Genomic DNA, 57,671 nt, shown 5'->3' on the forward strand with positions numbered 1-57,671 from the left:
TTGAGCGCAGTATGTCGACACCCGCAACATTCAGGCCCATGGTCTTCGCGGCTTTTACGGCAGTTGCGCGCTCAGCAGGGGTTAGCTTGACCAAGCTGGCAGAACCGCCACGGTGCAAGTTGGAACGAAACTCGCCAGGCTTGGCTTGGCGTTTCATGGCGGCAATGACTTTGTCGCCAATAACAAAACAGCGAATATCGGCACCGCCGGCTTCTTTAATGTATTCCTGCACCATAATGTGCGACTCAAGACCCATAAATGCTTCAATAACGCTTTCAGCAGCTTGGCGGGTTTCAGCAAGCACCACACCAATACCTTGGGTACCTTCAAGCAGCTTAATCACCAACGGCGCGCCGCCAACCATGTCAATCAAGTCGGGAATATCTTGTGGCTGGCTCGCAAACCCAGTGGTTGGCAGGCCAATACCTTTGCGGCTGAGCAATTGCAGCGAACGCAATTTGTCGCGGCTACGAGAAATAGCCACAGACTCGTTCAACGGGTAAGTGCCAATCATTTCAAATTGACGCAAAACAGCCGTGCCGAAAAACGTGATCGACGCACCAATACGCGGAATAATTGCGTCGTATTGCGGCAAGTCTTTCCCTTTCATGTGAATGGATGACTCACGCGCGTTAATGTTCATATAACAACGCAATGGGTCCAGCACATCGACCGTGTGGCCGCGCGCTTCGCCGGCTTCAACTAAGCGGCGGGTGGAATAAAGACGCGGGTTACGCGATAAAATGGCTATTCTCATGCGGTGGCTCCAGGCTGACCGAGTAAATAAGACTTGTCAGGGTCAACTAAAAAACGGCCACGCATGGCCTGTCGACCCAATAACATTCGAAATTTCATGGTGTCGCGATTGGTTAGGGTAAGCTCAATCGGTTGATTAAACTGGCCTAACTGTAACGTCGAGCGAATCACATAGCGCAGTTCAGTATGACCGCCAGAGTCGGTCACCTCGCGCTGATCATGTATTTTCGACTCTATCATTAACTCACGCTCACTGTGTTGTTCTGGATGCAACCAAATACGCAACCAAGCTTCACCGTTCTTTTCAAACGGTTCTAATTTAAATGCGTGCAAACAAGAGGTACGCGCCCCCGTGTCAACTTTCATTTTTAAGGCGTCGATGCCTAGCTCAGGGAGTGAGCCCCATTCGCGCCAACCTAATGTCTGCATGAAAACCCCTTAAAATCCGTTATTCGTTAGTCGTTAGTCGTGAGTCGGTTCGCTCGTTGACTCTGTTTCTAATTTCCACATCGCTTGGTGCGGAGGCTCTAGCTATCCGCCAACGATGTTATACGAATAACGAATAACGAATAACGATCAACGATTATTTTCTAGCTGCTTGAGCCAGCGGAGGAAATCGTCGGGTGGACGATCTAACGCACTGACCGGAACAAACAGATCATAACCTAATAATTCACGAAAGTGTGTACATCGTGTTGCGAACATTGCCTGCACACCCTTATAAACCGTTCCAGAGGGCGCTGCAAAGCGGTCGGGCACCTCAAAATAGGGTGAATAGTCGCGTATGTCGGGGCGCTCGTGGCGCAAGGCGACGACCAACAAGTGACGTTGTTCGCTGAGCAAATACACGGCTAGACGTGGTGTAATATCGGCCAGTAGCGGTTCTATGTCGCGCAGGGCGAAGCCAATGTAGGGAACTTCGTCTAGTTCTAGGCCTCGGTGTACGCGCGGTACGTCATAGCGCACAATATTTTCCCAGGTTATCTGCCAGTAACCGCGGCGATGGCAATAACGAATTGCTTGCGGTGTGATTTCAAGACTAATGGGTGGTTCGAATATCTTGGCGCTGCCTAAAAATATCAGTACCGCGCTGGCAATATACAATAAACCGAAAGCGGCGCTGGGCAGGGGGGCGTTAATTAACCACAGAAACATAGTCACAGCAAAAACCACAAGCCCTAACGCGGTGAACCCAGCACCGTGGGCGCGAGCCACAGGTGTGACGGTGACGCGTCGTTGTTCTGGGGCTGGCTGGCTTGACGGCATATGTCTCCGGTGCGTTAGTTAAGGTTGAAGGTATCGCGAATAATTTGACCGGTAAACTGCGTTTTTAAATAAAAGCCTCGCGGCAAGGTTTGAATGGCTTCGCCGTTGGCGCCAATAGCATCGGTTAGTACACGGCTGTTGGCGGCCTTGGGACGCAGTTGCAGCACTTCGCCTTGATGGGCGGTAATGGATTCCACTTCGCCTAAGGCTATTTTGTCCATGTGTTCTTGCCAATCGGCTTTCAATTGAGCCTCTTGGGCGGCGCTTGGCTGCCACAAAAATGCAGTGCCAATGGTGCGTTCGGCCAACGGTACCTCACGGCGACCGTCGATGGGAATCCACAACACACATTGTAGTTTATTGCGCACGTTGCTGCTTTCCCATGTTAGCTCATGCACGTTTATAAGCGGCGTAGTGCACACAAAGGTGGTTTCTAGTGGCTTGCCGTTGGCATCTAACGGAATGGTTTTTAGCTCCACGCCAAGCTCAGGGAAGTCTTGTAATGCTTGTGAACCCGCGCTAGCGCCTAGCGCACTTTCGAGCAACTGCCCCACCCAACCTTTGTTACGGCGTAAATCTTTGGGCACCACCATGCCTTGTTCGGCAGCTAATTCGGCGAAGCTGTATCCAGCGAGCGCGCTGGCCTTATCAAAGAGCTGTTTAAGCTGCACATTTACCTCATCGAAACGGATTAATCCTTTCATTCATGACGCGATTATGGAAAAATCCAAAGCATATGTCGAATTTATGAGGGCGCTCGCGTGATAGACGCAGAAGGATTCCGCGCTAACGTAGGAATCATTATCTGTAACGAGCAGGGACAGGTATTTTGGGCGCGTCGATTCGGGCAACATAGTTGGCAGTTTCCGCAAGGCGGAATAGATGATGGCGAAACGCCAGAACAGGCTATGTATCGCGAGCTCTGGGAAGAGGTCGGATTAAAGCCCGAACAAGTTGAATTAGTTTATACCAGTCGGCAATGGCTCCGTTATCGGTTGCCAAAGCGCTTGGTACGACGCGAACAGCGGCCGACCTGTATTGGTCAAAAACAGAAATGGTTCTTACTGCGGTTAAAATGTAATGAACAGGATGTAAACGTCACTCAGTCGTCGCATCCTGAATTTGATGATTGGCGTTGGGTGAGTTTTTGGTACCCTGTGCGACAAGTTGTGTCGTTTAAGCGTGAGGTTTATCGCCGTGTACTGAAAGAGTTCAGCGCGGTGGTGTTAAACCTGCAGTCACATAAACGTCACCGTCCAGCCCGGCGCCGCCGTTCTTGAGTCGGTAGCTCTTAGGTTAAACAACGTATGCTTCGAGTACTGCAACGCATTGTGGAAGCGGTGAATCAGGCGCCAGATTTTGAGCTGGCGCTACAAACCATGGTGCGTCAAGTAAAAGAAGCCTTACATACCGACTCCTGTACCGTTTACTTAGCCGACCACGAGCAACATATGTTTGCCTTGGCGGCTACTGATGGCCTAGAAATTCGCTCGGATGAGCCCATTCATGTGCCGTTTGGCGAAGGTGTTATTAGCTTGGCCGCCTCGCGTGAAGAGCCACTGAATATTCCCAACGCTTCTGAACACCCAGCCTTTCTAAAGTTAGAGCACGTTATTGAAGACCGCTACAAAGCCATGCTAGCGGCGCCGGTTATTCATCGGCGTCGGGTGCTCGGTGTACTTGCCGTGCAGCAAGAGCATGCGCGCGCCTTTACCCGCGACGAGGAAGCCTTTGTGGTGACTTTAGCGGCGCAGTTAGCGGTGGTTATTGCGCATGCTGAAGCCAAAGGCCTGTTGCGCACCGCCAAGCAATCACCATGGTTGCAGACAATCAAGGGTTTACCGGCCGCACCTGGTGTGGCCATTGGCGAAGCTTTTGTGGTGAAGCCACCAGCCCGGCTAAGTGAAGTCACCCCCAAACGTAGTGACATGCACGAACACGAAATTCGTGCCTTTCGCGCTGCAGTCGCGCGTACGCGGCAAGAATTGCTCGACATTAGCGACAGCATGAAAGGCCATGTGGCCGAAGAAACCCTAGCAATTTTTGACGTTTACCACGCCATGATGGACTCGGCGAGTTTGGGCCAGCAAGTTGAACAAACCATTCAGGACGGCTGGCGCGCACAAACCGCCCTAAAAATGGTGGTCGAGCAGCTTGTCGATCAGTTTGAAAACCTCGACGACGAATACATACGCGAACGTGCCAGCGACGTGCGTGACTTGGGCAATCGTATTTTGGCCCATTTGCAAAATCGCGAGGCACGCAATTTAACGCCGCCGTCGCAATGCATCTTAGTGGCTGACGAAGTCACCGCCACTATGCTAGCGGAACTACCGCAAGCCGACATTATTGGTATGGTGTCATTGCGCGGCTCGGGTAACTCGCATGCGGCCATTATGGCGCGCAGCATGGGCATTCCGGCAGTGCTTGGCGTTGACAGCATTGCCCTAAACGACGTTAACGGCGAAACCCTCATTGTTGACGGTTACAATGGCGACGTGTTCGTAAATCCGCCGCTGCAGGTTGAAAACGAATACCGCCAATTGGCTGATGAAGAGCTGGCGCTGCGGCAAAAAGTGATGCAAGCGCGCAGCCTTCCGGCGGAAACCCTTGACGGGGTACGGGTGCAGCTACACTTAAACGTCGGCCTCAATACCGAGCGCGACTGGCTCAATGATCTCAATGTGCAGGGCGTTGGCCTGTATCGCACAGAAATTCCGTTTATGATGCGCGAGCGCTTGCCCACCGAAGACGAGCAAGAAGAGCTGTACGCGCAAGTGCTTGAACAATTTCGTGGCGCCCCAGTAGTCATGCGCACCCTAGATGTTGGCGGTGACAAGCCGCTGCCGTATTTGCCCATGAATGAAGAAAATCCGTTTTTGGGCTGGCGCGGTATTCGCTTAACGCTTGATCACCCCGAAATATTTCTGGTGCAAATTCGGGCACTGTTGCGCGCCTCGGTGGGGCGCAATAACTTACGTATTTTGCTGCCTATGATTACCAGCGCCGAAGAAGTTGACGAAGCAGTACGGATGATTCATCAGGCTTACCATGAAGTGGCCGAAGAACTCGCCTGCAGCGTTGATGAGCAACTGTATGAGCCACAAATTGGCGTCATGATTGAAGTGCCAGCTATGATTTATCAGCTGCACTGCGTGGCTGACAAAGTCGATTTTTTCTCGGTGGGCACCAATGATTTAACCCAATATATGCTTGCGGTCGATCGCAACAATTCACGAGTAGCTAGCTTGTATGATGCGTTTCACCCGGCGGTTCTGCATGCTTTGAAGCAAATTATTGATCGCTGCGACGAGCTCAATAAACCAGTGTCGGTGTGTGGTGAATTAGCTGGTGAGCCGGGCGGGGCCTTATTGTTGCTGGCGATGGGCTATCGCAACTTAAGTATGAACAGCTACAATATTGATCGTATTCGCTGGATTATTCGCCATATTCAAGCCGCCGACTTAAATGACGTGCTGCAGCAAGCGCTGGCGGCGCGCACCCCGCAAGAAGTGAAAAAACACGTGGTTATGGCGCTCGAAAATGCGGGGCTTGGTGGTTTTGTCAGGGCGGGAAGCTAAGGAGAACATGTGCTGTTAGCAGGCTGGTTATGGTGTCTTGCCGGGGGCGTAGTCGCGGGGCTACTTGCTGGCATGCTCGGTATCGGTGGCGGCCTAGTTATAGTTCCCTTGTTAATTTACCTACTGCCACTGCTTGGGGTAGCGCCCGATTTAGTCGTACAAATGGCGGTGGCTACCTCGCTCGCCACCATTGTTATGACCACCTTAAGCTCGGCGCGCTCTCATCTTAAACACGGCCAAGTCAGCTTCTTTTGGGTACGCCGCCTTATTCCAGGGCTTATGGTTGGGGCTGTGTGTGGCGCCTGGTTAGCTACTATGCTCGACCCAGACTGGCTGCAACGCATATTCGCGGTGGTGCTCATGGCGCTGTCCATTCGAATGCTCATACCACAGCGCAGTGGCGAACCGCTAACCGAAGTATCAAAACGCTTGATGGCGCTTATTAGTACTGGCATGGGAACACTGTCAGCGCTCGTCGGTATTGGCGGCGGCTCCTTAACAGTGCCGCTATTGCAGCGTTTAAGGGTTCCTATTCGTCAAGCAATTGCGGTATCCTCAGTGGGTAGTTTAAGCATTGGCTTAAGCGCGGTTATTGCTTTTGTGGTGTTAGGCCAACAGCTTGAAGGCGCTGATGGCTTATTTGGTTACGTGCATGTGCAAGCGTGGTTAGCCATTTCTATTGCCTCAATGCTCTGTGCACCCATTGGTGCCAGCTTAACCCAGCGCTTGCCGGTAAAACATTTGCAGCGCGGTTTCGCGGTATTTTTAGTCATTATTTCAATAAAACTCGTCATAGGATAATTCATGCAGTCAGACTATTTGGTGCACCCCAATATCGACCCTATTATTGTCAGTATTGGCCCGTTTGACTTGCGCTGGTACGGGTTAATGTACCTCGTTGGCTTTTTATTCGCGTGGTGGTGGGGCAATCGCCAATGCCGCATGCCGCACCATGCCGCCCAAGGCTGGACAGAAAAGCGCTTTAGCGACTTGCTGTTCTGGGCCTTTATGGGGGTTATTTTAGGCGGACGCGTAGGTTATGTACTGTTCTATCAATTCGAACGTTTTATAGATAACCCCTTGTATTTATTTGACATTACTAGCGGCGGCATGTCGTTCCACGGTGGCTTGCTAGGTGTGCTGACGGTACTTTGGATTTTCTCTGTGAAATCAAAGCAATCGTTTTTGGCCATTGGCGACTTTGTCGCGCCACTGGTGCCTGTGGGCTTGGGCGCTGGGCGTATTGGCAACTTCATTAATGGGGAACTGTGGGGCCGCGTTACCGACGTACCTTGGGCCATGATTTTCCCCGCCGCAGGGCCAGAGCCACGGCACCCGTCACAGTTGTATCAAGCCGGCCTTGAAGGCTTGGCATTGTTTATTATTTTGGCATTTTACAGCCGCAAGCCACGACCAACGGGCGCCATTGGTGGCTTATTCTTAATCGGTTATGGCCTGGCCCGCTTTGTAGTGGAGTACGCGCGCCAACCGGACCAGCATTTGGGCTTGTTGCTATTTGGCTGGTCAATGGGGCAATGGTTGTCTGCGCCGATGATTGTGGGCGGCGTATTGTTAATGGTATTTGCCTATAAACGTGGGAGCAAAGTGTGAAACAGTACTTAGACTTATGCCAACGCATTGTCGATGAAGGCGTGTGGGTAGCAAACGAACGCACTGGCAAACACTGCCTCACGGTCATTAACGCTGACTTAGAATATCGCGTTGATCGCAACGAATTCCCGCTCATTACCACCCGCAAAAGTTACTGGAAAGCGGCTATTGCCGAGCTGCTTGGGTACATTCGTGGCTACTCGAACGCCGCCGACTTTCGTGCGCTAGGCACCCCAACGTGGGACGCCAACGCCAACTTAAACGAAGCCTGGCTAGCTAACCCGCACCGCAAGGGCGAAGACGACATGGGCCGCGTATACGGCGTACAAGGCCGTGCCTGGGCGAAGCCCGATGGCGGTGTGGTTGATCAACTACGCAAGGTGGTGGATAACCTATCGCGTGGCTTGGATGACCGTGGCGAAATTATCAGCTTTTATAACCCCGGCGAGTTTCACATGGGCTGTTTGCGCCCGTGCATGCACACTCATAATTTCTCGCTGCTTGGCGACACCTTGTACTTAACCAGCTACCAACGCTCATGCGACGTACCGCTGGGTTTAAACTTCAACCAAGTACAAGTGTTCACGTTTTTGGCACTGATGGCGCAAATTACTGGCCGCAAAGCCGGCGTGGCCTACCACAAAATTGTGAACGCTCATATTTACGAAGACCAACTTGAATTAATGCGGGACGTGCAACTAAAGCGCGAGCCTTTTCCCGCACCGCAGCTGGAAATCAACCCCGATATTAAGTCACTCGAAGACTTAGAAACCTGGGTGACCATGGACGACTTCGCCGTTCACAACTACCAACATCACCCAGCCATTCAATACCCCTTTAGCGTGTAGCCCGGCGTTATACGCCGGGTGGCGCGTAGCGCCGTTAATGGTTAGTACCCAGCCATTACTCTGATTTTGTTAATGTTCCGTTTATGTAACATTATAATCTTTTTCTAGGTATAAAGTCCCTTTTGGGTAACATTGTGTATTTTCTTGCTATTTAATAATTTAAAGCTAAACTCCTATAAAGTGCAAAATTAGGAACTTTAATGGTTTTAATGTTCTTAAAGGTAAATATATAGAACTTTAATGGTGTTGAGTCTGCAGGTGCTGACTAATGTTCGAGAATAACAGCGCTACGCGCTACCCGGCGTAGAACGCCGGGCTACGAACCACGAACAGCGAAGCGGACGAGCAGCGCAGCGCACGAACCACGAACAGCGAAGCGGACGAATAATGCAACTAAGCGACTTATCACCAGCCGCGCTTGCCGAAGAACTCGGCCAACGTCTCAAGCAAGCTAGGCTGAATGCCAATATTACCCAAGCTGAGCTGGCCAAGCGCGCCGGCGTCAGCCGTAAAATTGTGCTTAGCGCTGAAAAAGGTCAAGTGCAGCTGGAAAACTTCGCTGCGCTATTGTTGGCGCTAGGGCTCGCCGAGCAGCTGAATAATTTCATTCCCAAACCACAAATTTCGCCAATTCAGCTGCAAAAGTTGCAAGGCAAAAAGCGCGAGCGGGCAAGCGGTAGTCGTGCCGGCAGCAATCAACCAAGCGATGCAATCGACGAAGGTGAGCCATCATGGTGATGGAAGTTGTCAGTGTTTGGTATCACGAGCACGAAGTTGGCGCATTAAGCTTTGACAGCGACCAAGGCTTTGGTGCTTTTGAGTACACGCCAGAGTTTATTCGCAGCGGCCTCGAATTAGCGCCATTAACCATGCCGCTGCCAGCTACTGGCACCAAGCAAATTTTTAGCTTTCCGCAGCTTAATAACGCCACTTTTCATGGGCTTCCTGGGCTAGTGGCTGACTCACTGCCGGATGATTTCGGCAATGCAGTGCTGAATGCCTGGGTGGCAAACCGCGGTCTGCAACCTAGCGATATTACCCCACTGCAACGCCTGCAATACACCGGCAAACGTGGCATGGGCGCCCTTGAATATCGGCCCGCCACCAAAGTGCGTGGCTTTGAAGCGCTACAGCAAGTAAACATTGCGCAACTGACTGAAATTGCCCAAGAGGTGCTTGATCACCGCGCGCAGTTTCAGCAAAACCTGCCAAGTAACGGCGATATCGACCGCGAAGCCATGCTGGCGTTGTTGTCGGTGGGAACCAGTGCCGGCGGTGCCCGGCCCAAAGCGGTGCTGGCTTTTAACCATGACTTTTCACAGGTGCGTTCAGGTCAAACCGACGCGCCTGAAGGCTTTACCCATTACTTGATGAAGTTTGACGGGGTAAAAGAAAGCGGCAGCGGCCATGAAACCTTCGGTGACCCCCAAGGCTATGGGGCCATGGAGTATGTGTACTATTTAATGGCAAGTGCCTGCGGCATTGACATGATGCCGTGCCATTTATTGCCAGAAGGCAACCGCCGGCATTTTCTTACGCAGCGCTTTGATCGCATTGGAAACACCAAAATACATACCCAAACGCTCAACGGCATTGCCCACGTAGACTACAAACAACCGGGTAGTTTCTCGTACAGCGAACTTTTCGCGGTGGCCCGCAAGCTGCGGTTAACCGCACCTGAAGCCGAACAACTGATGCGCCGCATGATCTTTAACTTAGTGGCGCGTAATCACGACGACCACGCCAAGAACTTTGCCTTTCAGTATCGCGATAGCCGCTGGCAGCTGGCTCCGGCTTATGATGTTGCCTATAGCTATAAACCCGACAGCAAATGGGTGAACCAGCATTGGATGCAACTAAACAGCAAACGTGAAAACTTCACCCGCGACGACATTTACAGTTTAGAAAAAGTCAGCCCACTGTTTAGTCGGCGCAAACTCGATGCCATGATCGATGAAACCATTGAAGCGGTCAGCCGCTGGCCGGTTCTTGCCAAAGAACACGATGTGCCCCAGGCACTTGCTAAGTTGATAGCGCGCCATCAGAGGCTCGACTTATAGAGCTCAGTGTGAGTATCTCGAAACAGTAGTTGGCGCCGGCTTTTTTCAGTCATCGGCATCAAAAATTCGTTGCGCAAACTCTGAATCACGACTACATTTGTGTATAAGTTTTGTGCGCATAGCTAATGCGCATAAAGGGCTGCTGGCAATCAATGTCATTGACTCAAAGTTCAAGCCGACCACCACACCTACTGTCATGAATTAGAGGGGCATAGCAATGAACTATCAAGCACCTAAAAAAGCGACCAACTTGAGTGTTAGCGAACCCTTGTTGCAAGAAGCTAAAGCGTTGAAGATTAATTTGTCGGCAACATTTGAGGCGGCGCTAGTCGAAGAAGTACGTAAGCAAAAACAGCAACGTTGGCAGCAGGAAAATAAGCAGGCTATTCAAGAAGCGAATAGCTATGTTACCGAACATGGTTTGTTTGCCGCTAAGCATCGGGTGTTCTAATGGCACAGTTTGATGTGTATGAGAATTTGGATGCCGATACTCGAGAAGCCTATCCATTCTTTATCGACTTGCAAAATGATCTATTGCACGACTTGAATACGCGCGTTGTAGCGCCTCTTGTTCTTAAGCAAAGTTTTAAGCGCGCGCCGATACAAGCATTGTGTCCTGTTGTGCGTGGGATAAGGGCGCATGACAGTAACGAAGAGTTCGTGGTGATGACGCATCAGCTTGCTAGTATTCCATTGCCGGCCAATCAAGTGCCAGTGGTTTCATTGAAAGACCAACGATATGTTCTGCTCAATGCGCTCGATTTTTTAATTACCGGCAGTTAGCTGATCACAAGCGGCAAAGAGCGTGGTAAAATTCGCCGCATGACGACAGAAAAAAATAATCAGCGCTTTTCGGGTGTCGAGCGGGTATATGGCCACGCCGCGGCAAACCAATTTTCCCAACATCATGTGGCCGTTATTGGCTTAGGTGGCGTTGGCTCGTGGGCGGTTGAAGCGCTCGCGCGTTCAGGCATTGGTGCGTTAACGCTAATTGACCTTGACGATGTATGCGTCACCAACATGAATCGCCAGCTACCGGCGTTGACGAGCACGGTCGGGCAGCTGAAAACCGAAGTGTTAGCAGCACGCGTGCGCGACATCAACCCGGACTGCCAAGTGCGGGTGATTGATGACTTTTTGTCGGCAGATAATCTTAATGAATATTTAGGATCGGGCGACAGCGGCACGCCAGTCACTGCCGTGTTAGACGCCATTGATAGTGTGAGCGTGAAAGCCGCACTAATTGCCTGGTGCAAACGGCGTAAGTTGCCGCTAGTTACCTGCGGTGGTGCCGGTGGGCAAATAGATCCAAGCCAAGTGGCATCAGCTGATTTAGCCAAAGCCACGCAAGACCCGTTGCTCGCCAAAGTGCGCTCTATGCTGCGCCGTGATTATAACTTTTCGAAAAACCCGAAGCGCTCGTTTGGCGTCACTGCGGTGTATTCAACCGAACAACTGCGCTACCCAACCGCTGACGGCGAATGGTCGCACGCCAAACCTGGCGCGGGCAGCATGCGCATGAATTGCGCCACCGGTTTCGGCGCCGCCATGCCGGTAACCACCACCTTCGCCATGCACGCCGTCGCCCTGCTATTGAAAAAGCTCGTCCCGGCGTGAAACGTTGAACATTGCCTTAGTGGTGGGTATAACCTCGCTGCGCTCGTCCCGGCGTAAAACGCCGGGCTACAGCTTCGCGATGACGTTGCGCAGGCCGTTGCGGCGTGAGCTGGTGACGAAGTCGGCAAGGCCAAGCGTTTCGAAATGTTGGTCGAGTGAGTAGGCGGCCACTTGCGCGCGTGAGGCGCCATGCAACGCCTGGCGAATAATCATTAGCAGCCCCAGCACCACTCGTGATTCGCTGTCGACAGTTAAGCTTAAGGCTTCGCCCGTAACCGCATCGCCAACCCAGTCAGCCTGCGCCCATACCCGCGCCTCGCAACCAAACACTTCGCGCTCAGGTGTCCGAAACTCGTGGTCTACCGCGGCCTGCTTGGCTAGCTGCACCAAATAACGCATGCGGTTTTCGCGCGAGCCCAGTTGGCTGCGCAGCGTTAACAGATCAGATTCAGCCAAAATGCCGTAACACGTATTGTCAGGTAATTGCGTGCTAGAGTTGCGCATGAAAATCCTTACTTAAACACAATAATTCGTCGGGTTTATCAATAAAAGCGGCCGTAAGAGTACCATTTTTGTACCGAAAAATGTTAATCTTGCTCGGTCTCTAATTCATTGGAACAGAACTTTAAACAACAGGAACGACAACATGAAAGTATTAGTGGCGGTCAAACGCGTCATTGATTACAACGTGAAAGTGCGCGTTAAAGCGGACAATTCAGACGTTGATCTGGCCAACGTGAAAATGGCCCTGAACCCGTTCTGTGAAATCGCCGTCGAGGAAGCAGTACGACTCAAAGAAAAAGGCATTGCTGAAGAAGTAGTGGTTGTGAGTATTGGCCCGAAAGCCGTACAAGAGCAGCTGCGCACCGCTTTAGCGTTAGGCGCCGATCGCGCCATTCAGGTAGAAACTGAAGACATGCCTGACTCGCTTGCGGTAGCAAAACTACTCAAGGGTGTGGTTGAGAAAGAACAGCCACAGTTGGTTATTCTGGGCAAGCAAGCCATTGACTCAGACAACAACCAAACTGGCCAAATGCTTGGCGCCTTAACCGGTATGCCACAAGGCACCTTCGCTTCTAAAGTTGACGTTGCTGAAGGCAGCGTGAGCGTGACCCGTGAAGTTGATGGCGGCCTACAAACCGTCAAGTTGCAGCTGCCAGCTATTGTGACTACCGACTTGCGCTTGAACGAACCGCGCTATGCGTCACTGCCAAACATTATGAAAGCGAAGAAAAAGCCGCTTGACGTAATGACCGCAGACGAGCTTGGCGTAAGCGTTAACCGCACCGTTAAAGTATTAAAGGTTGAGCCACCCGCAGAACGCAGTGCCGGCATTAAAGTTGCCGACGTGGCTGAATTGGTTGAAAAATTAAAGAATGAGGCAAAAGTGATATGAGTATTCTCGTTATTGCCGAACACGATAATGCCAGCTTAAACGCGGCAACATTGAAAACCTTAGCTGCAGCGAAGCAAATTGGCGGCGACATTCATGTTCTAGTTGCTGGCGAAGGTTGCCAAGCGGTTGCTGATGAAGCTGCAAAAGCAGAAGGCGTTAGCAAAGTATTGTTGGCAGACAACGCCGCCTACGGTCACTTTTTGGCAGAAAATCTCGGCCAATTGGTTGCTGACTTAGCCAAAGACTATGGCCACGTATTGGCCGCAGCAACGACTACCGGCAAAAACTTTATGCCGCGGGTAGCCGCGTTGTTAGACGTTGCGCAAATTTCAGACATTATTGCGGTAGAAAGCGCAGACACCTTCAAGCGTCCAATCTACGCCGGTAACGCTATTGCGACCGTGCAGTCAGAAGACGCCATCAAGGTGATCACTGTGCGTACCACAGCGTTTGACGCGGTCGCTGCCGAAGGTGGCAACGCTAGCGTTGACGCAGTAAGCAATGTTGTAAACAACGACAAAGCCGAATTTGTTGGTGAAGAACTTGCCGAGTCAGAGCGCCCAGAGTTAACCGCAGCTAGCGTAGTTATTTCAGGTGGTCGCGGTATGCAAAACGGCGAAAACTTCCATTTGCTTGAGAAAGTAGCCGACAAACTTGGCGCGGCTGTTGGTGCATCACGCGCCGCGGTTGACGCAGGCTTTGTACCAAACGACATGCAAGTTGGCCAAACCGGTAAAATTGTCGCCCCTGACCTTTACATTGCAGTAGGTATCAGCGGTGCTATTCAGCATTTGGCCGGTATGAAAGACTCAAAAGTTATTGTCGCGATTAACAAAGACGAAGAAGCACCAATTTTCCAAGTTGCAGACTATGGCTTGGTCGCTGATTTGTTCGACGTACTGCCCGAGCTAGAGCAAAAGCTGTAGCCCGGCGTTTTACGCCGGGACGTGCGTAGCACGGTTAATCTAAAAACGTTTATCGTTATTCGTTGATCGTTAATCGTTATTCGTTAATCGTCATTCGAAAAAGTGAAAACAAAAATCTCCGTGCGGTGGACCGTGCGGAGATTTTTTTATGCGCAGCGAATAACGATGCTGCGCATCACTCGGCGTAGAACGCCGAGCTACCCCTTCGAATAACGAATATCGCCTTAGCCTTTACACAGTTCTTACGAAGTAAAGTGCGTGGACAGTCTTTACACTCGTTGCTATAACATCCTCATACGTCAATCATCATAGTAAGCGGTTTATGTGAGGATGCCGAACATGAAAAAAACAATAACATTCGCGGTAGCATTAGCCTTATCTTCAGCAAGCTTAGCTGCACACGCAAACAAACTAGAATTGCGCGGTAGCATTAACTATGGCTACAGCCAGCAAGCCGATGAACGCATCGAATTCAGTCAAGCCACCTATTTAATTGAAGTAAGCCAGCAAGCCAATATGCCGCTGGTTTACGCAGCCAGCTCGTGGGGCCAATACAAAGACGCCATTGAGCAAGTTACGGTGTCAATAAAAGACGCAGCAGGCAACGACATCATTGTCAATCAACCAATTACTGTGGCAGCTGAGTTAACGCCTCTCGCCAATACTTTTTATTTTGACCAAGGCCGTTACACAGACTTTGTCAGTTGGACACTAAATGGTGTTACCGCAGCGGGCATGAACAGCCAAACCAAGCTCAACCTGCAAGGCCCACGAGAATCGTTTTTGGCATCAACGGCAGAGTTTCCACGCTTCATAAGTAACCCTAGGTACGTGAACGCAACGCTAACCTCAAGCGTGGAAACTGCCGCTGGTACCTCGCTCCTTTATTTGCAGGGGCCTGTAACTAGCATTCAAGAAGCAACCCTTGATAGTGACGGTGACGGTGTACTGGACGATCTCGACAGCTGCCCAGGCACTGACGCCAGAGCGACAGTTGTGGTCGGTAGCAACGACTCTGGAGTGACGAACAGTGTCGATGCTGCCGGCTGCTCAATTGCGGACCACGTGAAAGCTTGCTTTGCCGAAGCCAATAACCACGGCGATGCGGTTTCTTGCGTATCGCACCTTGCCAAAGAACTGCGCCAAGCGGGTACCATTAACGGTCGCGACCAAGGTCAACTACTGCGCTCACTCTGAGCGCAGCCCCCCACTAATATCTAATATCCAATATCTGATATCGCCGTTGCAATTTTTCCCAACGAATCACTTGCATATTTGTAACTCATCGGACATGATTGAACCTATAACATCCTAATCGGATTAGGTGGCTAACATGAAAAGAAGAACAACTATGCTAAAAAAATTACCTATCGCGTCAGCTATCGCGCTGGCATTAGCAGGAACAGCAAGCGTTCAAGCCGCGGAATTTGAAGTTGGTGATTTCCGTGTTAAATTCGACTCCATTATTTCCTATGGTGCCGCGTGGCGTATGGAAGAGCGCGACATGCGTCTCATCCACCCAGGCAATATGGAAGGTGGTTTAGGCCAGTCAGGCGTCGCCGACGACGGTAACCTAAACTACGACAAAGGCGACATGGTCTCGTCAGTACTTAAAGGTGTTCATGACTTGAGCATCGACGGTGGCGATTACGGCGCATTTGTTCGTTTCAAATATTGGTATGACGACGTTATCAAGAATAACGAAGTTGCACACGGTCACACGTCAACCAACTACTATCCAAATGTCACCCTAGACAACGACGGTTTAGACGACTGGTCTACCGGCTCAGGTATTAAATTACTCGATGCGTTTGTATACGGTTACTTTGACATCGGTGATATGCCAGCCAACCTGCGCGTGGGTCGCCAAGTATTAAGTTGGGGTGAAAGTACCTTCATCTTTAACGGTATCAACGCCATCAACCCAGTAGACGTGAACGCTGTTCGTCGTCCAGGTGTTGAAATTAAAGAAGCATTGTTACCCGTTGGTATGATCAACTTAAACGTTGGTTTAACCGACGAAACCAGTTTAGACATGTTCTATCAGTACGAGTGGGACGACTACAAACTTGATGGTTGTGGTACCTTCTTCTCTACGGTAGACATTTTAGGCGGCCCAGGTTGTAACAAAATTACCCTGAACCCGCAGTTAGTACCTGGCCTAGCTAGCTCAAACCTGAGCGACCTTGAGTCTATTCAATATGGTACTTACCTAGAGCGTCGCCCAGATATTGAGCCAGACGACGGCGGTCAATATGGTTTCGCGTTGCGTCATTATGCGACTGATATCGACACTGAATTTGGTGTTTATTTCATGAACATTCACACGCAGACGCCAATTATTTCTGCCTACAACTGGCAACAACAACCGTCTCCAGCATTGAGCCACCCAGATGGTATTCCAATTGCTGGTCCTGACTATGTGTTGCTGTTCCCTGAAGATCAAAAAATCTTTGGTTTGAGTGCTTCAACCTTAATCGGTGAATGGTCTGTTGGCGGTGAAGTAAGCCACCGCTTAGACATGCCAGTGCAAATTAACACCACTGAAATCCTAAGTGCAGGTTTACGTGCCGGCGTACCAAGCACCTTCTCTAACCGTATTCAACGTGACGGTACTGGCGCAATTACCAACCTCGGTGAATTGCAAGAAGGTTATGACGAGTACGACGTGTCGCAATGGCAGTTAACAGGTGTGCGCTTCTTTGACCGTGCATTAGGTTCTGACCGTATTACCTTCATTGGTGAAGTAGCGGTAAGTAAAGTACATGGCCTTGCTGACTTAGACGAGCAGCGCTATGGTCGTAACCCAGTATTCGGTAAGTGCTTAACCGTTGCTGACCAAAATGCCTTGGGTAACCCAACGGCAACCACGAATATTAACTGTGAAGGCTTTGTTACCGCTACATCGTGGGGCTACCGTGCTCGCGTAGTGGGTGAATACAACAACGTATTCTCAGGTTGGAACATGTTTCCAACTATTGCCTTTGGCCACGATGTGAAAGGTTATTCTGCGAACTCGAACTTTATCGAAGGTCGTAAAACCTTGGGCTTGAGCGTAGACTTCAGCTACTTAAGCGAGTACAAAATTGGCGTTGGTTATAACATCACCGATGGTGCTGATTTTGACCCAGCTGACGACCGTGACTTCGCATCAGTTAGCTTTAGCTACAGCTTCTAAGGCTTAGTTTCAGCCGACAGAGCAAAACGGAATACCGTTTTAAGAAAGCCCTCGTGGTTGTCAAAACAACTGCGGGGGTTTTTTAACGTTTAACGAATGGAAAAACCGTGACTACTACCAATTATTACTTTATTGCGTCCCCTCTACATCTTTTGTTTAGCGTTGTGAAAGCGCTAGAAAATAAGCAACAACGAAATATCGCCGTTATAGATTACTACCTAGAAAGCAACCGTAAGTTGTTTACTGACGTGCTACAACAAGGCGATATATTCGAAACTGTGATTAGCTTTGACGACTCACACATTAAAAGCAAAGTAACCAAACGCAAAGCGCGGCTGAAGACGTTATCTGAACTTGTCGGGCAAACTCCGCCGTCGCGTATTTATACGGGCTCAGATCGCAGCCTTGAATTTCAATACTGCATGCATTTGAGCAATCAAAAAGGCCGCACAGTGGAAGGCGAGTACCTTGACGAGGGCACGCAAACCTACCTCGGCCACCGTTATATGCATAAGTTTGTGCACCTGTACGTAGAACCGTTATTGAAGAAACTAGCCTATGGATGGTGGTGGAAGAGCCCAAAAATGATCGGTGCATCGGGTTGGATAAAAACCATTCATGCTACTTTTCCAGAGTTAGTGCACCCTGTGCTGCGCGACAATAAGGACAAAGAAATCAAGGCGATTTCTCATGATCAGTTCGCCACGCCAGAATTTGCGGCGTTTACCAATAAGCTTATGGAGCTTTCCGATATTGACCCCGTGCCATTGCAAAATGTCGACTACGTGATCTTGCTAACCGGTGATTCGTTTTACACCGACGTGCGCGCACATTTGAACAAACTGCTCGATGTTTTAACCAAGAAAACCAGTAAAAACCGTATTGCATTGAAGCCACACCCGCGCTCTGAGCACTTAGCAGAATTTCAACGTGAACACCCCGAGCTGGTGCACATTGATAACCGTGTTGGATTTGAGCTGTTGTTATCGCAATTCCATGAAAACTGTACTTTTATTGGTGATGTAAGTTCCACTTTGTTTACTATTCGTTGGTTAAACCAAAATCAGAAAGTATTAGCGGTGAAGCTACAGCAAAAAACGCCAGATCACTTTGTGCAGCCCCTCGCTAATTTATTAAGCTCGGTAAACGTACCGCAGTTAAGTTATGACGAGCTGGAGAACCTACTATGAAAAAACTCTTAACTTTAAGCTTGTTGCTATCGGCAACGAGTGTTTACGCAAATGCCAGTGACAACACGCTAAAGCTTGAAGACGTTTTTCAGCTTGAATACGCAAGCCAACCGGCGGTGCACCCAGACGGTGGCTACACGGTGTTTGTGCGTAATTATATGGACATTATGTCCGACCGTCGCTTAGGCAACTTATGGCGCGTAGACAACAAAGGCGAACTCCGCCCGTTAACTGGCGGCGAAGCCAATGACCATTCACCAACTTGGTCGCCAGACGGCAAAACCTTAGCCTTTGTGTCGAACCGCTCAGGCAGCAACCAAATTCACCTGTATTGGGCCGACAGCCGCGACGACGCGCCGGTCACTCGGCTAACTGGTAGCCCCAGCAATTTAACCTGGTCGCCGGACGGCAAATGGTTGGCTTTTACCATGTTTACCCCAGGCAGCAAACCAGTCCCTGTTAGTTTACCGGGCAAGCCGCAAGGCGCCGAATGGGCTCAGCCTGCGCGCTACATTGACAAAGACAACTACCGCTTCGACGGCGCCGGCTATGCACCGGAAGGCTACACGCAAATTTATGTGGTGCCAGCAAGCGGCGGCACGCCGCGCCAGTTAACCCACGACGAGTTTAATCACGGCGGCCAATTATCTTGGACTGGCGACAGTAAGCACATTATTTTTTCCGCCAACCGTCGTGACAACGCGTTCGAGCAGCCCAATAACTCTGAGTTGTATCAGTTAGCTGTGGCCGACGGTGCTATTAAACAGTTAACCGACCGCAATGGTCCAGACCGTTCACCGCAGGTAAGCCCAGACGGCAAAAAAATAGCTTGGTTAGGTTATGACGACGAACGCATGAGCTACCAGTTAACCCAGTTGTACGTGATGGACGTTGACGGTGGCTCACCGAAGCTAATGACCAGCGAACTGGATTACTCCGTGGATAGCGTGAAATGGTCAGCCGACAGCCGTGGCGTTTACTTTAGCTATGACCGTGAAGGCAAAGGCCACATTGCCTATCAAAACCTTAGCGGCAAGCGCCGCGTGCTGACCGACAGCATGGGTGGCTTGACCTATACACGCCCCTACAGCGGCGGTAGTTTTGATGTCAGCAAAGACGGCGACTTGGTGTTTACCATGGCCAGCCCATATCGCCCAGCCGATTTAATGCTGCAAACCAGCAAACTGAAGCGTAAGCTAACCGCCTTAAATGAAGACGCCCTGGCGCACAAAGAGCTGGGGCGTATTGAAGAAATTTGGTACGAGTCAAGCCACGACGACTATAAAATTCAAGGCTGGATTGCATACCCACCGAACTTTGACCCGACCAGAAAATATCCGTTAATTTTGGAAATTCACGGTGGCCCGCACACGGCATACGCCGGTTCGTTTGCTGCTGAAATTCAGTTGATGGCCGCGCAAGGCTATGTGGTGCTGTACACCAACCCGCGCGGTAGCACCAGTTATGGCGAAAAATTTGCCCAAGAAATTCACCATAATTACCCAAGCAATGACTACACCGACCTCATGGACGGTGTGGACGCGGTAATCGAGAAAGGCTTTATTGACGAAAACCGTTTGTACGTTACCGGTGGTAGCGGTGGTGGTGTGCTAACCGCATGGATTGTCGGCCACACCGATCGTTTCGCCGCCGCGGTGGTCGCCAAGCCGGTTATCAATTGGTACAGCTTTGTGCTTACTGCAGACGCATACAACTACTTCACCAAATACTGGTTCCCGGGCGTGCCGTGGGAGCATCAAGAGCATTACATGAAGTATTCACCAATTAGCTACGTGGGCAACGTGAAAACACCAACCATGTTGTTAACCGGTGAAGCTGACTACCGTACGCCAATTTCTGAAACCGAGCAGTACTACCAAGCGCTGAAACTAGCCGGCGTGGAAACCGCCATGGTGCGTATTCCTGACGCGCCGCACGGCATTGCTGGTCGACCGTCAAACTTGATGAGCAAAGTGGCGTATATTCTGCACTGGTTTGATAATCATAAATCGAACGAGTAACGCACACCGTGTCTGATACTACTTGGCGAGACGTATTAGCCGAAGAAAAGCAAGCAGCTTACTTTGTTGAGCTGCTTGCTCGCGTGCAAGCCGAACGTGACGCCGGGAAGGCCATTTACCCACCCGCTGCCGAGGTGTTTGCCGCACTGAAGTTAACGCCACTGTCTAATGTACGTGTGGTTATTTTGGGGCAAGACCCATATCACGGCCCTGGCCAAGCCCATGGTTTATGCTTTTCGGTACCGCAAGGCGTGAAACACCCGCCATCGCTACGTAATATTTTTAAAGCCATACAGCATGACTACCCAGATTTTGCCGTGCCCGAATCTGGCGACTTAACCCATTGGGCCGAGCAGGGCGTGTTGTTGTTAAATACGGTGCTGACGGTAGAGCAGGGCAAAGCGCACTCGCATGCCAAGTGGGGCTGGGAAACTTTTACTGATCGGGTGATTGAAGCGGTGAATAAACACCGCGAAGGCGTGGTGTTTTTGTTATGGGGCGCCCATGCACAAAAGAAGGGCGCGCTGATTGACCGCACGCGGCATTACGTGTTGGAAACCGTGCATCCATCGCCGTTATCGGCTCACCGCGGCTTTCTCACCGCTGGCCATTTCCGCCGCACCAACGAACTTTTGGCGAAGCCAATTCTGTGGTAGCCCGGCGTTCTACGCCGGGCAGTGCGCAGCACTGTTATTGCTTGTTATCAGGCGATCTAGTATCACCGCCTCCGGCGTCCCGGCGTGCAACGCCGGGCTACAGATCAAATTCGTCGAGGTCGGCGTCGAAGTCGAAATCCATATCGCGCAGCTCATCGCGCAAACGATACTTTTCTTTCAACATTTCAATTTCACGCCATTTACGTGGGGCATTTTTCTTAGACTTAGATTCAACTTGCTTTAGCTCTTCTGAATGATCCATAGGACCCTCCGGCTTTTTTGTTATGTTGTTCTAATTGTGTGTAGCGCAACAGGGTTATAACATAAGCGATTAAAAATTGGAACATAAATGGGTAAATGATAACCAGTGTGGTCGGCCAAGGGCGAACTTGCATCACTGTGGCAAACTGCGTATAATCCGCGGCCACAAAATTGTTCTTTCACAGCACAGGTAATTGGTATGCATCCGATGTTAAACATAGCGGTGCGCGCAGCGCGTGCGGCCGGCAAAATTTTAGTCAAAAACTTTGGCGTAGAAGTTGACCTTAACGTTCAAACAAAAAGCCAAAACGATTTCGTCACCGAACTCGACAAAGCGGCTGAAAGTGCCATCATTCGTACCATTCAAAAAGCTTACCCAGACCACTCGTTCCTTGCGGAAGAAAGCGGCGAACAGGTAGGCAAAGAAGCCGATCACAAGTGGATTATTGACCCACTCGACGGCACCACCAATTACTTGCGCGGTGTTCCTCACTTCGCCATCTCAATTGCTTATTTATACAAAGACGTCGTGCAAGCGGCCGTCGTGTATGATCCTTTGCGTGAAGAATTATTTACCGCATCAAAAGGCCAAGGCGCCCAGCTTAACGGCAAGCGTATTCGTGCCACCAAACAGCGCGACCTGAACGGCGCCCTGCTAGCAACCGGCTTCCCATTCAAGCGCAAAGACATGACCAAAGATTACTTAGCGGTATTCTCGGCATTGTTTGAGCACACCGCCGACATGCGTCGCAACGGCTCAGCAGCTCTTGATTTGGTGTACGTTGCCAACGGCCGTATTGACGGCTTCTGGGAATTCAGCTTAAAGCCGTGGGACATTGCGGCTGGCCAATTAATCGTGCGTGAAGCTGGCGGTATTGTGACCGACTTCGCTGGCGGGCATGGCTTTATGCGTAGCGGCAATGTGGTTGCAGGCAATCCGAAAGTGGTGCAGCACCTGCTTACCAAAGCCCGCCCGCACTTACCTGAAAGCTTGAAGTAGCCCGGCGTTGTACGCCGGGAGGTGCGTAGCACCGTAAATGTTGAATTGAAAGCCTATCGCCAGAAAGTTAAGTATAACCGTGGCGAAGCCACGTCCCGGCGTACAACGCCGGGCTACGGCAAAATAGTTAAGGTTTTGATCATGCTTGAAAGAATTCGGATTGTACTCGTCAACACCAGCCACACCGGCAACATCGGTTCCGTCGCCCGCGCCATGAAAACCATGGGGCTGAACGAACTGTACTTGGTCGACCCAGTGCAAGAGCCGGACAGCCACGCCTCAGCATTGGCGGCCGGCGCCACCGATGTCTTGCACAAAGCAAAAATAGTACCAACCTTAAGCGAAGCGATCGCTGATTGTGGCTTAGTGGTTGGCACCAGCGCCCGCAATCGTACCCTCGATTGGCCATTACTTGGGCCGCGCGAAACCGCCGCCAAAGTGCTAGCCGAAGCACCTAATTACCCAGTCGCCATGGTGTTCGGGCGTGAAAGCAGCGGTTTAACCAACGACGAGCTGCAACAATGCACCCATCACGTGCATATTCCGTCAAACCCCGATTACAGCTCGTTAAATTTGGCCATGGCCGTGCAAACCTTAGTCTACGAAGTACGCATGCAGTTCTTAGAAGCGGATAAGCACCCGCATCGCGAGCAAAGTGAGTACCCACTTGCTGAAGATTTAGAACGCTTCTACGCGCACTTGGAAAACACGCTAACCGACACTGGGTTTATCATTAAAAACCACCCAGGGCAGGTGATGGCGAAGCTACGTCGACTGTTCAGTCGCGCACGCCCGGAGTCGGCAGAACTCAATATCCTGCGCGGCATCCTGACGTCAATAGATAAGAAGTAGCCCGGCGTTCCACGCCGGGAGGTGCGCAGCACCGTTAATGCCGAATTGAACGTACATCGCCGAAAAGCAGGCAATAACAGCGCTTCGCGCTACCCGGCGAACATCGCCGAATAGCAGGCAATAACAGCGCTTCGCGCTACCCGGCGAACATCGCCGAATAGCAGGCAATAACAGCGCTTCGCGCTACCCGGCGAACATCGCCGAATAGCAGGCAATAACAGCGCTTCGCGCTACCCGGCGAACATCGCCGAATAGCAGGCAATAACAGCGCTTCGCGCTACCCGGCGTGGAACGCCGGGCTACGGTATTCGCGACTTGTCGCGAATACTTGACTAAAATAGTCGGGAATGGCAGAATTACGGCATACATTCAAGGAGGCAACACCGCTATGCGCTTAACCTCAAAAGGCCGTTACGCCGTTACCGCAATGCTCGACGTAGCGCTACATACAGAACAAGGGCCAGTGTCATTGGCTGATATTTCAGAACGCCAAGGCATTTCGTTAAGTTATCTTGAACAATTATTTGCGCGCTTACGTAAGCAAGGGCTAGTTAGCAGTGTGCGCGGCCCTGGCGGCGGATACCGTTTAGGTCTTGAAGCGAGCATGATCTCGATTAGCGCAGTTATTCAAGCGGTTGACGAAAGTATTGACGCCACCCGTTGCCAAGGTAAAGGCGGTTGCCAAGGTGGCGCCCGTTGTTTGACCCATTCGCTATGGACAGATTTAAGCGAACGAATTGAAGATTTTCTAACCAGCATCACACTGGCCGAGTTAGTCACTCAAGAAGACATCGCCAAAGTGGCACTGCGCCAAAATAACCTGGCAAACGACCAGAAACGACGCGAAAACCAAATTGCATTGAGCCAGTAAGCAGTCTGGCAAGAGGAGTAGCCTGATGAAATTACCGATTTACTTTGATTACGCAGCAACCACCCCGGTTGACCCGCGTGTTGCCGAAAAAATGATTCAGTTTTTGACCCCAGAAGGTCAATACGGCAACCCAGCGTCGCGTTCACACCGTTTTGGTTGGCAAGCTGAAGAGGCAGTTGATATTGCCCGTAATCAAGTGGCCGAATTAATTAACGCCGACCCGCGTGAAATTGTGTTCACCTCAGGTGCGACCGAGTCAGACAACTTGGCCATTAAAGGTGCGGCGGAATTTTACAGCAAAAAAGGCAAGCACATTATTACCGTGAAAACCGAGCACAAAGCAGTGCTTGATACCTGCCGTCAAATGGAGCGCGAAGGCTTCGAAGTGACCTACTTAGACGTGCAAGAAGACGGTTTAATTGACCTCGATGCATTCAAAGCAGCGCTGCGCGAAGACACCGTACTGGTTAGCGTGATGCACGTGAACAACGAAATTGGTGTCATTCAAGACATCGAAACCATCGGTAACTTGTGCCGCGCAAACAAAACTATTTTCCACGTGGATGGCGCGCAAAGCTGCGGTAAAATAGACGTTGATATGGAAAAGCTGCCGGTTGATTTGTTCAGCATTTCAGCCCACAAAATGTATGGCCCGAAAGGCATTGGCGCGTTGTACGTCCGTCGTAAGCCACGGGTACGCCTAAATGCCCAAATGCACGGCGGTGGTCATGAGCGCGGCATGCGTTCAGGTACCCTAGCAACGCACCAAATTGCCGGCTTCGGTGAAGCGGCACGCATTGCGAAAGAAGAAATGGCCGCAGAACGTGAGCGTTTCAAAATGCTACACGACCGCTTGTGGAACGGCGTAAAAGATATCGAAGAAGTGTATGTAAACGGCGACCAAGAGCATGCTGTGCCACACATCTTCAACATTAGCTTTAACTTTGTGGAAGGCGAAAGCCTGATTATGGCACTGAAAGACCTTGCGGTTTCTTCAGGTTCAGCCTGTACATCAGCTAGCCTTGAGCCATCGTACGTATTGCGCGCCCTAGGCCGCAATGACGAGTTGGCACATAGCTCAATTCGCTTCAGCTTCGGCCGTTTTACTACCGAAGAAGAAGTGGATTACGCCATTCAGCAAATCAACAGTTCAATTGGTCGCTTGCGCGACATGTCACCCCTTTGGGAAATGTACAAAGACGGCGTCGACTTAAGCACCGTCGAGTGGGCGGCACACTAAGAGAGGTATCACGGTATGGCATATAGTGAAAAAGTAATCGACCATTATGAGAACCCGCGCAACGTAGGCGCGTTCGACAAAAATGACCCGTCAATTGCAACCGGTATGGTCGGCGCACCAGCTTGTGGTGACGTGATGAAACTGCAATTGAAAATTAACGACGACGGCATTATTGAAGACGCCAAGTTCAAAACCTACGGGTGTGGTTCGGCTATCGCGTCTAGCTCGTTGGTGACTGAGTGGGTAAAAGGCAAGTCTATTGACGAAGCATCGCAGTTGAAAAACACGCAAATTGCAGAAGAGCTTGCACTGCCACCGGTTAAAATTCACTGCTCAATTTTGGCCGAAGACGCCATTAAAGCAGCGATTGCTGACTACAAAACGAAACACGCTAAATAATTAGGTTTCAGCATGGCAATTACGATTACCGAAGCCGCAGCGCAACGCGCGCGCGCGTTTTTGGAACAACGAGGCAAAGGCGTGGGTATACGTTTGGGGGTGAAAACCACCGGCTGCTCAGGCCTAGCCTATGTGATGGAATTTGTCGACGACGTTGAAGACACCGACACCATTATTGAAGACAAAGGCGTGAATATTGTCATTGATGGTAAAAGCTTGGTGTACCTAGACGGCACCGAAATCGATTTCGTCAAAGAAGGTTTGAACGAAGGCTTTGAGTTTCGCAATCCGAACGCCAAAGGCGAGTGTGGTTGTGGCGAAAGTTTCAACGTATAGCAGCCGATAATGAACCATTTCGAACTGTTTAATCTGCCCGCCGCATTCCAGTTGGATGCGGCGGAGCTACAACAGCGCTACCGCAAACTGCAACAAACCATGCATCCCGATCGGTTTGCCAACGGCAGTGAGCGCGACAAACTGCTCGCGGTACAACGCACCGCGCAACTTAACGATGCCTATCAAACCCTACGTTCGCCGTTGTCGCGAGCAGAGTACCTGCTTGAATTACGCGGCATTGACCTTGCGCACGAGCAAACCACGCTGCAAGATCCTGAGTTTCTCATGGCGCAAATGGAATGGCGCGAGCGCATTGAAGAAGTCGATGATTGGGAGTCTTTAGACGCCGCGTACAAAGACTTGCAAGAGCAAATGCGTGATTTGCAGGCCGAGCTGGAAGGCTTTTTGGCTGAAGATGCGAATGACGATGCGGCGATTACGGTGCGTAAGCTGAAGTTCATGCACAAGCTGCACCACGAACTCGAACGCATTGAAGAACAAATTCGATATTAGCTATTAGATATCGGATATCAGATCTGATGTTTCGGGCTTTTGCTAATATCTGATATCTAATAGCTAATATCGCTCTCGAATTTAACAGAGGTAATAAATGGCTTTACTACAAATTGCAGAACCCGGGCAAAGCACCGCGCCGCACCAACATCGACTTGCCGCCGGCATCGACTTGGGCACCACCAATTCACTGGTGGCTAGTGTGCGCAGCGGTTCGCCGGTTATTTTGCGAGATGAGCAAGACCGCGCCATTTTACCATCGGTGGTTTATTACGGTGCTGACCAAGTGCTGACCGGCCACCAAGCGTTAGCCAAACATGCGGATAAATCAATTGCCACGGAAAACACCATTGTTTCTGTGAAGCGCTTTATTGGCCGTACCATTGCTGACGTACAAAAGAATTTCTCGAATCTGCCGTATCGCATGAGCGAAACCGACAACGGTGTCCCTGTGTTCCATACCGCAGCGGGCGACCGCAACGCAGTTGAAGTGTCAGCTGACATTTTGCGTACCCTTGCGGCGCGCGCTGAAGCGTCACTAGGCGGCGAGCTCACCGGCGTGGTGATTACCGTACCTGCCTATTTTGATGATGCCCAGCGCCAAAGCACCAAAGACGCGGCGCAACTGGCAGGCTTAAAAGTTTTACGCTTATTGAACGAGCCAACTGCAGCTGCTGTTGCCTATGGCTTAGACTCGGGCCAAGAAGGCCTGATAGCGGTGTATGACTTAGGCGGCGGTACTTTTGATATCTCTATTTTGCGCCTACAGGGCGGCGTGTTTGAAGTGCTTGCCACCGGCGGCGACAGCGCCCTTGGCGGCGACGACTTTGACCAACTGATTGTCAATTGGCTCAAGCAAGAATGGCAATTGCCCGACAACGTCGACGCCCGCACCGAACGCAACCTGGTTAACGCCGCCAAAGCCGCCAAAGAGCAATTGACCGACGTCAATTGCGTCGTAGCCCGGCGTTCCACGCCGGGTGGCGCAGCCGTTAATACCGAATCCAACAGCGATATCGAGTCGGGTGGCGCAGCCGTTAATGCCGAATCCAACAGCGATATCGAGCCGGGTGGCGCAGCCGTGAATCTCGAATTCACCATCGAAGCGCATGACGAATCAACCCTTGATCCCCGGCGTGAAACGCCGGGCTACGCGGTACTAACGCGTGAAAAGCTCAACGAACTTATCGAGCCACTCGTGCGCCGCACGCTTTCAGCCTGCCGTCGCGCCCTAAAAGATGCCGACGTAAACACCGATGAAATTATTGACGTGGTCATGGTCGGCGGCTCAACCCGAGTGCCGCGTGTACGCACAGCGGTTGGCGAATTTTTCGCCCGCGAGCCACTCACCTCAATCGACCCAGACCAAGTCGTCGCCATTGGCGCTGCTATTCAGGCTGACATTTTAGCCGGCAACAAACCCGACTCAGACATGTTGCTGCTGGACGTTATTCCATTGTCGTTGGGCCTTGAAACCATGGGCGGCTTGGTAGAAAAAGTGATTTCGCGTAACACCACCATTCCAGTGGCCAAAGCGCAAGAGTTCACCACCTTTAAAGACGGCCAAACCGCGATGATGATTCACGTGGTGCAGGGCGAACGCGAACTAGTAGACGACTGTCGCAGTTTAGCGCGCTTCGTACTCACAGATATTCCGCCGATGGCAGCCGGCGCCGCACATATTCGGGTAACCTTCCAAGTTGACGCCGACGGTTTGCTGAGCGTTACCGCCATGGAAAAATCCAGTGGCGTTACCGCGTCGGTACAGGTAAAACCATCGTACGGCTTGGGCGATGACGACATTACCAAAATGATTCAGTCGTCCATGACCAACGCCAAAGAAGACATGGCCGCACGCATGTTACGCGAACAGCAAGTTGAAGCCGACCGCGTACTTGAAGCATTAAGCAGCGCCTTGGCCGTTGACGGTGAGTTATTGAATGACGACGAACGCAGCGTGCTGGATGACGCTATGGACGCCTTGCGCATTGCGCGCAATGGCACCGACGCCGACGCCATCGAAAAAGCCATCGAAGCAGTCGACAAGGCAAGCGACGAATTCGCCGCCCGCCGCATGGACGCCAGCATCCGCAAAGCGCTCTCCGGCAAAAAAGCCGAAGAGCTGTAGCCCGGCGTTCCACGCCGGGTGGTGCGCAGCACCGTGAATGCTGAATTGAATCACGGATTAAGCCGGGTGGTGCGCAGCACCGTGAATGCTGAATTGAATCACGGATTAAGCCGGGTGGTGCGCAGCACCGTGAATGCTGACGTTTCGGCAAGGCAATTGCTGACACCGCAGAAAAAGTTTAGATTAACGGCACAAGGTGCCACCCGGCGTAAAACGCCGGGCTACAGAGGTAACAATATATGCCAAAGATTATTTTTTTACCGCACGAAGAACTTTGCCCAGAAGGCGCCGCCATTGAAGCCCAAGACGGCGAAACCGTACTCGACGTTGCGCTGCGCAACGGTATTGGTATTGAGCATGCGTGCGAAAAAGTGTGCGCCTGCACCACCTGCCATGTGTACATTCGAGAAGGCATGGACTCGCTCAATGAAATTGAAGAAAACGAAGACGACATGCTCGACAAAGCCTGGGGCTTAGACCCAGACTCGCGCCTAAGCTGCCAAGCCCGCCTTGATGGCGAAGACCTTGTGGTTGAGATTCCGAAATATAGTATTAATCATGCGAAAGAAAATCATTGATTATGAGGGGGGTGCAGACCCTGATCCGGACCAAGGTCCGGACCAGGGTCTGCACCCTTTTAAAACCAGCTGTTGATTTCAGCTTCGTAGACAGACTCTTTGCGATATAACTCGTCGGTAATAAACTCAAGTTTTTCGCGGTGCTGTTGCAGCAATGAACGCGCAGCATCGCGAGCTTCCTCAATCCAGAAACGCACCCGCGCTGAAGCCAGTTCACGCTCTTGCGGCGAAGCCAGCTGGCTGAAATTCTCGCCGTAACTTACCTGGCCAAATTCATCATCAAGCCCCAGCGCACAAATGGCATACATGGCTATACGCGTGGCCTGCTGCAAATCGGAACTGGCACCACTGTTCATGCCGGCATGGCCAAACAGCAAGGACTCAGCCTCACGGCCCGCCATAAGCATGACTAACTGCGCTTTTATTTCGTCAAACGTCTGCGGGCCAGCGTTTTCATCGCGCTGTGTCGCGACAAAACCTAACGCTCGGTTACGCGACTCAATGGTCGCAATGGCAATGCGCTGCTCCGGTAACAGCAGTTTTTGCGCCAACAAATGACCGGCTTCATGGGCCGCTGTCTGACGTTTACTGTCATCACTTTGCGGGCTACCGGTTGTTGGCGCGCCGAAACGAATGTACGAAATTGCCTCACGAATCGCCGCCGCGTCAACCTGTTGGGTGGCCTCGCCAGAACTAGGCAGTGCATTTACTAGGTTATAAAGCGCGGTCACGAATACCTGTTCCAAGTCGGCTCCGCTCATGCCCATGGTCAAGGTAGCAAACTCGTCAATGTCGGCCTGGCTAAACTGCAACTTGTATTTACGCATGTAAAACTGCACAAAAGCGGCACGGTCAGCCCGGTTCGGAATGTCGCACAAAATGGGCCGATCTAACCGACCAGAACGCGTCACCGCTGGGTCTAGAGTTTCGGCACGGTTGGTTGCCGCAATAACAAAAATCGGTTCGCCAGTTTTTTGCAAACCATCTAACTGGGTTAACAAGGTATTTACTGCAGCATTTTGACTCGAACTATTGTCGCCATCAGTACGCTTGCCCGCTAGCGCATCAATTTCATCAATAAACATAATGCACGGGGCAATGTCGCGCGCTGCTTCAAATGCTTTTTGAATATTCTCCGACGTACCGTTTACGTACTTACTTAGCATTTCGCCGATATTTAACGAAATAAAGGGCAAATCTGCTTCACCGGCCACCGCCCGCGCCAACATGGTTTTACCGGTACCTGGCGGGCCAAGTAGCAAAATGCCGGTCGGCATGGGCAAATTATGGCGGCGCAACAAGTTCGGATTTTCTAACCAGCGCAACACCCGTTGTAACTCGTCTTTTGCGCGATGCAGGCCAATCACATCTGCTAAGCGGGTACTTGGGCGCCGTGTCATTAACCCAGGCACCCCGCGTAGTGCGCGTGAAGCACTAATAATAGGTTTAAACTTCGGCTCGCACGCCATAAAGCGGGCCGTACCCTTATCAACGCTCTGCAGCTCAAGTTGATAATCCAAGGCTAACTGCTTGAGCTGCGCACTGTGCATGGTATTGGCCACATGAATAAGCTGTTTTAACGCCGGTAATTGCAACGGCAGTTGATCATGCTCAACAGCCATCCAGCTATGGTCAATGACACACGCATGATTCAGCTGCGAAGCTGTGCACAAAACAACAATACCAACTTGGCTATCTTGGCTACGCAATTTGATGATGAATTGGGTCAAGTCATCGTCGGAATAGGCATCGCCGTCGAGCACAACTAAAGGCAGAGCCGCAACCTGGTAGAGGTCATCTTGGCTTTGAGCCGGGTTTAACTTCACCACATCTTGATGCGGAACAAGTTGTTGCAATGACTTATAAATACCAGAATTGTGGCCCACATAGGCCAAGCCGCGCTGTTGATGAGTAAGCGCAAAAATACTGGCGTCGGCATCAATGTGAAGTCGCTGAATAGTTGCAAGCTTGGCGTCATCAATTTGACTAAACAGTTGTTGTTGGGCACGGGTAATGGCACCGTCAATGTTGCGCATGATGGCGCGCGGCACAGGCGCTGGTAGGCCGCTGAGCATAGCGAGCGCGGCAAAGTTCTCACCAAACTCATAGCCTAGCTGGCCGCTCGACATGTGGTGGTAGGCCTCGGTGCTATTTTGCGCAACGGCCAGCAAAGCTTGGGCGTGCAGCGGGTAAAAACGTACCGCAGTCCCGGCTCTTAAGCGGTTGACAAGCTCGGGGGTTAGTGCCGCTTCGGGTGACTTCGGTGAACGCGCGTTTTGCAGCACATCAAAAATATCTAAATCACCCATGCCCTGGCTGCGACTAAATTCACGTTGGCCCAAGTTGGTGGTGAAAATAACCACTGACTGCGAAAAATTCGCTTCTTCTAAAGTCGTTGCGTCAAGCGCCGACCCTGTATCGAGCAAGGTCAGTAGTGATTGGATGACGGTGTGATGGGCTTTTTCAATCTCATCAAATAAATAAACCGTGCGTGGATAAGCTTCGGCATGCTTGGTCAGCTCACCTAAGTTGGCATCGGTAAACGACGAGCCGGCACCAAACAAATGCATGTGGGCCTTTTCGTCAGCGTATTGCTCCATGTTGAACACGCGGAACACAAAACCGGATCCGTTTACCGCGCTCAGCGCCTCAGCATAGGTTTTTGCCAATTCGGTTTTGCCGACGCCACTAGGGCCAGCAAAGGTAAAAATATCGCGTAGCTTATGGCTTGAGCGCGAAAGCGCCTTCATTTCGCTATCAACAATGGCGCGAATAGCTTCGGGCTGGCCTTTCACCCGCTGCTTTAGGCGGGCCTCAATGGCCGCACAGTGCGAACGCATCATGCCAAGATTCAGCGGCGGGTTTCGGCGAACAAATTCTTGCCACAGTTCGGCGTCGCTAGTTTTAAAAATATCCACCAGCAATGTCGCAAACTGCTCGTCCGTCGTTGCACTATTGTCAGGCATGAGAACGCGCTGATACTGCTCGTTGAATTGCCAAAAACCATGCCAGCTCTTAACAACCTCATGCCCCATTGCTGCGGCCTGCCCGTACCAATGCTTGGTGCCTTTATTATCGGTGGTTCGCAGCGGAATATGCTGCTCAAATAATTTCCGCAGGGCATACACAGGCTCGGGGAAAACCACACTTTCGGCGGTGCGACCTAATTGCTTGCCAACCATATGCAGCAACGGGTATGTACTGTACAGCGCGGAAAGTATTTGTTTTTCGCACACCGGGCCGGTGCTCATTTCATCTTTGCCAACCTTTGCAACTTCAGCAGTTGCATCAATAACGTTGGTGTAAATTAAATTTTTCTCAAACTCTCTACCCAGCGGGGTATGCGGAATGGGGATAGTCTTTAATGAAGCTTCCATGGCACTTTTTTCTTATTTGTTAAGTGCTTGGATATTATCAGCGACTATCAACGTTGTATAGCAGAAAGGGGTGCAGACCCGGGGCGGCCCCTGGTCCGGACCAAGGTCTGGATCTGGGGCCGCCCCCTGTTCTATTAGCCGTCGAGTTTTTCAGCGAAGGTGCGCTTAAACTTAGCTAGTTTCGGGTGCACCACGGCCTGGCAGTAGGCGTTTTCAGGGTTACGCTCCACGTAGTTTTCGTGATAGTCCTCGGCCGGCCAGAACTTTTCTAGCGGCTCAATAGTGGTCACTATGGGCGCGTCCCAAATTTTTTCACGCTCTTGCTCAGCAATAATTTCTTCGGCTAAACGCTTTTGTTCGTCAGTTTGGTAAAAAATTGATGTGCGATATTGCGTACCAACGTCGTTGCCCTGGCGGTTAACTTGGGTTGGGTCGTGCAGCGCAAAGAATATTTCATAAATCTCACGCACGCTCAAAGCGGCCGGATCAAAGGTGATCTGAACCACTTCCGCGTGGCCAGTATTGCCGGTGCAAACTTCTTCATAAGTTGGCTCCGCCTTGTGTCCGCCAGCGTAGCCGGACTGTGCCTTCAGCACGCCACGCACCTGCTTGAACGCTCCTTCTAAACACCAAAAACAACCGCCACCTAATGTAATTTGCTGCGCCATAACCACCTCATATTGAATTTTTAAATGGACGTCTAGATGCCCGTAGCATACGCCCGTTGCCTGCAAAGAGCAAGAGAGGGGTGCAGACCCTGGTCCGGACCAGGGTCTGCACCCCCCTCTTATTTTTTTAGTTGACGCATTGTAAATAAAATATATATTCAGTGTTAAATATAGCTGCGCTGAACAGTCACTTCTCCTGCCTTACCAATGTCACTGTGTTATCGCGATTAAAAGAACCAACACCTCATTGATTTTATAAGGAATTCCATAATGCCGTTATGGTCAAAATGCGCTTTAATTGTGTCAGCACTTATCGGTTTACATGCGTGTGGAGGGGGTGGTTCAGAGCCAACCAAAGAAACCGAAAAGCCGCCGGCCAGTTATACGCTTTCTGGCCAAGTCAGTGGCTTAAACGGTACTTTGACGCTGGCTGCAGGAGCAGAACAACTCGCGGTTGAGTACAACGGGCAATTTAGTTTTGCCACTGAATTCAATAGCGGAACAAGTGTTTCAGTCAGTATTGTAGAGCAACCAGAGCGGCAACATTGCGAAATCACTTCCGCTTCCAGCTTCACCTTTAGCCAAGCAAATATCAATTCACTGCGCATTGAGTGTACCTACACCGAAATTGTTATCACTGGCCAAATTCTTGATTATGTGGGTGGAAACGCGCAAATAAGCATGCCGCCGTACAACGACAACATTGTCTCGAGCAGCATTGACGGCAATGGTTATTACGAAATCGTGCTAGACGTAAATTCATCCACCGCCAGCGGTTTTGGAATAGCGCCAACAGCGCACGCTACAGCTGACAATCGGCCGGCTTTGTCACCATTAGAGCCAGAGCACGAAATTGCCGCGCAGATTATTGTCCAAGGGCAGGGTGAATGGTCGCCAATTACTTACAGCTCACGTTTAGTCGGGTTCAATAGTCTTATTAGTAGCGCTGGCGCCGATGGCGTATTAGACGCGACAGAACTTGCACAAGTTGACGTGAGTGCGTTTTCTACCGCTCGCGACGTACAAATTGAATTAACCAGCCGCGACATGCCGATTACTGCGGCAACCATGCATTTAATTGGCCAAGAGCTTGATCTTTGGCTGCAACTAGAAATGGCCGCGGCATTGCAACTATTAGTGCCTAATTACCTGCCGGAGTTAGCAGCGGCCGAGTTGACCACCCGTGATGTATTGGCGAATCGAATAGCCTACAGCAATTTTTTGAGTTTGCTGCACAAAGACGACATACAACAACGCGTCTATGAGTTAATTGATGACCCAAATGCCTTGGGCGACCGCAGCTGGGCTGACTTGCGCGGCGCCTACATTGCCATGGAACCTAGCCCTTACTTTTTGCCGCAAGTTGATGATCAACCGAACAAAATGAAGTTTTATTTTGAAGACGGCGGGGTGCTATTTACGCAGAACTTTATGGCTGGCGGCTTAGCGCCGGTAACCATTGAAGACAATGGGCGCCTATTAAAACTACCTATCCAGGGCTCCGGCAACACGGGGCAAATTCCGACCGATGATCCACGTTTTGGCTTAACAGCAGAAGAAATTGCCGCATTCGAAGTCGATTATTACAGCACCATTATTGTGCTCGCTTCTGAAATTGAACGTGACATTGTGCTTGTCGGCCGCGACGACACCAGCATTTCGGTGCTTGAGCGCGCGCGCAGAATCACCAAAGAGCGGGCGTTCCCGTCGCCAACATTGGGGCGAGACATTGTCTTTAAATCCATTTTGTACGCGTCATCGCAACAGGCCCACCAATTTGGCCGAATCAGCGCGCTGCGTGAACGCGCCCCGGTATTTGATATAAGCGAAACCAAGCGCTTCTTAATTCCGTTTACCGCGCTCAACCCGAGTGGCTCGAACATCGGAATTCGTGACGTGGGTACGCTAAAAGAAGTCACCTTGCATGCCGATGGCACAGCAACCGCCGCTGGCGTCGATGTTGTCGCGCAGTGGTCATTGTCTGCCGACCAAAAGGTGTTACGCCTAGACGTACCGTACAGCCAAATGGGATATCCGCCAGCCGTGCTTAAAATTGAACTGTTCTGGCGCAAATATGACAGCTACGCCAAAGACTTAGTGGCAAAATTTAGCTATAACCTAGGCGGCAACGCGGGCATTGACTATCAAATTAAGCAAGCGGCGCCAATTGTCGAGAACAGGTACCCGGCGGACTTGTTGGTTACCCCAAGCGATAGCAATGACATTCACTATCATGTTGAGAAATACAGCAACCTGTGGGACATCGACGTGGGCATGGTATACGGCAACTTACTGCGGGTCACCGGCTCGAACAGCCCCGCAAATGCACACAAATTTGGCAGCGACCAACGTTCACAGTTATTTATGCTGCGCTGCTTCACCTTTGATTTCGCGCGCGAACCCGGCGCGGTCATCGGCAATTGCGCAGACCAACAGTACACCTGGTACCCCACCGGTTTGAGCGCCACCTGGAGCCTAGTAGACCAGCGTATTTTTGTAGCTGACGGCAACTGCGACATCGACACTTATAACTGCCCGGGCAGCTCTTACAAAGTGCTGAACCACAACGCGGACCTAGGAATCTACCAAGTACAGTTTGGCCGCCACATTGTGTTAGGCGACGTGGCCGACCCGTGGTTTACCGACACTAAATATAGCCTGGAGACCATGATCCAACTGCCTGCCACCCCAGTGGTTAACCCACAAGCCGGTATTTCTAGTGCCTCCAAACAACAGCTGGAAGCGCCGTTGGCGAATTATCCGCGGTTGTTTTAGTAAGAGAGGGGTGCAGACCCAGATCCGGACCAAGGTCCGGATCTGGGTCTGCACCCCTTTCTACACCTTCTCCCCTCTAGCCGCGCGAGCGGCTTTTATGTATAATCCGCGCGACTAAAATTTTGACCCTTTTTATTTAAAAATCTTGATTGGAGAAAATCATGGCTTTAGAGCGCACTTTATCAATTATCAAGCCTGACGCAGTTGGCAAAAACGTCATCGGCGGCATCTACAACCGTTTCGAAACTGCTGGTTTCCGCATTGTTGCAGCAAAAATGATGCACTTAAGCACTGAGCAAGCCGAAGGCTTCTACGCTGAACACAAAGAGCGTCCTTTCTTCCGCGCATTGGTAGACTTCATGACTTCTGGCCCAATCATGGTGCAAGTGCTTGAAGGCGAAGACGCAGTAAAACGTCACCGTGACATCATGGGCGCAACCAACCCAGCTGACGCATTGGCGGGAACTTTGCGTGCAGACTATGCTGTATCTATTGATGAAAACGCGGTTCACGGTTCTGACGCATTAGAGTCAGCGGCGCGTGAAATTGCATATTTCTTCAGCGACGAAGAAATCTGCCCACGTACTCGTTAAAAGCAAAAGCGTTAATCGTTGTTCGTTAGTCGTTAATCGTTAATGGATTAACGACGCTGTGCGTCACCCGGCGTGAAACGCCGGGCTACGAAAAACGAACAACGAATAACGACCAACGAATATCGCACTAAGGTTTTAACTCAATGAATGCTGTAGACAAGAAAGTGAACTTACTCGACCTCGATCGCAAAGCCATGCGCGCGTTCTTTCAAGAGTTGGGTGAAAAACCATTTCGCGCCGATCAGGTGATGAAGTGGGTGTATCACTATTGCGTCGACAACTTCGATGAGATGACCAATCTCAACAAAGCACTCAGAGAAAAGCTGAAGCAAGTGGCGGAAATTCGTGCGCCAGAAGTCCGTATGCAGCAGCAGTCGTCTGACGGTACCATCAAGTTTGCGATGACTTTGTTCGACGGGCAAGACGTTGAAACCGTGTGGATTCCTGACCGCGATCGCGCAACTCTGTGCGTGAGTTCACAAGTGGGCTGTGCGCTCGAGTGCACCTTCTGCTCAACCGCGCAACAAGGCTTTAACCGCAACCTTAAAGTGGCGGAAATTATTGGCCAAGTGTGGCGCGTGAATAAATTATTAGGTCCGTTTGCCGAAACGGGCGTCAAAGCAGTCACCAACGTGGTCATGATGGGTATGGGCGAACCACTACTCAATCTCAACAACGTGGTGCCAGCCATGGACTTAATGCTCGACGACAACGCTTTTGGCTTGTCGAAACGCCGCGTCACCTTAAGCACCTCAGGCGTGGTGCCGGCGCTATATAAGCTGAAAGAAGAAATTGATGTGGCCCTGGCTATTTCGTTGCATGCGCCAAACGACGAGCTGCGCAACGAAATTGTGCCAATCAATAAAAAGTACAATATTCAAGAATTCTTGAAAGCGAGCCGCGACTACATTGACGGCAGCAAAGCCAATAAAAACATTACTATTGAGTACGTTATGCTTGATCATATTAACGACTCAATGGAGCAGGCGGCTGAGTTAGCCGAACTACTCAAAGACACGCCGTGCAAAATTAACCTCATTCCGTTTAACCCGTTCCCTGGCTCAGACTATGGTCGCTCAAGTAACTCGCGCATTGACCGCTTCGCCAAAGTGCTGATGGAAAAAGGCTACATTGTGGTGGTACGTCGTACTCGTGGCGACGACATTGACGCTGCGTGTGGTCAGTTAGTCGGTGACGTCATTGACCGTACCAAGCGTATTTTGAAGAAACAGCAAGCACAGCGCGGCGGCGACGGCATTCAAATAAAGGCGGTTTAACACCACTTTCACACCGCATCGCTTGATCTACCGCTTAGAAAGGTTAAGATAGCTTTCTTTATGGGGGACTTTTCATGCGAATTCTGCTGTTAGCGCTTGTTGCCGCAGTAATAAGCACCGGTTGTGTCAGTCAACGCACCGTTGATGGCAAACAAACACCGGCACAGCAATTTGATGCAAAAGAGGCGTCGCGCACGCGGTTGGCCTTGGGTTTACAATATTTACGCTCGGGCAACTTCGAGCAAGCCAAAGCAAATTTAGAGCGCGCCCGCGACTATACCCCTGAAAATCCTGATGTTTATACCGGCCTTGCGTATTACTATCAGCAAGTTAGAGATTTCACTAACGCCGAAAATTATTATCGCACCGCCATACGGTTAAACCCGCAAGACGGCGACAGCTACAACAACTTAGGCGTGTTACTGTGTGGCCAAAAACGCTATAACGAAGCTGATCAAATGTTCCGCAAAGCCGTTGCGCAGTCGGGCTATGTAAAAATTGCCAGCACCTATCAAAACGCCGGCCGCTGTGCGGCCGGGCAGGGCGACTTAGCCAACGCCGACCGCTATTATGAGCTGGCGCTGAACCATAGTGGTGGCAGCGTCAACATTTTGGAAAATTACGCGAGTTTGTTGATAGCACAAAAACGCTTCGACAAAGCCGCCACCATGATAGAGCGTCGCGCCAATTATCCACAATTGTCGGCGCAATATGTATGGCTTGAAGTGCAGTTAGCCGTTGCCCAAAACGACAAAAATAAACAGCGACAATTTGGCGAATTGCTTCTACAGCGCTTTCCGAACTCCTCGCAAGCGCGCGAATACAAACAGCTGCGATAGCGGCTAAACGAATAGCGAAAATACATGACTCCGAAAGACGATTTATTCGAACAAAACGACGATAAAGGCGAGGGCGCGGCGGCCGATCAAGTGGAAGGTCAAGCAGCGGAGCAGCCTGAGCCATATACCGGCGAAACGCCCGGCCAAATTTTACGTGCCGCCCGCGAGGCCGAAGGCTTAAGCACTCAGCAAGTAGCCGACAGCCTGCGCTTGCGCAATGCCGTGGTGGAAATTATTGAGGCCGACGACTATGACAAATTGTCGTCGACAACCTTTGTACGTGGCTACCTGCGCTCGTTTAGTAAAGCCCTTGAAGTAGACGAAAAGCGCGTGTTTGAGGCATACCGAGCCATGGGCTTTGGCGAAGTTGCGGCTAGCACCATCACCATGCAAAGCTTTTCAAAACGCAAAGTGCGCGAGCGCAACGACAGCCGCCTCATGCTCATTAGTTACTTAATTATCGCCATTGTCATTGCCATGGCAGTGATTTGGTGGTGGCAAGACTCACAAGCCGGCAACAATTCGCAAAGTTTAACCGAACAAGTATTTGGCGCGGACGACAGCGCAGAGCAAGGTGCTGATCAAGCGAGTGATCAAGTAAGCGGCGCACGCACCCCTGTCACCCGCCGTGTGACTGAAGACGATGTACGCAGCGCTATCGTTGGCGACGCCGCCGGTAATGGCGACGCCGATACTGACGCCACCGATAGTGCGACGGATTCTGACGCAGCACGCACCACCAGCAGTAATCAAGTCGTCATCGACACCACAGCTAGTGGCGGCGCGCTAACCAACGCCGACAACCAAACAGCTGACAATTCAGTTAGTGGCGAAGGTGCGACAAACAATGACGCAGCACAAACCGTCACCGAAGCACCTCAAAATAGCAATCGCGGCAACGCCGAAGGCTCCCCCGAAAGCGGCCAAGTTGTCAGCGAATCGCCAAGCGCCACCGCCAGCAGCGCCGACCAACTTGTGTTCACCTTCAGCGACGCCTGCTGGATCAAAGTAACCGATGCCACCGACGAAGTTCTTGCCATTGGCACAAAAGCCGAAGGCTACACCATGCCGCTAAGCGGCCAAGCGCCGTTTGATATTATTTTGTGCAAGCCAGAAGCGGTGTCAATGACGTATAATGGTGAGCAAGTAGACTTGAGTGGTTATCGCCGCAACCGCAGCGTCACCATGACCTTAAACTGATAAGAGCGTGCTTCGTGCGTTCGCTATGCTCACTGTTGGTTATTCGTGCGTGCACAAGTGCACTGTTCGAAAATAACGAATAGCGAAGCGTACGAACAGCGAAGCGCACGAATAACGAACAGCGAAGCGTACGAATTTATGCATTTAAACCCAATCAAACGTCGACCTTCACGCCGTATCTACGTTGGCAACGTGCCGATTGGCGACGGTGCACCCATTGCCGTGCAGTCCATGACCAACACCGAAACCACCGACGTGGCGGCCACGGTGAAGCAAATTCAAGCCATTGCCAATGCCGGTGCTGACTTAGTGCGCGTTAGCGTGCCGACGATGGATGCCGCCGAGGCGTTTAAGTTTATTAAGCAGCAAAGCCCCATTCCGTTGGTGGCCGACATTCATTTTGACTACCGTATTGCGCTGAAAGTCGCCGAGTACGGGGTTGATTGCTTGCGCATTAACCCGGGCAATATTGGCAACGAGCAGCGTATTCGCTCGGTGGTCGACGCGGCACGTGAGCGCGGTATTCCCATTCGTATTGGCGTGAACGGCGGCTCGTTAGAAAAAGATCTGCAAGAAAAGTATGGCGAACCAACTCCAGCAGCGTTGGTGGAGTCGGCCATGCGCCATGTGGATATTCTTGATCGCTTAAACTTCCAAGACTTCAAAGTTAGCGTGAAAGCCTCAGACGTGTTTTTGGCGGTTGAGTCGTATCGCTTACTGGCCAAGCAAATTGAACAGCCGCTGCATTTAGGCATTACCGAAGCAGGCGGGCTGCGCAGTGGCTCGGTGAAATCCTCCATTGGCTTGGGTATGTTGTTGGCCGAAGGCATTGGCGACACGCTACGTATCTCATTGGCGGCCGACCCAGTGGAAGAAGTCAAAGTCGGCTTTGATATTTTAAAATCGCTGCGCATTCGTAGCCGTGGCATTAATTTTATTGCTTGCCCAAGCTGCTCGCGCCAAGAATTTGACGTCATTGGTACGGTAAATGCGCTCGAGCAACGCCTGGAAGACATCACCACCCCCATGGATGTGTCAATAATTGGCTGTGTAGTCAACGGCCCGGGCGAAGCCTTGATTTCGCATGTTGGCTTGGCTGGCGCAAAGAATAAAAGCGGTTTTTACTTGAATGGCGAGCGGCAAAAAGACCGTCTCGACAACACCGATTTAGTGGATGAGCTGGAAAAACGCATCCGCGACCAAGTAAAACGCTTAGAAGCTGAACAGATTCCCGTGAAGCAAGCGTAAAGCTGCGGTATACTAGGCGCCATTTTTCGTGTTAAACAGCACTTAATTAGCAACTAGAGCAGAAAGTAGATACCGAACGTGGCTAAAAATATTCAAGCAATTCGCGGCATGAACGACATTTTGCCGACTCAATCTCCGGCGTGGCAATACGTTGAGGGCGTGATTCGGCAGGTGGCCGCACAGTACACCTACCAAGAAATTCGCATGCCGGTGCTTGAAAGCACCGACTTATTCAAGCGCTCCATTGGCGAAGTGACCGATATTGTCGAAAAAGAAATGTACACTTTCGACGACCGTAACGGTGACAGCCTAACGCTGCGCCCAGAAGGCACCGCCAGTTGCGTGCGTGCCGGTAACGAACACGGCTTGCTGTACAACCAAACCCAACGGTTGTGGTACATGGGCCCCATGTTTCGTCACGAGCGCCCGCAGAAAGGGCGCTATCGCCAGTTTCATCAATTTGGTATTGAAGCCTTTGGCATGGACGGGCCAGACATTGACGCCGAAGTTATTCTGCTGTCTGCGCGCCTGTGGCAAGCCTTTGGTATTAGCGACCAAGTTGAACTGCAACTGAATTCATTGGCATCGAACGAAGCCCGCGCCCGTTACCGTGACGCCTTGCGCGAGTTTTTGCGCGCCCATGAAGCGTCATTGGACGAAGACTCGAAACGCCGTTTAGACACTAACGTGCTACGCGTGCTCGACAGCAAATCACCAGAAACTCAGGCCGTACTGGCTGACGCACCACGTTTGTCCGACTACTGGGACGACGAATCGCGGGCGCATTTTGACGGCCTGTGTGCACGCCTTGACGCCGCCGGCGTGAAGTACGTATTGAACGAGCGCTTGGTGCGCGGCTTAGATTATTACAACCGCACCGTGTTTGAGTGGGTGACCACCGAACTTGGCGCCCAAGGCACCGTATGTGCCGGTGGCCGCTACGACGGCTTGGTTGAACAGCTAGGCGGCAAAGCCACCCCAGCGGTGGGCTTCGCTATGGGTATTGAACGTTTGGTGTTGCTGCTAGAATCGCAAGGTTTGGTGCCCGAGCACACCTTGTGCGATATTTATGTGATTGCGGCCACCGAAGCTGCGGAACTAACGGCCCCGGCCGTTGCCGAACAAATTCGAAGCGCCCGCCCAGAGCTGAAAGTTCAGCTGCACAGCGGCACCCAGAACATGAAAAAGAAATTAGCCAAAGCCGACAAGTCAGGCGCCACCTACGCTTTGCTAGTGCGCGACACTGACTTCGAGCTCAAGCACCTGCGCGACCGCAGCGCCGACTCACGCCTGCTCAGCTCGATAGCTGAGCTGTAGCCCGGCCGCAACTGGCTGTAGCCCGGCGTTTCACGCCGGGAAGCGCGCAGCGCTGTAATTGTAGCCCGGCGTTTCACGCCGGGAAGCGCGCAACGCTGTAATTATTGAACATTAACAAAAATTAGAAATTAACGGCACAACGTGCCACCCGGCGTAAAACGCCGGGCTACGACGGAGTTAAAAATGGAAACAGAAGATCAACAAGTAGAACGCATTAAACAGTTTTGGAGCGAACACGGCAAAGGCATCGTCGCCGGCCTCGTTATCGGCTTTGGCCTATTCTACGGGTGGCGCTACTACGACGCGCAAACTCGCGCCGCTCAAGAAGCCGCGTCAGAGCAATTTGAAAGCGTGATCGTTCAGCTAGAAAGCGAACAAGAAGGCAGCATGGCCGCCGCGCAAGAGTTTCTCACCGCCAACAGCGGCGAAACCTACGCGCACTTAGCCGCGTTTGAGCTTGCCAAGCACGCGGTTGAGCACAATGACTACGCCACCGCAGTAAGCGCCCTGCAAATGGTACGCGACAACGCCGAGCCAGCTTTGCGCGCCGTAGCTGACTTACGTCAAGCTCGTGTGTTGCTTGCGCAAGAGCAATTTGACACAGCCCTTGCTGCCGCCAAAGCCGCCGAAAGCGTTGCCCCATTCAAAGCGCAAGCAGCTGAACTGCAAGGCGACATTTTGTTAGCCAAAGGCGACACCACTGGTGCCCGCGCAGCCTATCAAGCAGCTATCGATGCCGGCTCACAAGGCTTGGCAGAGATTAAACTCAACAGCATTGTGGCGGCTTCATGAGAAAATTTTTAAAACAGTTGGCACTCGCCTCCAGCGCCATCATGCTGGTAAGCGCATGCTCAAGCACTGACGAAATTCCCTTTAAAGAGCTGCAAGAGTTTAACGCCGAAATCAAGCCAGATGTGGTTTGGAAAGCAAGCGTTGGTGATGGCGTTGAAAACTATTACTCGCATCTAAACCCAGTTGTTGTGGGTGATTACTTAATCGCCGCCGACCGTGTTGGCGTTGTTGCAGCGTATCAACGCAGCAACGGCAAGCAAGTGTGGCGCAAAGAATTACGCGAAGAATTAAACTTCGGCACCGGCGGCTGGTGGAGCCAAGGCGAACCCATGCGCATTGCTGGCGGACTTATTGCCGAGCGCGGCGTGGTGTATCTGGGCAGCGAAAACGGTGACGTGGTCGCGCTAGACGTTGCTGATGGTAACGTCAAATGGCACAGCCAAGTCGGCATTGAAATTTTAGCAGACCCCGCAGTAGGCAGTGGCGTTGTTGTGGTTAAAGGTAGCTCAGGTGACGTCGTCGCATTGAACCTTGAAACCGGCGCAGAACAATGGCGGTATAGCACTGAAAGCCCAGCTTTAACCTTGCGCGGAACAGCTGCACCAATTATCGCCCAAGGCGGCGTATTTATTGGCACAGCAACCGGCAAAGTTATTGTGGTGATTGCTGAAAATGGCCAACCGGCTTGGGAAACACGCTTAGCAGTACCAAGCGGCAGCACCGAGCTACAACGAATTGTTGACGTTGACTCCAAGCCAGTACTGTTCGGTGGCGTGCTATACAACGTCGCCTACAATGGCTCGTTAGTCGCCGTTGACGTGCGCAACGGCAATACCATTTGGAAGCGCGAATACTCGTCGTTTCAAAACATAACGCTGGCCGAAGGCCGGTTGTTCCTAACCGATGCCTCAGACACGGTATCGGCACTGAACCCTAATGGCGGCATTGAAATGTGGTCGAACACCGACTACAACGGCCGCTTGTTAACCGCCCCAGTGCAATTCGGCAACTATATTGTGGTTGGCGACAGCATGGGTTATTTACACTTTTTAGATATACTAACTGGCCGCACCGTTGGCCGCTTAGATGTGGGTGAAGAAGTTTACACAGCTCCGGTTGTGGACGGCGACACCCTGTATTTACAAACACGCGACGGCAGTTTACTCGCGGTAAGGATTTAACGTTATATGTTACCCGTAGTTGCCCTGGTCGGGCGCCCCAATGTGGGCAAATCAACCCTATTTAATCGGCTCACCCGTACTCGGGACGCCTTGGTTGCAGACTTTCCCGGCTTAACCCGAGATCGTAAGTACGGCCAGGCCAACTACGACGGTTACCAGTTTATTGTCATCGACACCGCCGGTGTGCACGGTGACGAAGAAGGCATCGACGCCGAAATGGCCGCGCAGTCACTGCGCGCTATTGACGAAGCCGATGTGGTGTTGTTCATGGTTGACGCCCGCGACGGCATTACCGCCGCCGACATGGGCATTGCCACACACCTACGCCGCCTGGGCAAGAAAGCCTACGTGGTTGCCAACAAAATTGACGGTATCGATTCGAACGCCGCCCGCGCCGACTTCTTCGAACTTGGCCTTGGCGACGTGCACGGCATCGCGGCCGCCCACGGCCGTGGCGTTGAAAACCTGCTACAAGAATGCTTCGACCCACTGCTAGAAGAATACCCCGACGTACGTGTACGACGTGCTGTTGGCGACGACGACATCGCTGTCGACATCGACGCCGAAGGCAATTTAATTGACGCTGCCGGCGAGATCGTCGAACCCGACGCCGACGGCAATATCTACGACATCAATGGCAACGTAGTCGACGCCGATGGCAATATTATCGACCACGAAGGCAATATTATTGGCCAGCTGGGCGACCGCTCGCACGACGAAATAGACTACGACGCGCTGCCACTTAAGTTAGCTATAGTCGGCCGCCCGAACGTAGGTAAGTCAACACTAACTAACCGTATTCTTGGCGAAGAACGTGTGGTTGTGTATGACATGCCAGGCACCACCCGCGACTCGGTGTATATACCGATGGAACGCGATGACCGCCAATACATCTTGATCGACACCGCCGGTGTACGCCGCCGTGGCCGCATTGACGAGTCCATTGAAAAGTTCTCAGTTATTAAAACGCTGCAGGCCATTGAAGACGCCAACGTGGTTATCGCCGTGATTGATGCCCGCGAAACCGTGTCCGACCAAGACTTGAACCTAATAGGCTTTGCCTTGAACGCTGGCCGCTCTATTGTGATTGCCGTGAACAAATGGGACGGCCTGTCGCATGATCACCGCGAAGAAATCAAACGCGAACTCGACCGCCGCTTAGGCTTTGTCGACTTCGCGCGCTTGCACTTTATCTCAGCGCTGCACGGCAGTGGTGTGGGTAACTTGTTCGAGTCAGTGCTTGAAGCATACGCTTCTGCGTCTGCGCGAGTGGGCACCGCCAAGCTAACCCGTATTCTGGAAACCGCCGTAGAAGACCACCAGCCGCCGTTGGTGAGCGGGCGCCGCGTGAAGCTCAAATACGCCCACGCCGGTGGCTATAACCCGCCGCGAATTATTATTCATGGCAACCAGGTGGAATCACTACCGGGCTCGTACAAGCGCTACTTGATGAACTATTTCCGCAAGTCGCTTGGCGTTATGGGCACCCCAATTAAGATTGAGTTCCGCGAATCGGTCAACCCATACGCCGGCCGCAAAAACTCGCTTACGCTCTCGCAAACCCGCAAGCGCAAGCGCCTGATGAAATATTTGAAACGCAAGTAATCCGGCGTACGCCGGATTACCGTAGCCCGGCGTTCCACGCCGGGTGGCGCATCGCGCCGTTAATGTTGCCGTTACCGCGGGCTATGTAGCCCGGCGTTCCACGCCGGGTGGCGCACCGCGCCGTTAATGTTGCCGCTACCGCGGCCTATGTAACCCGGCCGTGTTTGTAAGGTAAGACGCCGGGTCGGCGCAGCCGGTTAATCTATTCCACATCACCGAAACTTAAATAATTACGGTGCTACGCACCACCCGGCGTAAAACGCCGGGCAACATTAGTCGCACCGCGACGCCGTAAGCCAATCTCCGACAAATATATAAGGTCGCCAAAATTCCCGTAGTGCACGACACTTACGTCATGAGAAACGTTCGCAGATATTTCGAGCGCGGGTATTACTTTTTCACCGTATGCACCTACCGCCGCCAACCCGTACTAACACGGCCCGATGTCATGGCGGCGCTGCGTAATGCCGTGCGTGAAACCATGAAAACACACCCATTCGAGATAGAGGCGTGGACAGTGATGCCGGATCACATCCATTGCGTGCTAATTATTAAAGACGACTACGTACCATTACGTTGGGGCAAAATCAAAGCGTTAACCACCAAAGCGTTGCCAGAATTTTCATCTAGATCGAAACGCAATGCTAAAAACAGTAAAGCTCGAAAAACACACGGCTATGGAAAATTATGGCAGCACAGCTATTGGGAACATGAAATTCGCAATGAACGCGAATACATGATGTACATATTGTACTGCTGCTTTAATCCGGTGAAACATGGTTACGTGACCAATGCATGTGACTGGCCCTTTTCGACGTTAAACCGCTATCTAAGCAATGGAAAATACCCAGACGACTGGAAATACATTACACCGGCGTGGCTTGACGATAACTTTAGAGACTACAAAGAGTAACGACAACGAGACTAAATTATCGATTTTTAAATCGAATTAACTCTCGGCGTTCCTTTTTGTCGGGTTTGTGGTCTGGGTGCGGGTTGTACAACGCATTCATTTTACGAAGCTCAGCTTCTTTTTCTCGGCGTGCCACTGAGTCTTCCGTTTCTCTGTAGAGCTCCTGAGCTAGCGGTGCGCTGAGCCGGTTTTCACTCAGGCCAAAAACTTCAACTTCATAGATATCGTGCCCGCGCGGCGCCTTCACAATCTGCCCCACGGTAATGGTTTTGGAAGGTTTGCAGCGCTGGCCGTCAACGGAAACTTTACCCGCTTGCACGACTTGCCGCGCAAGTGAACGCGTTTTGTAAAAACGAGCGGCCCACAGCCATTTATCGATTCGCATTGGTTCCATGCCGGCATTTTACACCAGTAACAGCGGGCTGCGCCAGCGATGTAGCCCGGCGTTTTACGCCGGGTGGTGCGTAGCACCGTAATTACTCAAGTTTCGGTGATGTGGAATAGATTAACCGGCTGCACCGACCCGGCGTGGAACGCCGGGCTACAACGATGCCAGAATAACCGGCTGCGCCGACCCGGCGTGGAACGCCGGGCTACAGCGATGCCAGATTAACCGGCTGCGCCGACCCGGCGTAGAACGCCGGGCTACAACGATGCCAGAATAACCGGCTGCGCCGACCCGGCGTGGAACGCCGGGCTACCGGTCGCGGCGGCGTCAGGCAAGGTCGGCTTCGGTGAAGCGGTATTCTGTTTGGCAGTAGTCACAGGTCATGACAATGGCGCCTTCTTCGGCGAGAATCTCGCGCAGTTCTTCGGGCGACACTGAGGCCATGGCTTCCAAGGTGCCTTCGCGCGAGCAGCCGCACTTGAACGATACGGGCTGGGCTGGATATAGCTCCACGTGCTCTTCGTGGTACAGGCGGTGCAGCACTTGCTCGCCCGGCAGCGTGAACAATTCGACCGCGCTAATGGTGTCGGTTAAATGCTCCAAATGCTCGAATGCTTCAAGCGTGGTGCCAGCTGCAGGCATAACCTGTAGCAGCATACCTGCGGCGTGTTCGCCGTCAGCATGTAACCAAATTCGGGTACGCAATTGCTCAGATTGCATGAAGTAATCTTCGATAATTTTGGCAATACTATCGCCTTGGCCGCTGACGACGCCTTGATAACGCTCGCCCTCAAGCGGGGTCAGGGTGATCACCAGAATCGCTTTGTCGCCCATGAGGGTGCGCAAGTCATTTTGGTCGTCGGAAATTTCTTCGCGAACGCGCGCAATGCCGCGTAATTCTTGATGATGTGAGCCGTTTACTGCGATAAAGTTAACCGGGCCATCGCCTTGAATTTGAATGGAAATATGGCCTTCAAACTTCAAGGTCGCGGTTAATAGCGAGGTGGCGGCCATTAATTCGCCCAATAAGCGTTGAACTGGTGCAGGATAGTTGTGTCCTAGAATCATGCGCTGATAGCTGCTGCTCAATTGCACCAACTCGCCGCGCACGTCTTGCTCTAAAAACGTGTAGCGTAATAATTGATCGTGAGGGTAGTTTTTCAGTTCGGGTTTGGTCATAGCGTACGGCTTCTGCAATATGATTGTAAAAAATTGTATGCATTATACCAGAATCCTCGAATTTGATCTGTTCACTTGTGTATAGTAAAGCTAGAATGTCCAAACGACGCTATTGTCACAAAATTATAACTATTAGTAAGCGCAGTAAATAGCTCATGCAGATACAGAACACGCACGTCAACTATTTGGTTACCGCAGTGTGTGCGGTTACCGCGGTCTGGTTTGGCGCGCAGCTAACTTGGCAAATTATCACTCCAGCCACGCCGGTGGCGAGCGGGCCTTTAAGTGTGTCCGCCGCGCAGAGCGAACGGCAGGCTTCCGCACAATCGCTGATTGACCTCGACTTGTTTGGCACTGCGCCTGTGGCTCAAGTGGCGGCGAGCAATGCGCCAAAAACCTCGTTGAATATCCGCTTGCTTGGCGTATCGGCCTCAAATGTGCCGGAGCGTTCGGCGGCAATTATCGAACGCAGCGGGCAACAAGAAGTGTACGTCATGGGCGAAAAGCTCAACGGCACCCAGGTAATCATTAAAGAAATTTACGCCGACCGAGTGATTCTCGATAACAACGGCCGCCTAGAAACGTTGGAGCTTGAGGGCATTGGTGAGCTGAGCGAAGGCTTGTCGTTGACCATGGCGAATTCGCGCGGCTCTGGTTCGGGTTCTGGTTCAGGTTCAGGCTCGGGTTCAGGCTCGGACGAGGTATCGCGGTCGGCTCGGGCGGTTGATGCGGGCGGTAGCGGCTTTGATAGCAGCGACGGCAACGGCGCTGGCAGCGAAGTGCTCGAAAATGCCAGCCCAGAAGTGCGCGAAGTGGCAGATAACCTGTTGCAGCACGTGAAAATTACCCCAGTACGCTCAGGCAACGGCTTGGCCGGATACCGCTTAAGCCCAGGTGCAAACCCCGAATTATTCAACAAAGCCGGCTTTCGTGACGGCGACTTAGCCGTAGCCATTAACGGCGAAGACCTTACCCGTGTTAGCACGGCGATGAAATTAATGCGCGAACTTGGCTCCATGACCGAGGCGACAATTACTGTCGAGCGTAATAATCAATACACTGATTTGCGACTAGATATTCGCGATCTAGAGGAATAAGTATGCGTAAAACAACTCTCGCGATTGCATTAACCTTAGGCGCCTCGCTAGCGGGTACGCTTAGCGACGTTAGCGCCCAGCAATCGCGCGCTGGCATGAATGCACAAGCTCAGGCATCGAACGAGCAAGCTGTGGAATATGCCGCCAGCTTCAAGAACACTGATATTACTGAGTTTATTCAGGTGGTTGGCCGCAATTTGGGGCGCACCATGATCATCGACCCAGACGTTCGCGGGCGCATTGACGTGCGAAGCTACGACGTGATGACTGAGTCGCAATATTGGCAGTTTTTCTTAAACGTATTAGATGTTTACGGCTTTGCCACGGTAGAAATGGAATCCGGCGTGATTAAAGTCATGCGCGACAAAGATGCCCGTAACGGCGCCATTCCTGTGGTGGACGACAACTCGTTAGGCGGCGATACCTTGGTCACCCGCGTGGTACCGGTGTCGAATGTTAGTGTACGCGAATTAGCGCCATTGCTTCGTTTGCTGAACGACCAAAGCGGCGGCGGCAACGTGGTGAGCTATGACCCGTCGAACGTGATTATGATTACCGGCCGCAGCGAAACTGTGCAGCGCTTGGTAGAAATTATTGAGCGGGTAGACCGCGCAGGTAACCAAGACGTCGACGTGATCAAGCTTGAATACGCGTCAGCGGCCGAAGTGGTGCGCATTGCGCTGAGTTTGTTCGAAAAAGCCAACGACGGTACGCCGGCGTTATTGATTCCAAAAATTGTGGCCGACGAGCGCACCAACAGCGTGGTGGTCAGCGGCGAGCCGCGCGCCCGTGAGCGTGTGGTGCGGTTGGTGAACCAACTTGACCAAGACCTAAAAACCGAAGGCAACACCCGCGTTTATTATTTGAAGTACGCCAAAGCAGCTGAATTAGTTGATGTTTTACAAAACGTTAGCCAAAGCTTACAGGCTGAAAAAGAAGCCGGTGCGGCAGGTGCAGCCGGTGCGCCGGGCCGTCGTTCGTCAGCTTCTGGCGCGGCCATTAGCATTAGTGCCCATGACTCCTCAAACTCATTGGTGATTACCGCGCAGCCAGACTTGCTGACTAGCCTTGAAGGGGTTATTCGCCAGCTAGATATTCGTCGTGCGCAGGTGCATGTTGAAGCCATTATCGTAGAAATTATGGAAGGCGATGGCGTCGATTTTGGCTTGCAATGGATTAGCGAAGACGGCGGCATGGTGCAATACAACAACGGTCGCCAAGCCTCAATTGGCCAAGTGGCGGCGGGCGCGTACATGGCGCGTGAGCAGCCGGGCCGCGAAACCACTACTATTGTTGACGGCAACGTGGTCACCACCACTGAGCCGGACAAACCGGGAGATGTGTCGCTATTGGCGCAAGTGTTGCAGAACGTGAACGGCATGATGATTGGCGTGGTGAAAAATGACTGGGGCGCCATTTTGCAGGCGGTTACCACCAACACCAACTCGAACATTTTGGCCACGCCGTCCATTATGACGCTGGACAACGAAGAAGCGCAGTTTTTGGTGGGCCAATCGGTACCAACCATTACCGGTTCGACCACTGGCTCGAACAACGACAACCCGTTCCAAACCGTGCAGCGTGAAGACGTGGGTATTAAGCTGAAAGTAACGCCGCAAATTAACGAAGGCGACGGCGTACAGTTGGTGATTGAACAAGAAGTGTCGAGCATTAGCGGCGCCACCTCGGTGGATATCACCATTAACAAACGCGAGCTGAAAACCGTGGTGATGGCCGACGACGGCGAAACCATTGTGCTTGGCGGCTTGATTGACGAAGACGTGCAAGAGTCGGTATCGAAAGTACCAATTTTGGGCGACATTCCGTTCTTGGGGCATTTATTTAAGAGCACTTCAACGTCGCGCCAAAAGCGTAATTTGATGGTGTTTTTACGCCCACGCATTGTGCGCGATGGCGTAACCGCGGGGCAGATTTCGTCGCGCAAATACAACTACATTCGCGCTGAGCAATTGAAACAGCAAGAAGACGGCGTTGAACTTATGCCATTCACCGACCAGCCGGTAATGCCGGAGTGGGATGGGCCGCTGACGTTGCCGCCTTCGTTTGATGAGTATTTGCGAGAGGAGGGGGCGGCCCCTGGTCCGGACCAAGGTGCAGAGGGGGGTGCAGACCCTGGTCCGGACCCTGCTCTGAACCCACGTGCAAGCCGCGTCAATAACGGTGGTGGTAATGACTGATACAAACGCAGCAGCAATGAGCTCTGCTGCTGAAGTGAACAAAGTAGCAGAAGTTGCGGCACAAGTTGCACCGCGCCGTTTGCCGTTCGCCTTTGCGAAACGCCACGGCGTGGTGGTTGCCGACGCCAGAGAAGGTGATAGAGAGCGGGGCGGCCCCCGGTCCGCACCTGGGTCCGGACCGGGGTCTGCACCCCTCTCTACCGCGACGGTGCATGCGCGCGAAGGCGTGACGCCGCAGACATTGCTGGAAGTGCGCCGCGTGCTCGGCGCGCCCTTTGCGCTGCAGCAGCACAGCGCCGAAGAATTCGAAGCCATTCTAACGCAGGCATACCAGCGCGATTCATCCGAAGCCAAGCAGCTGATGGAAGATATCGGCAACGAAAGCAACTTATTCTCGCTGGCCGACGAGTTGCCGCAAACCGAAGACTTGCTAGAAAGCGAAGACGACGCGCCCATTATCAAGCTCATCAACGCAATGCTATCCGAAGCCATCAAAGAAGGCGCGTCGGATATTCACATCGAAACTTTCGAAAAAGAACTCTTGGTGCGATTTCGCATCGACGGCGTGCTACGCGAGGTGATTCGCCCCAACCGCAAACTCAGCTCGTTGCTGGTGTCGCGCATTAAAGTGATGGCGCAGTTGGACATTGCCGAAAAACGGGTGCCGCAAGATGGCCGAATTAGTTTACTAATAGCCGGCCGCGCAGTAGACGTGCGGGTATCGACCATGCCGTCAAGTCACGGCGAGCGCGTGGTACTGCGTTTGCTCGACAAAAACAATGCACGGCTAAATCTCGAACAGCTCGGTATGACCGAAGCTAACCGTAACGTATTCTCGCAGCTTATTAAAAAGCCGCACGGCATTATTTTGGTCACCGGCCCGACAGGCTCAGGTAAATCAACCACCTTGTACGCCGGCCTGATGGAAATTAACTCGCGTGACCGCAACATTTTGACGGTAGAAGACCCCATCGAATTCACCATTGAGGGCATTGGCCAAACCCAAGTGAACCCGAAAGTGAACATGACATTCGCCCGGGGCTTACGTGCGATATTGCGCCAAGACCCCGATGTGGTCATGGTCGGCGAGATACGTGACGTGGAAACCGCGCAAATTGGCGTGCAGGCCTCGTTAACCGGGCACTTGGTGTTATCCACATTGCACACCAACACCGCCGCCGGCGCTATCACGCGCTTAGAAGACATGGGCGTGGAACCGTTCTTGTTGTCATCATCGTTGTTAGCCGTGCTGGCCCAGCGCTTGGTGCGCACGCTATGTGACGACTGCAAACAGCCGTACCAAGCCAGCGCCGAAGAACTGGCCTATGTCGCGGACGGCGACGTCGCTACCGGCGCCACCTTGTATCGCGCGGTGGGCTGCGAAAAATGTAACCACACCGGCTATCGCGGCCGAACCGGTATTCACGAATTATTGGTGGTGGACGAGCGCGTTCGCGAACTTATCCACAACGGCCATGGCGAACAAGCCATTGAGAAATATGTACGCCAGCACCAGCCGTCCATTCGTGACGACGGATTAGCCAAAGTTTTAGCGGGCAAAACCACGTTAGAAGAAGTTTTGCGCGTCACGCGCGAGGAGTAAACCGTGGCAGCCTACGCATTTCAAGCGCTGAACGCCAGCGGCCGCAAAACCAAAGGCGTTATTGAAGCCGACACCGAACGCCAAGTGCGCGCGCAACTGCGCGAGCAAGGGCTGATTCCGGTTAGCGTGGAGCTGGCGGAAGCCTCTGGTAGAGAAGGGGGCGGCCCCCGGTCCGCACCAGGGTCCAGAGCAGGGTCCGGACCAGGGTCTGCACCCCTCTCTGCTTTTATTCGGCGCCTGCAAACGCGCGGCGTTGGCGCAGCCGACTTAGCTTTGATCACCCGTCAGCTAGCGACGCTAGTCAGCGCGGCGCTGCCCATTGAACAAGCATTATTCGCGGTGTCTGAGCAAACCGACAAGCCGCGCCTGCAAAAGTTGATCATGGCGGTGCGCTCAAAAGTGGTCGAAGGCTATTCATTGGCCGAGGCCATGGCCGAATATCCGCACGTGTTCGACAAGTTATTCACTGCCATGGTTGCCGCCGGCGAACGCTCGGGCCATTTGGACGAAGTTCTCAACAGGTTGGCGGATTACACCGAGCAGCGCAATCGCCTCAAAGGCCAACTTATTCAGGCGCTGGTGTATCCGTCCGTTTTGACCCTAGTAGCCATTGGCGTCATCATCTTCTTGTTGGTGAGCGTAGTGCCACAAATAGTCGAGCAATTCAGTGGCTTAGATCAAACCTTGCCACCCACCACCACCTTCTTGTTGGCGGTCAGCGAAATCTTACAAAATTATGGCATATACGCCCTGGTCGCAATTCTGGTTGGCCTTGTGGTGGGCGGGCAGTTATTGCGCAAACCCGAGCGGCGCGACAAGTTCGATGCGTTCGTCTTGAAAGTACCGTTATTTGGGCGCGTAATTAAAGGCGTCAACACTGCGCGTTTTGCTCGCACGCTAAGTATTCTGTCGGCTTCAGCGGTGCCGCTACTGGATGGCTTGCGCATTACCGGCCGCGTTCTCAGCAACCGCGCCATGCAAATTGCCGTGGAAGAAGCATGCGACCGTGTACGCGAAGGCTCATCGCTGCGTGCGGCGTTAGCGCAAACAAAATTATTCCCGCCGATGATGCTGCACATGATTGCCGCCGGCGAAAAGTCGGGTGAATTGGAGCAATTACTTGGCCGCGCCGCCGACAACCAAGATCGCGACTTCGAAACCACCATGAACGTGGCGCTAAAAATATTCGAGCCAGCCCTGATTGTTGTCATGGCCGGCGTTGTCTTAGTTATCGTGCTGGCCATTATCCAGCCAATTTTACAATTAAATCAAAGCGTAGGGTTGTAGTATGAAAAAACAAACAGGTTTTAGTCTTATCGAAGTGATGGTTGTTATCGCCATTCTCGGCTTACTCGCATCGTTGATTTTGCCAAACGTGCTCGGCTCGGCCGACCAAGCCAACCGCCAAAAAGCGCGCACCGACATCATCGCGTTGGAAAATGCACTGGCGCAGTACCGCCTAGATAACGGCGTATTCCCAACCACCGAACAAGGCCTTGAAGCCTTGGTGCAAGAGCCAAACGTGCAGCCAAGCCCACGCAACTACCGTCGCGGCGGCTACATTCAGCGCTTACCAGCCGACCCGTGGGGTAGCGAGTACTTACTTCTTAGCCCAGGCGAAAATGGCGATATCGACATTTTCTCAGCCGGCCCCGACAGTCAGCCAGGCACTGATGACGACATCGGCAACTGGAACATCGAGTAGCCCGTCGTTCCACGACGGGTGGCCGAAGGCCGTTATCCATGACCCATACCAGTCAGCCTGCTAACCGTGCAGCCAGTTTGCCTCGCGCAAGAGGCTTCACCCTAGTCGAAGTCATGGTCACCATGGCGGTGATCGGCATGCTTGCGCTCACCGTTAGCTTTGTGGTGCCCGACCAGCGCGACGACAGCGTGCAAGAAAACGCTCGCGTGCTGTATGAACGCATCAATTATGCACGCGAATTCGCCCTCGTTCGCAGTGCGATATTAGGCCTACGTGTGGACGACAACGGCACCAGCTATCGCTTTTTGCAATTTACCGATGGCCGCTGGCAAGAACTAAACTACCGTGGTTTACGCCGTACCTCGTTAGACGAACAAGTGTCGTTGGCCATTGAAACCGCCGATTTGGCACTGCTAGAGCAAGACGATACGGATATTGATGAAGTATTCGCGGTGGATGAGCGAGAGTTCACCGGGAATTCGGACGACGAAGATGGCGCTGAAGATGACGCTGAGGGTAGCGGCGATCGCGCAAAATTAAAGAGTCAACCCACACCGCAATTGTTTATTTTCGGTAGCGGCGATCTCGCACCCTTCACAATAACTTTGCGCGACGACTTCGCACTGCGCGCCGGTACCGAATGGAAAATTGCCAGCGAAAATGGCATCGACATCACCCTCTCCCGAGGTGACCTATGACCCATGCCACCGCCACTCGGCAAAATAAAGCCCGCGGCTTCACCCTAGTAGAAGTCATGTTCGCCCTAGGCATTTTCGCCATGGCCGCCCTTGCCGCCGTAGCCGCAACCAGCCAGCACCTGAACAACCTAAACTACATGCAAGACAAGTCACTGGCCCAATATGCCGGCGCCAACGCACTCGCACGTATCAGCCTTGAATATCCGCCGGAAAACAACGACACCGGCGTGGAAACCGTCGGTGGCAAGCAATGGCATTGGCGCGCCGAAGTACTCGAAACCCAAACCCAAGACGTGTTTTACGTGACCATACGCGTGTACGACACGGCCAATATGCCAACGGACGACAGCGGCGCCCTAGTCGTCCTCAGCCGCTACTTGGGAGCAAACTAATGCACCCACGTACCACCGTAGCCCGGCGTTCCACGCCGGGACGAGCGCAGCGAGGTTATCGCCCGTCAGCGCAGCGAGGCAAATCCCACGCCTTCACCCTAGTAGAAGTACTAGTCACCGTCGTCATTATGGCCGTGATCGGCCTCGCCTCTGCAGCAGTTATCAACGCGATAATGCGTACCAGCGAGCAAAGCGAAGAGGCTATCGCGCAACTACAAAAGCTCCAGTACGCCATGCTCGTCATGGAACAAGACATACGCCAAATTGTGCCGCGCGAAAACGTCACCGGCCGGTTCGTCTTTTACGACAACGAACGCTTAGGCTTCGTACGCGGCGGTTGGTTTAATCCACAGGGTTTATTCCCACGCAGCGAACTACAACCCGTCGCCTATTTACTGCGCGACGGCAATTTAGTGCGTGAGCATTTCTACTTCGTCGACGTCACCTCGGCCAGCGAGCCGCAAACCCGCGTGCTGATAGAAGACGTTGAAAGCTTTAGCGTGCGGTTTTTGGCACGTTCGCGCGGCGGCGGAGAGAGGGGTGCAGACCCAGGTTCGGACCGTGGTTCAGACTTTGGTTCGAACCGTGGTTCGGACCAGGGGCCGCCCCCCACTGTAATACCCGACGCGCTAGAAATTACCTTGCAAACCAAACGCTGGGGCGAAATAAATCGCGTATTTTTGCTCAATGGTGGCGACTTCAACGAAGCGCCGCGAGACGGAGGCTCTAATGCACAGCCTTAGTCGCAGCGGTCACCTAAGCCGTCACCCAAGCCGTAACCCAAACCGCACAGCCAGCTATAACCCCTATGCGAGCAAACAGCGCGGCGTCGCGCTACTGATGGTTCTGTTAGTGGTCGCACTGGTGTCCGTGATGGCGGTAACGTTAAGTGGGCGCTTACAAACTACCGTGCTGCGCACCGCGAATTTTCAACAAGCCGAACAGGCGTATTGGTACTGGCTGAGCGCCGAAGAAATTGTACGCGAACTGCTACAACGCGAGCTTAGCGAAAGCGACGGCGTCGCCCATCAGCAGCAAATGTGGTTCCAGCAAAGTGAAAGCGGCAATATCTATCCGGTGGACGGCGGTGCGATACAAGGTGGCATTCAAGACTTGCACAGCTGCTTTAATTTGAACTCCCTTAGAGAGGGGGGCGGCCCCGGGTCCGAACCTGGGTCTGCACCCCCCTCATCTGACGCGGAAGAAGGGGGCGGCCCCGGGTCCGGACCCGGGTCTGCGCCCCTCTCTTCGCAAAGAGAGCGCCGCAAAGCCCAGCTGCGCATGCTGCTAATAAGTGTTAGCGAAGATATTGAGCCGTACACAGCCGATGTTATTGTCGACT

At 52.2% G+C, this 57,671-nt stretch carries 55 protein-coding genes and 2 pseudogenes (2 of these 57 only partly in view); 47 read left to right on the forward strand and 10 right to left on the reverse strand.

The features are described 5' to 3' along the window. The 4 genes from rimK to mutH all read right to left on the reverse strand — a co-directional run. On the reverse strand, nucleotides 1-757 hold the 5' portion of the coding sequence (gene rimK, locus BM334_RS01665; RefSeq protein WP_092837012.1) for a 30S ribosomal protein S6--L-glutamate ligase. Its footprint begins 149 nt before the window's first position; the window shows 757 of its 906 coding nt (coding positions 1-757); its start codon is at nucleotides 755-757; its stop codon lies off the left edge, out of view. Then, on the reverse strand, nucleotides 754-1,185 hold the full coding sequence (locus tag BM334_RS01670) for an ATP-dependent zinc protease family protein (RefSeq protein ID WP_092837015.1): 432 nt from the start codon (nucleotides 1,183-1,185) through the stop codon (nucleotides 754-756). The genes rimK and BM334_RS01670 overlap by 4 nt, the downstream gene beginning before the upstream one ends. A 147-nt stretch (nucleotides 1,186-1,332) precedes the next feature. After that, nucleotides 1,333-2,022, reverse strand: a complete 690-nt coding sequence (locus BM334_RS01675) for a DUF2982 domain-containing protein (protein WP_092837018.1) — start codon at nucleotides 2,020-2,022, stop codon at nucleotides 1,333-1,335. A 14-nt stretch (nucleotides 2,023-2,036) separates the two neighbouring features. Next, nucleotides 2,037-2,726 (reverse strand): DNA mismatch repair endonuclease MutH, encoded by a 690-nt coding sequence (gene mutH / locus BM334_RS01680; protein WP_092837022.1) that lies wholly within the window; start codon nucleotides 2,724-2,726, stop codon nucleotides 2,037-2,039. A 57-nt stretch (nucleotides 2,727-2,783) separates the two neighbouring features. Between mutH and rppH the strand changes: the two genes are divergently transcribed. The 10 genes from rppH (at nucleotide 2,784) to tcdA (ending at nucleotide 11,739) form a co-directional block, all read left to right on the forward strand. Further along, a complete protein-coding gene (gene rppH, locus BM334_RS01685; protein WP_092837025.1) occupies nucleotides 2,784-3,302 on the forward strand; it encodes an RNA pyrophosphohydrolase in 519 nt (172 codons plus the stop codon). Between the two features lie 27 nt (nucleotides 3,303-3,329). Further along, the gene (gene ptsP / locus BM334_RS01690; protein WP_092837028.1) at nucleotides 3,330-5,603 is read left to right on the forward strand and encodes a phosphoenolpyruvate--protein phosphotransferase; all 2,274 of its coding nucleotides are present in this window, start codon (nucleotides 3,330-3,332) and stop codon (nucleotides 5,601-5,603) included. Between the two features lie 9 nt (nucleotides 5,604-5,612). Continuing rightward, on the forward strand, nucleotides 5,613-6,404 hold the full coding sequence (locus BM334_RS01695) for a sulfite exporter TauE/SafE family protein (protein WP_092837031.1): 792 nt from the start codon (nucleotides 5,613-5,615) through the stop codon (nucleotides 6,402-6,404). Between the two features lie 3 nt (nucleotides 6,405-6,407). Then, entirely contained in the window at nucleotides 6,408-7,214 is an 807-nt protein-coding gene (lgt, locus tag BM334_RS01700) for a prolipoprotein diacylglyceryl transferase (RefSeq protein WP_092837034.1), read from the forward strand. Beyond that, entirely contained in the window at nucleotides 7,211-8,062 is an 852-nt protein-coding gene (locus tag BM334_RS01705) for a thymidylate synthase (RefSeq protein WP_092837037.1), read from the forward strand. The genes lgt and BM334_RS01705 overlap by 4 nt, the downstream gene beginning before the upstream one ends. Before the next feature lie 387 nt (nucleotides 8,063-8,449). Next, nucleotides 8,450-8,800: a helix-turn-helix transcriptional regulator gene (locus BM334_RS01710; RefSeq protein WP_092837040.1), complete on the forward strand. Its 351-nt coding sequence runs from the start codon at nucleotides 8,450-8,452 to the stop codon at nucleotides 8,798-8,800. Further along, nucleotides 8,794-10,122, forward strand: a complete 1,329-nt coding sequence (locus tag BM334_RS01715; protein ID WP_092837043.1) for a type II toxin-antitoxin system HipA family toxin — start codon at nucleotides 8,794-8,796, stop codon at nucleotides 10,120-10,122. Before BM334_RS01710 ends, BM334_RS01715 begins: the two co-directional genes overlap by 7 nt. Nucleotides 10,123-10,339: 217 nt before the next feature. After that, complete coding sequence (locus BM334_RS01720) at nucleotides 10,340-10,573, forward strand: type II toxin-antitoxin system CcdA family antitoxin (protein ID WP_055439210.1); 234 nt, start codon at nucleotides 10,340-10,342, stop codon at nucleotides 10,571-10,573. Next, nucleotides 10,573-10,905: a CcdB family protein gene (locus BM334_RS01725; RefSeq protein WP_092837049.1), complete on the forward strand. Its 333-nt coding sequence runs from the start codon at nucleotides 10,573-10,575 to the stop codon at nucleotides 10,903-10,905. The genes BM334_RS01720 and BM334_RS01725 overlap by 1 nt, the downstream gene beginning before the upstream one ends. A 39-nt stretch (nucleotides 10,906-10,944) precedes the next feature. Further along, nucleotides 10,945-11,739 (forward strand): tRNA cyclic N6-threonylcarbamoyladenosine(37) synthase TcdA, encoded by a 795-nt coding sequence (gene tcdA / locus BM334_RS01730; RefSeq protein ID WP_092837052.1) that lies wholly within the window; start codon nucleotides 10,945-10,947, stop codon nucleotides 11,737-11,739. A 66-nt stretch (nucleotides 11,740-11,805) separates the two neighbouring features. Here the strand turns inward: tcdA and BM334_RS01735 are convergent, their stop codons facing one another. Beyond that, nucleotides 11,806-12,243 (reverse strand): SufE family protein, encoded by a 438-nt coding sequence (locus tag BM334_RS01735; protein WP_092837055.1) that lies wholly within the window; start codon nucleotides 12,241-12,243, stop codon nucleotides 11,806-11,808. A gap of 142 nt (nucleotides 12,244-12,385) precedes the next feature. Here BM334_RS01735 and BM334_RS01740 point away from each other — a divergent pair, with 142 nt between their 5' ends. The 7 genes from BM334_RS01740 (at nucleotide 12,386) to ung (ending at nucleotide 21,106) form a co-directional block, all read left to right on the forward strand. After that, on the forward strand, nucleotides 12,386-13,135 hold the full coding sequence (locus tag BM334_RS01740; protein WP_092837058.1) for an electron transfer flavoprotein subunit beta/FixA family protein: 750 nt from the start codon (nucleotides 12,386-12,388) through the stop codon (nucleotides 13,133-13,135). Continuing rightward, nucleotides 13,132-14,061 (forward strand): electron transfer flavoprotein subunit alpha/FixB family protein, encoded by a 930-nt coding sequence (locus tag BM334_RS01745; protein ID WP_092837060.1) that lies wholly within the window; start codon nucleotides 13,132-13,134, stop codon nucleotides 14,059-14,061. The genes BM334_RS01740 and BM334_RS01745 overlap by 4 nt, the downstream gene beginning before the upstream one ends. A 339-nt stretch (nucleotides 14,062-14,400) precedes the next feature. Continuing rightward, nucleotides 14,401-15,258 carry a hypothetical protein gene (locus tag BM334_RS01750; RefSeq protein ID WP_092837062.1) on the forward strand — a complete coding sequence of 286 codons (858 nt, stop codon included), beginning with the start codon at nucleotides 14,401-14,403 and terminating at the stop codon, nucleotides 15,256-15,258. Between the two features lie 136 nt (nucleotides 15,259-15,394). Continuing rightward, the gene (locus BM334_RS01755) at nucleotides 15,395-17,239 is read left to right on the forward strand and encodes a DUF1302 domain-containing protein (RefSeq protein WP_256209337.1); all 1,845 of its coding nucleotides are present in this window, start codon (nucleotides 15,395-15,397) and stop codon (nucleotides 17,237-17,239) included. A gap of 107 nt (nucleotides 17,240-17,346) precedes the next feature. Beyond that, nucleotides 17,347-18,429 (forward strand): polysialyltransferase family glycosyltransferase, encoded by a 1,083-nt coding sequence (locus tag BM334_RS01760; RefSeq protein WP_092837068.1) that lies wholly within the window; start codon nucleotides 17,347-17,349, stop codon nucleotides 18,427-18,429. Next, nucleotides 18,426-20,450, forward strand: a complete 2,025-nt coding sequence (locus BM334_RS01765; protein ID WP_092837071.1) for a S9 family peptidase — start codon at nucleotides 18,426-18,428, stop codon at nucleotides 20,448-20,450. The genes BM334_RS01760 and BM334_RS01765 overlap by 4 nt, the downstream gene beginning before the upstream one ends. An 8-nt stretch (nucleotides 20,451-20,458) precedes the next feature. Beyond that, nucleotides 20,459-21,106 carry a uracil-DNA glycosylase gene (gene ung / locus BM334_RS01770; protein WP_092837074.1) on the forward strand — a complete coding sequence of 216 codons (648 nt, stop codon included), beginning with the start codon at nucleotides 20,459-20,461 and terminating at the stop codon, nucleotides 21,104-21,106. A gap of 97 nt (nucleotides 21,107-21,203) precedes the next feature. Here the strand turns inward: ung and BM334_RS01775 are convergent, their stop codons facing one another. Beyond that, nucleotides 21,204-21,368: a DUF3545 family protein gene (locus tag BM334_RS01775; RefSeq protein ID WP_072243416.1), complete on the reverse strand. Its 165-nt coding sequence runs from the start codon at nucleotides 21,366-21,368 to the stop codon at nucleotides 21,204-21,206. A gap of 198 nt (nucleotides 21,369-21,566) precedes the next feature. Here BM334_RS01775 and suhB point away from each other — a divergent pair, with 198 nt between their 5' ends. The 10 genes and pseudogenes from suhB (at nucleotide 21,567) to fdx (ending at nucleotide 29,284) form a co-directional block, all read left to right on the forward strand. Then, entirely contained in the window at nucleotides 21,567-22,367 is an 801-nt protein-coding gene (gene suhB, locus BM334_RS01780) for an inositol-1-monophosphatase (protein ID WP_092837077.1), read from the forward strand. Between the two features lie 141 nt (nucleotides 22,368-22,508). Further along, nucleotides 22,509-23,219 carry a tRNA (cytosine(32)/uridine(32)-2'-O)-methyltransferase TrmJ gene (trmJ, locus tag BM334_RS01785; protein ID WP_092839191.1) on the forward strand — a complete coding sequence of 237 codons (711 nt, stop codon included), beginning with the start codon at nucleotides 22,509-22,511 and terminating at the stop codon, nucleotides 23,217-23,219. A gap of 388 nt (nucleotides 23,220-23,607) precedes the next feature. Beyond that, nucleotides 23,608-24,090: a Fe-S cluster assembly transcriptional regulator IscR gene (iscR, locus tag BM334_RS01790; RefSeq protein WP_092837080.1), complete on the forward strand. Its 483-nt coding sequence runs from the start codon at nucleotides 23,608-23,610 to the stop codon at nucleotides 24,088-24,090. 25 nt (nucleotides 24,091-24,115) lie between these two features. Then, nucleotides 24,116-25,330, forward strand: coding sequence for an IscS subfamily cysteine desulfurase (locus BM334_RS01795; protein WP_092837083.1), 1,215 nt, complete (start codon nucleotides 24,116-24,118; stop codon nucleotides 25,328-25,330). 15 nt (nucleotides 25,331-25,345) lie between these two features. Continuing rightward, the gene (gene iscU, locus BM334_RS01800; RefSeq protein WP_055439193.1) at nucleotides 25,346-25,729 is read left to right on the forward strand and encodes a Fe-S cluster assembly scaffold IscU; all 384 of its coding nucleotides are present in this window, start codon (nucleotides 25,346-25,348) and stop codon (nucleotides 25,727-25,729) included. A gap of 12 nt (nucleotides 25,730-25,741) precedes the next feature. Further along, on the forward strand, nucleotides 25,742-26,065 hold the full coding sequence (gene iscA / locus BM334_RS01805) for an iron-sulfur cluster assembly protein IscA (RefSeq protein WP_055439192.1): 324 nt from the start codon (nucleotides 25,742-25,744) through the stop codon (nucleotides 26,063-26,065). A gap of 9 nt (nucleotides 26,066-26,074) precedes the next feature. Then, nucleotides 26,075-26,578 (forward strand): co-chaperone HscB, encoded by a 504-nt coding sequence (gene hscB / locus BM334_RS01810; protein ID WP_092837085.1) that lies wholly within the window; start codon nucleotides 26,075-26,077, stop codon nucleotides 26,576-26,578. 97 nt (nucleotides 26,579-26,675) lie between these two features. Further along, nucleotides 26,676-27,572 (forward strand): annotated as a pseudogene (locus BM334_RS12990) (Hsp70 family protein); the annotation flags it as partial. Between the two features lie 162 nt (nucleotides 27,573-27,734). Further along, nucleotides 27,735-28,706, forward strand: a pseudogene (locus BM334_RS12995) (Hsp70 family protein); the annotation flags it as partial. 239 nt (nucleotides 28,707-28,945) lie between these two features. Then, nucleotides 28,946-29,284 (forward strand): ISC system 2Fe-2S type ferredoxin, encoded by a 339-nt coding sequence (gene fdx / locus BM334_RS01820; protein ID WP_092837088.1) that lies wholly within the window; start codon nucleotides 28,946-28,948, stop codon nucleotides 29,282-29,284. A 59-nt stretch (nucleotides 29,285-29,343) separates the two neighbouring features. Here fdx and BM334_RS01825 read toward each other — a convergent pair whose 3' ends face one another. After that, nucleotides 29,344-32,661, reverse strand: coding sequence for an AAA family ATPase (locus BM334_RS01825; protein ID WP_092837091.1), 3,318 nt, complete (start codon nucleotides 32,659-32,661; stop codon nucleotides 29,344-29,346). A gap of 134 nt (nucleotides 32,662-32,795) precedes the next feature. Continuing rightward, complete coding sequence (gene msrA, locus BM334_RS01830; RefSeq protein ID WP_417663832.1) at nucleotides 32,796-33,335, reverse strand: peptide-methionine (S)-S-oxide reductase MsrA; 540 nt, start codon at nucleotides 33,333-33,335, stop codon at nucleotides 32,796-32,798. A 264-nt stretch (nucleotides 33,336-33,599) separates the two neighbouring features. On the opposite strand from msrA, the gene BM334_RS01835 reads away from it, so the two are divergent. The 11 genes from BM334_RS01835 to BM334_RS01885 all read left to right on the forward strand — a co-directional run bounded on the left by BM334_RS01835 (nucleotide 33,600) and on the right by BM334_RS01885 (nucleotide 47,069). Further along, entirely contained in the window at nucleotides 33,600-36,104 is a 2,505-nt protein-coding gene (locus BM334_RS01835) for a hypothetical protein (RefSeq protein WP_092837097.1), read from the forward strand. A gap of 161 nt (nucleotides 36,105-36,265) precedes the next feature. Further along, nucleotides 36,266-36,697, forward strand: a complete 432-nt coding sequence (gene ndk, locus BM334_RS01840) for a nucleoside-diphosphate kinase (RefSeq protein WP_055439185.1) — start codon at nucleotides 36,266-36,268, stop codon at nucleotides 36,695-36,697. Between the two features lie 143 nt (nucleotides 36,698-36,840). Further along, nucleotides 36,841-37,974, forward strand: coding sequence for a dual-specificity RNA methyltransferase RlmN (gene rlmN / locus BM334_RS01845; RefSeq protein WP_092837100.1), 1,134 nt, complete (start codon nucleotides 36,841-36,843; stop codon nucleotides 37,972-37,974). Nucleotides 37,975-38,048: 74 nt separating this feature from the next. Further along, entirely contained in the window at nucleotides 38,049-38,813 is a 765-nt protein-coding gene (pilW, locus tag BM334_RS01850; RefSeq protein WP_092837103.1) for a type IV pilus biogenesis/stability protein PilW, read from the forward strand. 24 nt (nucleotides 38,814-38,837) lie between these two features. Then, entirely contained in the window at nucleotides 38,838-40,013 is a 1,176-nt protein-coding gene (locus BM334_RS01855) for a RodZ domain-containing protein (RefSeq protein ID WP_092837106.1), read from the forward strand. Between the two features lie 138 nt (nucleotides 40,014-40,151). Continuing rightward, a complete protein-coding gene (gene ispG, locus BM334_RS01860; RefSeq protein WP_092839199.1) occupies nucleotides 40,152-41,261 on the forward strand; it encodes a flavodoxin-dependent (E)-4-hydroxy-3-methylbut-2-enyl-diphosphate synthase in 1,110 nt (369 codons plus the stop codon). 78 nt (nucleotides 41,262-41,339) lie between these two features. Beyond that, nucleotides 41,340-42,578 carry a histidine--tRNA ligase gene (gene hisS, locus BM334_RS01865; RefSeq protein WP_092837109.1) on the forward strand — a complete coding sequence of 413 codons (1,239 nt, stop codon included), beginning with the start codon at nucleotides 41,340-41,342 and terminating at the stop codon, nucleotides 42,576-42,578. 183 nt (nucleotides 42,579-42,761) lie between these two features. Then, nucleotides 42,762-43,370 carry a YfgM family protein gene (locus tag BM334_RS01870; RefSeq protein WP_092837112.1) on the forward strand — a complete coding sequence of 203 codons (609 nt, stop codon included), beginning with the start codon at nucleotides 42,762-42,764 and terminating at the stop codon, nucleotides 43,368-43,370. Further along, nucleotides 43,367-44,551 carry an outer membrane protein assembly factor BamB gene (gene bamB, locus BM334_RS01875; RefSeq protein ID WP_092837114.1) on the forward strand — a complete coding sequence of 395 codons (1,185 nt, stop codon included), beginning with the start codon at nucleotides 43,367-43,369 and terminating at the stop codon, nucleotides 44,549-44,551. Before BM334_RS01870 ends, bamB begins: the two co-directional genes overlap by 4 nt. 6 nt (nucleotides 44,552-44,557) lie before the next feature. After that, a complete protein-coding gene (gene der, locus BM334_RS01880; RefSeq protein WP_092837118.1) occupies nucleotides 44,558-46,156 on the forward strand; it encodes a ribosome biogenesis GTPase Der in 1,599 nt (532 codons plus the stop codon). Nucleotides 46,157-46,511: 355 nt separating this feature from the next. Continuing rightward, nucleotides 46,512-47,069 (forward strand): REP-associated tyrosine transposase, encoded by a 558-nt coding sequence (locus BM334_RS01885; protein ID WP_092837121.1) that lies wholly within the window; start codon nucleotides 46,512-46,514, stop codon nucleotides 47,067-47,069. 16 nt (nucleotides 47,070-47,085) lie between these two features. Here BM334_RS01885 and BM334_RS01890 read toward each other — a convergent pair whose 3' ends face one another. Both BM334_RS01890 and hslO read right to left on the reverse strand, forming a co-directional pair. Next, the gene (locus tag BM334_RS01890) at nucleotides 47,086-47,463 is read right to left on the reverse strand and encodes an RNA-binding S4 domain-containing protein (RefSeq protein WP_092837124.1); all 378 of its coding nucleotides are present in this window, start codon (nucleotides 47,461-47,463) and stop codon (nucleotides 47,086-47,088) included. 321 nt (nucleotides 47,464-47,784) lie between these two features. Then, the gene (gene hslO / locus BM334_RS01895) at nucleotides 47,785-48,636 is read right to left on the reverse strand and encodes an Hsp33 family molecular chaperone HslO (RefSeq protein ID WP_092837127.1); all 852 of its coding nucleotides are present in this window, start codon (nucleotides 48,634-48,636) and stop codon (nucleotides 47,785-47,787) included. A gap of 155 nt (nucleotides 48,637-48,791) precedes the next feature. Between hslO and gspC the strand changes: the two genes are divergently transcribed. The 9 genes from gspC to gspK all read left to right on the forward strand — a co-directional run. Then, nucleotides 48,792-49,733, forward strand: coding sequence for a type II secretion system protein GspC (gene gspC / locus BM334_RS01900; protein WP_092837130.1), 942 nt, complete (start codon nucleotides 48,792-48,794; stop codon nucleotides 49,731-49,733). A 95-nt stretch (nucleotides 49,734-49,828) separates the two neighbouring features. Further along, entirely contained in the window at nucleotides 49,829-51,931 is a 2,103-nt protein-coding gene (gene gspD, locus BM334_RS01905) for a type II secretion system secretin GspD (RefSeq protein WP_092839203.1), read from the forward strand. A 16-nt stretch (nucleotides 51,932-51,947) separates the two neighbouring features. After that, entirely contained in the window at nucleotides 51,948-53,534 is a 1,587-nt protein-coding gene (gene gspE / locus BM334_RS01910) for a type II secretion system ATPase GspE (RefSeq protein WP_092839206.1), read from the forward strand. 3 nt (nucleotides 53,535-53,537) lie between these two features. After that, on the forward strand, nucleotides 53,538-54,821 hold the full coding sequence (gene gspF, locus BM334_RS01915; protein WP_092837133.1) for a type II secretion system inner membrane protein GspF: 1,284 nt from the start codon (nucleotides 53,538-53,540) through the stop codon (nucleotides 54,819-54,821). Between the two features lies 1 nt (nucleotide 54,822). After that, entirely contained in the window at nucleotides 54,823-55,239 is a 417-nt protein-coding gene (gene gspG / locus BM334_RS01920; RefSeq protein ID WP_092837135.1) for a type II secretion system major pseudopilin GspG, read from the forward strand. 38 nt (nucleotides 55,240-55,277) lie between these two features. Further along, nucleotides 55,278-55,937, forward strand: a complete 660-nt coding sequence (locus tag BM334_RS01925) for a pilus assembly FimT family protein (protein ID WP_092837138.1) — start codon at nucleotides 55,278-55,280, stop codon at nucleotides 55,935-55,937. Continuing rightward, nucleotides 55,934-56,329: a type II secretion system minor pseudopilin GspI gene (gene gspI / locus BM334_RS01930; protein ID WP_092837141.1), complete on the forward strand. Its 396-nt coding sequence runs from the start codon at nucleotides 55,934-55,936 to the stop codon at nucleotides 56,327-56,329. Before BM334_RS01925 ends, gspI begins: the two co-directional genes overlap by 4 nt. Further along, nucleotides 56,329-57,072 carry a type II secretion system minor pseudopilin GspJ gene (gene gspJ, locus BM334_RS01935; RefSeq protein WP_092837144.1) on the forward strand — a complete coding sequence of 248 codons (744 nt, stop codon included), beginning with the start codon at nucleotides 56,329-56,331 and terminating at the stop codon, nucleotides 57,070-57,072. Before gspI ends, gspJ begins: the two co-directional genes overlap by 1 nt. Next, nucleotides 57,059-57,671, forward strand: partial view of a type II secretion system minor pseudopilin GspK gene (gspK, locus tag BM334_RS01940; protein WP_157981850.1) — the 5' portion only. The gene runs 596 nt beyond the window's last position; only the first 613 of its 1,209 coding nucleotides appear in the window; it begins with the start codon at nucleotides 57,059-57,061; its stop codon lies off the right edge, out of view. The genes gspJ and gspK overlap by 14 nt, the downstream gene beginning before the upstream one ends.

It is taken from the genome of Pseudidiomarina donghaiensis, from assembly GCF_900116895.1.
GTDB lineage: Bacteria > Pseudomonadota > Gammaproteobacteria > Enterobacterales > Alteromonadaceae > Pseudidiomarina > Pseudidiomarina donghaiensis.

Bases quoted from the DNA above. Each gene is read 5' to 3' on its own strand.
- BM334_RS01670 (WP_092837015.1), bottom strand. From the start codon at position 1,185: ATGCAGACATTAGGTTGGCGCGAATGGGGCTCACTCCCTGAGCTAGGC.
- BM334_RS01675 (WP_092837018.1), bottom strand. From the start codon at position 2,022: ATGCCGTCAAGCCAGCCAGCCCCAGAACAACGACGCGTCACCGTCACA.
- mutH (WP_092837022.1), bottom strand. From the start codon at position 2,726: ATGAAAGGATTAATCCGTTTCGATGAGGTAAATGTGCAGCTTAAACAG.
- ptsP (WP_092837028.1), top strand. From the start codon at position 3,330: ATGCTTCGAGTACTGCAACGCATTGTGGAAGCGGTGAATCAGGCGCCA.
- lgt (WP_092837034.1), top strand. From the start codon at position 6,408: ATGCAGTCAGACTATTTGGTGCACCCCAATATCGACCCTATTATTGTC.
- BM334_RS01710 (WP_092837040.1), top strand. From the start codon at position 8,450: ATGCAACTAAGCGACTTATCACCAGCCGCGCTTGCCGAAGAACTCGGC.
- BM334_RS01715 (WP_092837043.1), top strand. From the start codon at position 8,794: ATGGTGATGGAAGTTGTCAGTGTTTGGTATCACGAGCACGAAGTTGGC.
- BM334_RS01720 (WP_055439210.1), top strand. From the start codon at position 10,340: ATGAACTATCAAGCACCTAAAAAAGCGACCAACTTGAGTGTTAGCGAA.
- BM334_RS01725 (WP_092837049.1), top strand. From the start codon at position 10,573: ATGGCACAGTTTGATGTGTATGAGAATTTGGATGCCGATACTCGAGAA.
- tcdA (WP_092837052.1), top strand. From the start codon at position 10,945: ATGACGACAGAAAAAAATAATCAGCGCTTTTCGGGTGTCGAGCGGGTA.
- BM334_RS01735 (WP_092837055.1), bottom strand. From the start codon at position 12,243: ATGCGCAACTCTAGCACGCAATTACCTGACAATACGTGTTACGGCATT.
- BM334_RS01740 (WP_092837058.1), top strand. From the start codon at position 12,386: ATGAAAGTATTAGTGGCGGTCAAACGCGTCATTGATTACAACGTGAAA.
- BM334_RS01745 (WP_092837060.1), top strand. From the start codon at position 13,132: ATGAGTATTCTCGTTATTGCCGAACACGATAATGCCAGCTTAAACGCG.
- BM334_RS01750 (WP_092837062.1), top strand. From the start codon at position 14,401: ATGAAAAAAACAATAACATTCGCGGTAGCATTAGCCTTATCTTCAGCA.
- BM334_RS01755 (WP_256209337.1), top strand. From the start codon at position 15,395: ATGAAAAGAAGAACAACTATGCTAAAAAAATTACCTATCGCGTCAGCT.
- BM334_RS01765 (WP_092837071.1), top strand. From the start codon at position 18,426: ATGAAAAAACTCTTAACTTTAAGCTTGTTGCTATCGGCAACGAGTGTT.
- BM334_RS01775 (WP_072243416.1), bottom strand. From the start codon at position 21,368: ATGGATCATTCAGAAGAGCTAAAGCAAGTTGAATCTAAGTCTAAGAAA.
- suhB (WP_092837077.1), top strand. From the start codon at position 21,567: ATGCATCCGATGTTAAACATAGCGGTGCGCGCAGCGCGTGCGGCCGGC.
- trmJ (WP_092839191.1), top strand. From the start codon at position 22,509: ATGCTTGAAAGAATTCGGATTGTACTCGTCAACACCAGCCACACCGGC.
- iscR (WP_092837080.1), top strand. From the start codon at position 23,608: ATGCGCTTAACCTCAAAAGGCCGTTACGCCGTTACCGCAATGCTCGAC.
- BM334_RS01795 (WP_092837083.1), top strand. From the start codon at position 24,116: ATGAAATTACCGATTTACTTTGATTACGCAGCAACCACCCCGGTTGAC.
- iscU (WP_055439193.1), top strand. From the start codon at position 25,346: ATGGCATATAGTGAAAAAGTAATCGACCATTATGAGAACCCGCGCAAC.
- iscA (WP_055439192.1), top strand. From the start codon at position 25,742: ATGGCAATTACGATTACCGAAGCCGCAGCGCAACGCGCGCGCGCGTTT.
- hscB (WP_092837085.1), top strand. From the start codon at position 26,075: ATGAACCATTTCGAACTGTTTAATCTGCCCGCCGCATTCCAGTTGGAT.
- fdx (WP_092837088.1), top strand. From the start codon at position 28,946: ATGCCAAAGATTATTTTTTTACCGCACGAAGAACTTTGCCCAGAAGGC.
- BM334_RS01825 (WP_092837091.1), bottom strand. From the start codon at position 32,661: ATGGAAGCTTCATTAAAGACTATCCCCATTCCGCATACCCCGCTGGGT.
- BM334_RS01835 (WP_092837097.1), top strand. From the start codon at position 33,600: ATGCCGTTATGGTCAAAATGCGCTTTAATTGTGTCAGCACTTATCGGT.
- ndk (WP_055439185.1), top strand. From the start codon at position 36,266: ATGGCTTTAGAGCGCACTTTATCAATTATCAAGCCTGACGCAGTTGGC.
- rlmN (WP_092837100.1), top strand. From the start codon at position 36,841: ATGAATGCTGTAGACAAGAAAGTGAACTTACTCGACCTCGATCGCAAA.
- pilW (WP_092837103.1), top strand. From the start codon at position 38,049: ATGCGAATTCTGCTGTTAGCGCTTGTTGCCGCAGTAATAAGCACCGGT.
- BM334_RS01855 (WP_092837106.1), top strand. From the start codon at position 38,838: ATGACTCCGAAAGACGATTTATTCGAACAAAACGACGATAAAGGCGAG.
- ispG (WP_092839199.1), top strand. From the start codon at position 40,152: ATGCATTTAAACCCAATCAAACGTCGACCTTCACGCCGTATCTACGTT.
- BM334_RS01870 (WP_092837112.1), top strand. From the start codon at position 42,762: ATGGAAACAGAAGATCAACAAGTAGAACGCATTAAACAGTTTTGGAGC.
- bamB (WP_092837114.1), top strand. From the start codon at position 43,367: ATGAGAAAATTTTTAAAACAGTTGGCACTCGCCTCCAGCGCCATCATG.
- der (WP_092837118.1), top strand. From the start codon at position 44,558: ATGTTACCCGTAGTTGCCCTGGTCGGGCGCCCCAATGTGGGCAAATCA.
- BM334_RS01885 (WP_092837121.1), top strand. From the start codon at position 46,512: ATGAGAAACGTTCGCAGATATTTCGAGCGCGGGTATTACTTTTTCACC.
- BM334_RS01890 (WP_092837124.1), bottom strand. From the start codon at position 47,463: ATGGAACCAATGCGAATCGATAAATGGCTGTGGGCCGCTCGTTTTTAC.
- hslO (WP_092837127.1), bottom strand. From the start codon at position 48,636: ATGACCAAACCCGAACTGAAAAACTACCCTCACGATCAATTATTACGC.
- gspC (WP_092837130.1), top strand. From the start codon at position 48,792: ATGCAGATACAGAACACGCACGTCAACTATTTGGTTACCGCAGTGTGT.
- gspD (WP_092839203.1), top strand. From the start codon at position 49,829: ATGAATGCACAAGCTCAGGCATCGAACGAGCAAGCTGTGGAATATGCC.
- gspE (WP_092839206.1), top strand. From the start codon at position 51,948: ATGAGCTCTGCTGCTGAAGTGAACAAAGTAGCAGAAGTTGCGGCACAA.
- gspG (WP_092837135.1), top strand. From the start codon at position 54,823: ATGAAAAAACAAACAGGTTTTAGTCTTATCGAAGTGATGGTTGTTATC.
- BM334_RS01925 (WP_092837138.1), top strand. From the start codon at position 55,278: ATGACCCATACCAGTCAGCCTGCTAACCGTGCAGCCAGTTTGCCTCGC.
- gspI (WP_092837141.1), top strand. From the start codon at position 55,934: ATGACCCATGCCACCGCCACTCGGCAAAATAAAGCCCGCGGCTTCACC.
- gspJ (WP_092837144.1), top strand. From the start codon at position 56,329: ATGCACCCACGTACCACCGTAGCCCGGCGTTCCACGCCGGGACGAGCG.